The sequence below is a fragment of the Bartonella quintana genome, assembly GCF_009936175.1.
GTDB classification, from domain to species: domain Bacteria; phylum Pseudomonadota; class Alphaproteobacteria; order Rhizobiales; family Rhizobiaceae; genus Bartonella; species Bartonella quintana.
The window spans coordinates 1,362,672-1,420,342 of the sequence record NZ_AP019773.1 but is presented as its reverse complement, the minus strand read 5'-3'; the positions used below and the strand labels follow the sequence as shown (position 1 = coordinate 1,420,342).

Annotated in this window: 51 protein-coding genes, 1 tRNA gene and 4 pseudogenes (1 of these 56 only partly in view); 32 read left to right on the top strand and 24 right to left on the bottom strand. The window is 41.0% G+C overall.

The features are described 5' to 3' along the window. Positions 1-221: pseudogene (locus MF1_RS05850) on the top strand (pyruvate kinase); its annotated part reaches 144 nt to the left of the window's first position; the annotation flags it as partial. A 619-nt stretch (positions 222-840) separates the two neighbouring features. Here the strand turns inward: MF1_RS05850 and MF1_RS05845 are convergent. Together MF1_RS05845 and MF1_RS05840 are read right to left on the bottom strand one after the other, a co-directional pair. After that, entirely contained in the window at positions 841-1,218 is a 378-nt protein-coding gene (locus MF1_RS05845; protein WP_161510666.1) for a cell division protein ZapA, read from the bottom strand. A 12-nt stretch (positions 1,219-1,230) separates the two neighbouring features. Continuing rightward, on the bottom strand, positions 1,231-1,506 hold the full coding sequence (locus MF1_RS05840) for a DUF4164 domain-containing protein (RefSeq protein ID WP_042995495.1): 276 nt from the start codon (positions 1,504-1,506) through the stop codon (positions 1,231-1,233). A gap of 324 nt (positions 1,507-1,830) precedes the next feature. Between MF1_RS05840 and tkt the strand changes: the two genes are divergently transcribed. From tkt to MF1_RS05815, 5 genes are all read left to right on the top strand, one after another. Then, positions 1,831-3,837, top strand: coding sequence for a transketolase (gene tkt / locus MF1_RS05835; RefSeq protein WP_161510665.1), 2,007 nt, complete (start codon positions 1,831-1,833; stop codon positions 3,835-3,837). A gap of 4 nt (positions 3,838-3,841) precedes the next feature. Next, the gene (locus MF1_RS05830; protein ID WP_434061852.1) at positions 3,842-4,003 is read left to right on the top strand and encodes a hypothetical protein; all 162 of its coding nucleotides are present in this window, start codon (positions 3,842-3,844) and stop codon (positions 4,001-4,003) included. Position 4,004: 1 nt separating this feature from the next. Further along, positions 4,005-5,027, top strand: a complete 1,023-nt coding sequence (gene gap, locus MF1_RS05825; RefSeq protein ID WP_014924499.1) for a type I glyceraldehyde-3-phosphate dehydrogenase — start codon at positions 4,005-4,007, stop codon at positions 5,025-5,027. A 346-nt stretch (positions 5,028-5,373) separates the two neighbouring features. Then, positions 5,374-6,567 carry a phosphoglycerate kinase gene (locus MF1_RS05820; protein ID WP_161510778.1) on the top strand — a complete coding sequence of 398 codons (1,194 nt, stop codon included), beginning with the start codon at positions 5,374-5,376 and terminating at the stop codon, positions 6,565-6,567. Between the two features lie 77 nt (positions 6,568-6,644). After that, positions 6,645-7,676, top strand: coding sequence for a class I fructose-bisphosphate aldolase (locus MF1_RS05815; RefSeq protein ID WP_161510664.1), 1,032 nt, complete (start codon positions 6,645-6,647; stop codon positions 7,674-7,676). 294 nt (positions 7,677-7,970) lie between these two features. On the opposite strand, the gene rpmE is transcribed toward MF1_RS05815, so the two are convergent. Further along, entirely contained in the window at positions 7,971-8,192 is a 222-nt protein-coding gene (gene rpmE / locus MF1_RS05810; RefSeq protein ID WP_014924496.1) for a 50S ribosomal protein L31, read from the bottom strand. A gap of 187 nt (positions 8,193-8,379) precedes the next feature. Here rpmE and MF1_RS05805 point away from each other — a divergent pair, with 187 nt between their 5' ends. Then, on the top strand, positions 8,380-10,170 hold the full coding sequence (locus MF1_RS05805; RefSeq protein WP_161510663.1) for an ABC transporter transmembrane domain-containing protein: 1,791 nt from the start codon (positions 8,380-8,382) through the stop codon (positions 10,168-10,170). A gap of 104 nt (positions 10,171-10,274) precedes the next feature. Here MF1_RS05805 and MF1_RS05800 read toward each other — a convergent pair whose 3' ends face one another. The 5 genes from MF1_RS05800 to MF1_RS05780 form a co-directional block, all read right to left on the bottom strand. Beyond that, on the bottom strand, positions 10,275-11,066 hold the full coding sequence (locus MF1_RS05800; RefSeq protein ID WP_014924494.1) for an inositol monophosphatase family protein: 792 nt from the start codon (positions 11,064-11,066) through the stop codon (positions 10,275-10,277). 15 nt (positions 11,067-11,081) lie between these two features. Then, positions 11,082-11,654, bottom strand: coding sequence for an elongation factor P (gene efp / locus MF1_RS05795; protein ID WP_011179826.1), 573 nt, complete (start codon positions 11,652-11,654; stop codon positions 11,082-11,084). A gap of 250 nt (positions 11,655-11,904) precedes the next feature. Next, positions 11,905-12,948, bottom strand: coding sequence for a tetratricopeptide repeat protein (locus tag MF1_RS05790; RefSeq protein ID WP_161510662.1), 1,044 nt, complete (start codon positions 12,946-12,948; stop codon positions 11,905-11,907). Between the two features lie 548 nt (positions 12,949-13,496). Continuing rightward, positions 13,497-13,592 (bottom strand): helix-turn-helix domain-containing protein, encoded by a 96-nt coding sequence (locus tag MF1_RS07240; RefSeq protein WP_434061857.1) that lies wholly within the window; start codon positions 13,590-13,592, stop codon positions 13,497-13,499. Positions 13,593-14,091: 499 nt separating this feature from the next. Then, complete coding sequence (locus tag MF1_RS05780; RefSeq protein ID WP_014924489.1) at positions 14,092-14,754, bottom strand: thiamine phosphate synthase; 663 nt, start codon at positions 14,752-14,754, stop codon at positions 14,092-14,094. A 115-nt stretch (positions 14,755-14,869) separates the two neighbouring features. Here MF1_RS05780 and MF1_RS05775 point away from each other — a divergent pair, with 115 nt between their 5' ends. The 10 genes and pseudogenes from MF1_RS05775 (at position 14,870) to tolB (ending at position 23,726) form a co-directional block, all read left to right on the top strand. Continuing rightward, complete coding sequence (locus MF1_RS05775; protein ID WP_161510661.1) at positions 14,870-16,012, top strand: OpgC family protein; 1,143 nt, start codon at positions 14,870-14,872, stop codon at positions 16,010-16,012. A 167-nt stretch (positions 16,013-16,179) separates the two neighbouring features. Next, a complete protein-coding gene (locus tag MF1_RS05770; protein ID WP_011179822.1) occupies positions 16,180-16,698 on the top strand; it encodes a DUF1465 family protein in 519 nt (172 codons plus the stop codon). Between the two features lie 418 nt (positions 16,699-17,116). After that, the gene (gene ruvC, locus MF1_RS05765) at positions 17,117-17,626 is read left to right on the top strand and encodes a crossover junction endodeoxyribonuclease RuvC (RefSeq protein WP_042995614.1); all 510 of its coding nucleotides are present in this window, start codon (positions 17,117-17,119) and stop codon (positions 17,624-17,626) included. After that, positions 17,623-18,240, top strand: coding sequence for a Holliday junction branch migration protein RuvA (gene ruvA, locus MF1_RS05760; protein WP_011179820.1), 618 nt, complete (start codon positions 17,623-17,625; stop codon positions 18,238-18,240). The genes ruvC and ruvA overlap by 4 nt, the downstream gene beginning before the upstream one ends. Positions 18,241-18,252: 12 nt before the next feature. Beyond that, a pseudogene (gene ruvB / locus MF1_RS05755) lies at positions 18,253-19,348 on the top strand (Holliday junction branch migration DNA helicase RuvB). Then, the gene (gene ybgC / locus MF1_RS05750) at positions 19,341-19,781 is read left to right on the top strand and encodes a tol-pal system-associated acyl-CoA thioesterase (RefSeq protein ID WP_014924485.1); all 441 of its coding nucleotides are present in this window, start codon (positions 19,341-19,343) and stop codon (positions 19,779-19,781) included. The pseudogene ruvB and the gene ybgC overlap by 8 nt, the downstream one beginning before the upstream one ends. Before the next feature lie 143 nt (positions 19,782-19,924). After that, positions 19,925-20,638, top strand: coding sequence for a protein TolQ (tolQ, locus tag MF1_RS05745; RefSeq protein WP_042995492.1), 714 nt, complete (start codon positions 19,925-19,927; stop codon positions 20,636-20,638). Positions 20,639-20,650: 12 nt separating this feature from the next. Further along, positions 20,651-21,103 (top strand): protein TolR, encoded by a 453-nt coding sequence (gene tolR / locus MF1_RS05740; RefSeq protein ID WP_014924483.1) that lies wholly within the window; start codon positions 20,651-20,653, stop codon positions 21,101-21,103. Positions 21,104-21,180: 77 nt separating this feature from the next. After that, complete coding sequence (locus MF1_RS05735) at positions 21,181-22,359, top strand: cell envelope biogenesis protein TolA (RefSeq protein ID WP_161510659.1); 1,179 nt, start codon at positions 21,181-21,183, stop codon at positions 22,357-22,359. Positions 22,360-22,403: 44 nt separating this feature from the next. Further along, positions 22,404-23,726: a Tol-Pal system beta propeller repeat protein TolB gene (gene tolB / locus MF1_RS05730; protein WP_014924481.1), complete on the top strand. Its 1,323-nt coding sequence runs from the start codon at positions 22,404-22,406 to the stop codon at positions 23,724-23,726. A 461-nt stretch (positions 23,727-24,187) separates the two neighbouring features. Here tolB and MF1_RS07200 read toward each other — a convergent pair whose 3' ends face one another. Then, positions 24,188-24,370, bottom strand: a complete 183-nt coding sequence (locus MF1_RS07200; RefSeq protein WP_161510777.1) for a transposase — start codon at positions 24,368-24,370, stop codon at positions 24,188-24,190. Positions 24,371-24,462: 92 nt separating this feature from the next. Between MF1_RS07200 and MF1_RS07195 the strand changes: the two genes are divergently transcribed. Then, a complete protein-coding gene (locus MF1_RS07195; protein WP_197738333.1) occupies positions 24,463-24,591 on the top strand; it encodes a helix-turn-helix domain-containing protein in 129 nt (42 codons plus the stop codon). A 691-nt stretch (positions 24,592-25,282) separates the two neighbouring features. Further along, positions 25,283-25,603, top strand: coding sequence for a zinc ribbon domain-containing protein (locus MF1_RS07085; protein ID WP_197738332.1), 321 nt, complete (start codon positions 25,283-25,285; stop codon positions 25,601-25,603). Between the two features lie 1,199 nt (positions 25,604-26,802). On the opposite strand, the gene MF1_RS07080 is transcribed toward MF1_RS07085, so the two are convergent. Both MF1_RS07080 and MF1_RS05715 read right to left on the bottom strand, forming a co-directional pair. Further along, the gene (locus MF1_RS07080) at positions 26,803-26,925 is read right to left on the bottom strand and encodes a hypothetical protein (RefSeq protein ID WP_276224811.1); all 123 of its coding nucleotides are present in this window, start codon (positions 26,923-26,925) and stop codon (positions 26,803-26,805) included. Positions 26,926-27,289: 364 nt separating this feature from the next. Further along, a complete protein-coding gene (locus tag MF1_RS05715; RefSeq protein WP_014924480.1) occupies positions 27,290-28,036 on the bottom strand; it encodes a YebC/PmpR family DNA-binding transcriptional regulator in 747 nt (248 codons plus the stop codon). Positions 28,037-28,448: 412 nt separating this feature from the next. On the opposite strand from MF1_RS05715, the gene MF1_RS05710 reads away from it, so the two are divergent. The 6 genes from MF1_RS05710 (at position 28,449) to glmM (ending at position 36,542) form a co-directional block, all read left to right on the top strand. After that, positions 28,449-29,138, top strand: coding sequence for a DUF1013 domain-containing protein (locus tag MF1_RS05710; protein WP_014924479.1), 690 nt, complete (start codon positions 28,449-28,451; stop codon positions 29,136-29,138). Between the two features lie 211 nt (positions 29,139-29,349). Then, positions 29,350-29,868, top strand: a complete 519-nt coding sequence (gene pal / locus MF1_RS05705) for a peptidoglycan-associated lipoprotein Pal (RefSeq protein ID WP_042995491.1) — start codon at positions 29,350-29,352, stop codon at positions 29,866-29,868. Between the two features lie 488 nt (positions 29,869-30,356). Further along, positions 30,357-30,584, top strand: a complete 228-nt coding sequence (locus MF1_RS05700) for a hypothetical protein (protein WP_161510658.1) — start codon at positions 30,357-30,359, stop codon at positions 30,582-30,584. A 421-nt stretch (positions 30,585-31,005) separates the two neighbouring features. Then, positions 31,006-32,436, top strand: a complete 1,431-nt coding sequence (gene tilS / locus MF1_RS05690) for a tRNA lysidine(34) synthetase TilS (protein WP_042995487.1) — start codon at positions 31,006-31,008, stop codon at positions 32,434-32,436. A gap of 112 nt (positions 32,437-32,548) precedes the next feature. After that, positions 32,549-34,702, top strand: coding sequence for an ATP-dependent zinc metalloprotease FtsH (ftsH, locus tag MF1_RS05685; RefSeq protein WP_042995486.1), 2,154 nt, complete (start codon positions 32,549-32,551; stop codon positions 34,700-34,702). A 460-nt stretch (positions 34,703-35,162) separates the two neighbouring features. Beyond that, entirely contained in the window at positions 35,163-36,542 is a 1,380-nt protein-coding gene (gene glmM, locus MF1_RS05680; RefSeq protein WP_042995485.1) for a phosphoglucosamine mutase, read from the top strand. A gap of 336 nt (positions 36,543-36,878) precedes the next feature. Here glmM and MF1_RS05675 read toward each other — a convergent pair whose 3' ends face one another. Together MF1_RS05675 and MF1_RS05670 are read right to left on the bottom strand one after the other, a co-directional pair. Beyond that, positions 36,879-37,316: a hypothetical protein gene (locus MF1_RS05675; protein WP_014924474.1), complete on the bottom strand. Its 438-nt coding sequence runs from the start codon at positions 37,314-37,316 to the stop codon at positions 36,879-36,881. A gap of 3 nt (positions 37,317-37,319) precedes the next feature. Continuing rightward, positions 37,320-37,646, bottom strand: coding sequence for an ElaB/YgaM/YqjD family protein (locus MF1_RS05670; protein WP_011179806.1), 327 nt, complete (start codon positions 37,644-37,646; stop codon positions 37,320-37,322). Positions 37,647-38,124: 478 nt separating this feature from the next. On the opposite strand from MF1_RS05670, the gene MF1_RS05665 reads away from it, so the two are divergent. Beyond that, positions 38,125-38,967: a MotA/TolQ/ExbB proton channel family protein gene (locus tag MF1_RS05665; protein WP_014924473.1), complete on the top strand. Its 843-nt coding sequence runs from the start codon at positions 38,125-38,127 to the stop codon at positions 38,965-38,967. Continuing rightward, the gene (locus MF1_RS05660) at positions 38,964-39,473 is read left to right on the top strand and encodes a biopolymer transporter ExbD (protein WP_014924472.1); all 510 of its coding nucleotides are present in this window, start codon (positions 38,964-38,966) and stop codon (positions 39,471-39,473) included. The genes MF1_RS05665 and MF1_RS05660 overlap by 4 nt, the downstream gene beginning before the upstream one ends. Positions 39,474-39,819: 346 nt before the next feature. Here the strand turns inward: MF1_RS05660 and MF1_RS06995 are convergent. From MF1_RS06995 to MF1_RS05645, 3 genes and pseudogenes are all read right to left on the bottom strand, one after another. Continuing rightward, a pseudogene (locus MF1_RS06995) lies at positions 39,820-40,042 on the bottom strand (dUTP diphosphatase); the annotation flags it as partial. Positions 40,043-40,082: 40 nt separating this feature from the next. Next, positions 40,083-40,640 (bottom strand): dUTP diphosphatase, encoded by a 558-nt coding sequence (dut, locus tag MF1_RS05650; RefSeq protein WP_174235339.1) that lies wholly within the window; start codon positions 40,638-40,640, stop codon positions 40,083-40,085. A gap of 258 nt (positions 40,641-40,898) precedes the next feature. Beyond that, positions 40,899-41,723, bottom strand: coding sequence for a VIT1/CCC1 transporter family protein (locus MF1_RS05645; protein WP_161510657.1), 825 nt, complete (start codon positions 41,721-41,723; stop codon positions 40,899-40,901). 76 nt (positions 41,724-41,799) lie between these two features. Here MF1_RS05645 and MF1_RS05640 point away from each other — a divergent pair, with 76 nt between their 5' ends. Continuing rightward, on the top strand, positions 41,800-42,102 hold the full coding sequence (locus tag MF1_RS05640; RefSeq protein ID WP_161510656.1) for a hypothetical protein: 303 nt from the start codon (positions 41,800-41,802) through the stop codon (positions 42,100-42,102). 467 nt (positions 42,103-42,569) lie between these two features. On the opposite strand, the pseudogene MF1_RS06990 reads toward MF1_RS05640, so the two are convergent. From MF1_RS06990 to MF1_RS05630, 3 genes and pseudogenes are all read right to left on the bottom strand, one after another. Continuing rightward, positions 42,570-42,967 (bottom strand): annotated as a pseudogene (locus tag MF1_RS06990) (type II toxin-antitoxin system PemK/MazF family toxin); the annotation flags it as partial. A gap of 590 nt (positions 42,968-43,557) precedes the next feature. Next, complete coding sequence (locus MF1_RS05635; protein ID WP_014924468.1) at positions 43,558-44,130, bottom strand: disulfide bond formation protein B; 573 nt, start codon at positions 44,128-44,130, stop codon at positions 43,558-43,560. Positions 44,131-44,142: 12 nt separating this feature from the next. Then, positions 44,143-44,751: a YqaA family protein gene (locus MF1_RS05630; protein WP_161510655.1), complete on the bottom strand. Its 609-nt coding sequence runs from the start codon at positions 44,749-44,751 to the stop codon at positions 44,143-44,145. A 326-nt stretch (positions 44,752-45,077) separates the two neighbouring features. On the opposite strand from MF1_RS05630, the gene MF1_RS05625 reads away from it, so the two are divergent. After that, positions 45,078-45,162: transfer RNA gene (locus tag MF1_RS05625), tRNA-Leu, on the top strand. A gap of 1,730 nt (positions 45,163-46,892) precedes the next feature. Continuing rightward, complete coding sequence (locus MF1_RS05620; RefSeq protein WP_161510654.1) at positions 46,893-47,069, top strand: hypothetical protein; 177 nt, start codon at positions 46,893-46,895, stop codon at positions 47,067-47,069. Positions 47,070-48,215: 1,146 nt separating this feature from the next. Here MF1_RS05620 and MF1_RS05615 read toward each other — a convergent pair. The 4 genes from MF1_RS05615 to MF1_RS05600 all read right to left on the bottom strand — a co-directional run bounded on the left by MF1_RS05615 (position 48,216) and on the right by MF1_RS05600 (position 52,215). Further along, entirely contained in the window at positions 48,216-48,434 is a 219-nt protein-coding gene (locus tag MF1_RS05615; RefSeq protein WP_014924466.1) for a hypothetical protein, read from the bottom strand. 128 nt (positions 48,435-48,562) lie between these two features. Then, entirely contained in the window at positions 48,563-48,790 is a 228-nt protein-coding gene (locus MF1_RS05610) for a hypothetical protein (protein WP_161510653.1), read from the bottom strand. Next, complete coding sequence (locus tag MF1_RS05605) at positions 48,787-49,449, bottom strand: gene transfer agent endolysin BgtA (protein WP_042995482.1); 663 nt, start codon at positions 49,447-49,449, stop codon at positions 48,787-48,789. Before MF1_RS05605 ends, MF1_RS05610 begins: the two co-directional genes overlap by 4 nt. Positions 49,450-51,270: 1,821 nt before the next feature. Next, positions 51,271-52,215 carry a YopJ/AvrA family T3SS effector serine/threonine acetyltransferase gene (locus MF1_RS05600; protein ID WP_161510652.1) on the bottom strand — a complete coding sequence of 315 codons (945 nt, stop codon included), beginning with the start codon at positions 52,213-52,215 and terminating at the stop codon, positions 51,271-51,273. 1,991 nt (positions 52,216-54,206) lie between these two features. On the opposite strand from MF1_RS05600, the gene MF1_RS05590 reads away from it, so the two are divergent. Together MF1_RS05590 and MF1_RS07075 are read left to right on the top strand one after the other, a co-directional pair. Further along, positions 54,207-54,464: a hypothetical protein gene (locus tag MF1_RS05590; RefSeq protein ID WP_161510651.1), complete on the top strand. Its 258-nt coding sequence runs from the start codon at positions 54,207-54,209 to the stop codon at positions 54,462-54,464. A gap of 94 nt (positions 54,465-54,558) precedes the next feature. Next, positions 54,559-54,687: a hypothetical protein gene (locus tag MF1_RS07075; RefSeq protein ID WP_280178036.1), complete on the top strand. Its 129-nt coding sequence runs from the start codon at positions 54,559-54,561 to the stop codon at positions 54,685-54,687. Between the two features lie 538 nt (positions 54,688-55,225). Here the strand turns inward: MF1_RS07075 and MF1_RS05585 are convergent. Continuing rightward, positions 55,226-55,774, bottom strand: a complete 549-nt coding sequence (locus MF1_RS05585) for an isoprenoid biosynthesis enzyme family protein (protein ID WP_161510650.1) — start codon at positions 55,772-55,774, stop codon at positions 55,226-55,228. Between the last annotated feature and the right edge of the window lie 1,897 nt (positions 55,775-57,671).

Below are 57,671 nucleotides of genomic sequence, written 5' to 3'. Positions count from 1 at the left end.
GGCTGTTTTGTTAAAGGGCAAGAGGATTTACGTGTTGGGCAAAAATTTACATTGGATGATCATGATGTTCTTGGTGATGTACAGCGTGTTTTTTTCCGCACAGCGAAGTGTTAGCAGCTGTTAAACCCGGTGATCGGTTGTTGATTGATAATGGGAGGCTGGAACTATGCGCTGAAGTGTGTTATGATCATTCTATTCAGTATCGTGTGGTTGCTGGAACGTTTCAATTGGCAGCGAGTGTTGCTTATATTGTATCAGGCACAGTTCTTTATATATTCCACTCTGTCTTTAGGTACTTTTCGAACAGCTTTATCTATTCCTAATTTATCTCTGTACGTTCAATATTTTGATTTATAATGATAATTCATCATTTTGCATCTTAAGTGAAAGATCCGAATCCAGGAAGTTTTTCTCATTTCAAATTTTCTCATTCAGAATCAAAAAAATAATTTTCTTATCTGTCAGAAGAGGAATCGACAGGGGCATAAAAACTGTTTGAAAAAGGAATAAATAATAGGGTTCTTATGAACCGGCTAAAGGTTAAGAGTAGTAGCAACATTTTGTGCCCGTGAATATAATGACAGTGCTCGCTTGTCCCTTCATGAAAGATGGCGATTCCCAATAGATTTTGATTATATCATTCACGGAAAGAAGTTTTGAAGGAGTTACGGCAGTTTAAGTGAGGCACGAGCAGTGCTTTTTCTTTTTTAGAGAATGTTCTTTTATCTTTTGCTTTTGCAATTTACACGATTTTTTCACAATGATGCAACCACAATTACACCCCTTTATGCCGGTCTTTGGACGTTATAGCCCTGGTTAGTTTAGAACTGAAGTGTGCGTTTAAAGGTTTTCCTGTTTTTGAATATCAATGCTAGTTTGGTTATCTTTGAGCAATTGATTGGTGAGCTTTTCAATGCGTTGTGTTGTGTCTTGCATAATTCTTTCCATGGCATGATCTCTTTCATTGTTTAGTCGTAAAAGAGCCTCGTAGTCTTCTTGTAATTTTTTATTTTCTCGTTTTATCTCTTCCATTTCATCGATAACCATAATACCGGCCATAACCGATAAACGATGATCACCGATTTCACCAAAATTTTCCTTCAGATGGGTGATATACTGGTCCAATCGAGCCGCAAGCTCAATGAGATGGCGTTCTTGCCCTTTATCGCAAGCCATACGATAAACTTTACCATCAATGGTGACGGAAACGGTTTCCATGCATTCAAACCTTTATCTATCAATTACGACACGAATCGTCTCCATTGCCTTAATCAAACGTTTGGAAACTTCTTTGTTTACTGCTTCTAGCCGCTCCACTTGGGCTTCGGCTTTATCCAGTGCTTGGGCAAGACGGCTACGATCAGCGTTCATTCGTTGAATTTCTTCTTCCCATTCATTGTTTTTCTCAATAACAGCATTGTGGTTTATAATGGTGATCTCTAAGGTTCTTAGTGCTTTTTCCAATTGCTCTAAAGCGTGTGGTAGAACCGTAGTTTCCTGGTTCATGATGTTTAAATCCTTTGGGTGTGTATATCCTTTATCGGTTCTTTATGCAAAAACGAATCACTCATATCTTATGTTGATTTTATTTTTAAGTATGTAAGACATTTTAGCAAGCAAAGCAGGGGAAACATGTAAATTAAAAGCTGGATTTTTTGAGAGTATTGGCATAAATGGTATGTGTGCATAAGAGATGTGTGGGAATATTACTGAAGTGTCCGTAAGAAGTCTCATGCTGACGATTTAAATAAACTGAAAAGTATTTCTGAAAAAATTAAGAGAATACGGAAGAAGCGACAAAATAACGCGTTTGATAAAGTGGTCTCATTCATGATAAATACCGAGCAACAAAATCAGATGGCTAATGCTATCCGTTTTCTTGCTATTGATGCAATTGAGAAAGCGAATTCTGGCCATCCTGGTTTGCCAATGGGGGCAGCCGATATTGCTACCGTTCTTTATACAAAGTTCCTTGCCCATGATCCCAAAAATCCTCATTGGCCCGACCGTGATCGTTTTGTGTTGTCAGCTGGGCATGGGGCTATGTTGCTTTATGCTCTCTTGTATCTTTCTGGTTATGAAGATATCTCACTTGAGGATCTCAAAAATTTCCGCCAAATAGGGTCAAAGCTTGCTGGACATCCAGAATATGGGCACGCTGCGGGAATCGAAACAACCACTGGTCCCCTTGGGCAGGGATTGGCTAATGCCGTGGGAATGGCGTTGGGTGAGCGCTTGCAGAATGCACGTTTTGGCGATATCATCAACCATTATACCTATGCGCTGGTTGGTGATGGATGCCTCATGGAAGGAATTGCCCAAGAAGCCATTTCTTTTGCTGGACATTTAAAACTTCATAAGCTTATCGTGTTATGGGATGATAATAATATTTCCATCGATGGAGAGATTTCTCTTGCTGACAGTACTGACCAGATGGCACGTTTTAAAGCGTCTGGTTGGAATACATACAAAGTCGATGGACATGACCAAGGAGCAATCGCTCGTGCTATTGAAGCTGCACAAAATTCCGATAAACCAACTTTGATCGCTTGTAAAACAACCATTGGCTTTGGAGCACCAAATAAAGCTGGAACCAATAAAGTCCATGGGGCACCTTTAGGAACGCGCGAAATTGCTGAAACACGTATCGCTTTAGGATGGGAGGCTGAACCTTTCGTTATTCCAGCCGATATTCTCGATAATTGGCGCTTGGCTGGTCTTAATGCCGCTAAAAAACGACAAAAATGGAAAGAAAAATTTGCAGATCTTCCTCTGTCAGAACGGGTAGAGTTTGAAAGGTTGATGCGCGGTGATCTTGTGGGCGGATTTGATGGCGCTATCGATGCTTATAAACAAAAGCTAGTCGAAGATTGTCCTTGCGTTGCAACTCGTAAAGCTTCTGAAATGGCTCTTGAAGTTATTAATGAAACCGTTATTGAGACCATTGGTGGTTCTGCTGACTTAACCGGGTCTAATAATACAAAAAGCAGTCAGATGAAAAGTATCTCTGCTGAAGATTTTTCAGGTCGCTATCTGCATTATGGAATTCGCGAACATGCAATGGGAGCCGTGATGAATGGTCTAGCTCTGCATGGAGGCTGTATTCCTTATGGCGGAACCTTTTTATGCTTTTCTGACTATATGCGTCCCGCAATGCGTTTGTCTTCTCTCATGGGTTTACGGGTGATTTATGTCATGACCCATGATTCCATTGGTCTTGGTGAAGATGGTCCGACCCATCAACCAGTGGAGCATTTGGCTGCATTGCGTGCACTTCCCAATCATTTTGTTTTCCGACCCGCGGACGCTATGGAGACTGTTGAGTGTTGGCAATTGGCTTTGAAAGCACGCAATACACCTTCCACTTTGGCTTTGAGCCGACAAAATTTACCGCTTTTGCGTCAAGAATATGAAAAAGAAAACCTCTGTATGCTCGGTGCTTATGAATTGCTAACAGCCAGTGATGATGCGCAAGTTACTTTGTTTTCTTCCGGATCAGAATTGCAAATTGCAGTAAAGGCACAGGCGCTGTTAGAAGAAAACGCAATTCCAACGCGTGTGGTTTCTGTACCTTGTTTTGAACTCTTTGCTCAACAATCTCTTTCCTATCAGCGTGCCCTCATTGGTGATGCACCAATTAAAATTGCCATTGAAGCTGCCATTCGGCAAGGATGGGACCGTTTTATTGGGAGTGATGGTATATTTATTGGCATGGAGGGATTTGGTGCAAGTGGGACGATTGATGCGCTTTATGCACATTTCGACATTACTTGTGAGAATGTGGTCGCTACCGTTGAAAAAGAGCTTGAAAAGATCAATAAGGAAAATGTGAAATGACTGTTTGCGTTGCAATGAATGGATCTGTCGTATTGGACGCAAGAGTTTGCGTGCCATTATGGGAAATGGCCGCCAAGATATTCAGGTGGTGGCAGTGAATGATTTGGGATCGGTGGAAATCAATACCCATTTGTTGCACTCTAAAAGATCGATAAGGAAAATGTGAGATGACTGTTCGCGTTGCAATTAATGGGTTTGGTCGTATTGGACGCAATATTTTGCGTGCTATTGTGGAGAGTGGCCGCCAAGATATTCAGGTGGTGGCAGTGAATGATTTGGGATCGGTGGAAACCAATGCCCATTTGTTGCGCTATGATTCAGTCCATGGGCATTTCCCTGGTAGTGTTCAGGTTTTGGGTGATGCCATTGATGTCGGGTGCGGTTTGATAAAGGTGACATCAGAGCGTGATCCAGCACAATTGCCTTGGAAGGCTTTGGATATTGATATTGCCTTGGAATGTACAGGCATTTTTACTGCGCGTGACAAAGCAAGTGCGCATTTGAGTGCGGGTGCAAAACGTGTTCTTGTTTCTGCACCTTCTGAAGGTGCAGATTTCACTGTGGTCTATGGGGTTAATCATCAGTCTTTGAGCAAAGAACATAGGGTTGTTTCAAATGCTTCTTGTACAACCAACTGCTTGGCGCCTGTTGCGCAAGTCTTGCACAACACGGTTGGTATTGAAAAGGGCTTTATGACAACAATCCATTCTTATACAGGTGATCAACCTGTATTGGATACAATGCATCGTGATCTTTATCGTGCACGTGCTGCGGCTCTCTCTATGATTCCTACGTCAACAGGGGCGGCTAAAGCTGTGGGATTGGTTTTGCCAGAATTGAAAGGATTGCTCGACGGTGTGTCGATTCGTGTTCCAACCCCTAATGTTTCCGTTGTTGATTTGACATTTACCGCTAAACGTTCCACAATGGTTGAAGAAATTAACACGGCTATTTGCACTGCTGCACGAGGTGCGCTCAAAGGAATTTTGGACTATACGGAGGAAAAGCTCGTGAGTTGTGATTTTAATCATAATCCACATTCAGCTATTTTCCACAATGATCAAACGAAGGTGATCGATGGTAAACTCTGTCGTGTTCTGGTTTGGTACGATAATGAGTGGGGTTTTTCAAACCGTATGGCTGATACGGCTGTGGCTTTTGCCAAGACAGTGTACGAAGAGAGGACCTGAAGGTCCTTTTTTGCAACAGAAAGTCAGGTTTTTGTAAGAGAAAGTTAAGGCGCATTCTTTTTGAAAAAAGACGGGGTAAGGGCTGTTGTTCGGGTGGCTAGAGAGAGAAAATGCTGTCCAGGGATTAGTGATACATTTTATCGTCGTTTTGGGTTGGTCCGTAATGTATGGTGTTTCTAATCACCTGAAAGAGCGAAATTTAAAAGAATAAGATTGAACGAGACAAAGGTTGAGATAATACAGACTATAGCGGATTTCTTTGCGTAAAAACAAAGAGCAGGTTGAGTGGAGAAAAAGTTGGGCAGGTGCTTTGTTTGAAACAACAGAAAATGAAGAGGGAGCAGTGATGGGTTTTCGTACACTTGATGATGTTGATGTCACTGGGAAACGTGTTCTTGTGCGGGTCGATTTTAATGTGCCAATGTCGCAAGGTAAGGTATGCGATGAAACCCGCCTCAAACGGCATAAAGAAACACTCCTTGAGCTTCAAAAACGTGGTGCTAAGCTTATTCTTCTCTCCCATTGTGGTCGCCCTAAAGGACAGGGGGAGCCAGAATTTTCGCTACGCCCCGTTGTGCGAGTGCTGGAAAAAATAATCAACCAACCAGTTGCTTTTGCACCGGATTGTGTCGGTGTCGCAGCGCAGACAGCAATTGAGGCATTGCAAAATGGTGGTCTTTTGCTGCTTGAAAATGTTCGTTTTCATCCAGGTGAAGAAAAAAATGATTGTTCTTTTGCTGAAGCTTTAGCCCATAATGGGGATCTTTATGTCAATGATGCTTTTTCAGTCTCTCATCGTGCCCATGCTTCGGTGGAGGGAATAACACATTTGTTGCCCTCCTATGCGGGGCGCTCTTTACAATGTGAATTGCAGGCGTTGGAAAAAGGACTTGACAATCCGAGGCGTCCAGTGGTCGCACTTGTTGGAGGTGCAAAAGTTTCCAGTAAGCTTTTTGTGCTCAATCATTTAGTTGAAAAGGTCGATTATTTGGTGATTGGCGGTGGCATGGCCAACAGTTTTTTAGCTGCACAAGGTATCCATGTTGGTAAGTCATTGTGTGAACATGCACTAATGCAGACGATAAAAAAAGTCATTGAAAAAGCACAAGAGCACCAATGTACGCTTCTACTCCCTGTGGATGCAGTGGTTGGGTTTCGCTTTGAAAAAGATGCACCGCATCGTCTCTATGATATTGGAGATATTCCTGATGATGGAATGATTTTGGATATTGGTACCCGCTCCATTGCGCATATCAATGAAGTGATTGATAAAGCTGCTACCCTTGTGTGGAATGGCCCCCTTGGTGTTTTTGAGATGTCTCCCTTTGATCAAGGAACGATTGCAGTTGCACGTCATGCAGCAGAATGCAGCTTGACAGGGAAATGTGTTTCAATTGCTGGAGGGGGAGATACGGTTTTTGCTCTTAACCACGCTGGTGTTGCCAATGATTTCACTTATCTTTCAACCGCAGGGGGAGCTTTTTTAGAATGGATGGAAGGCAAGGTGCTTCCCGGTATTTTTGCTCTCAGGCAGGCTTAACGAATAACTTGTGTTGTGTAAGCTATGCTGGTGCATTGCTCACTTTTGGAAATGAAGACAGAAAAGAGGAATTTTTTATGAATGAATGTCTTGGAGATATTGCACAGGCTTTAGTTTGTGCAGGTAAAGGTATTTTGGCAGCAGATGAAAGTACCGCTACGATTGGAAAGCGTTTTGAAAGCATTGGTGTTGAATCCAACGAAGACAATCGCCGCGCCTATCGTGAAATGCTTTTTACAGCAAAAGAAGCTATGGAAAGCGCCATCTCTGGTGTGATCTTATTTGATGAAACACTTCGTCAAAAAGCATCTACTGGGCAAATGTTGACGGATCTTATTCGTAATGCAGGTGCTTTGCCAGGTATTAAAGTCGATACTGGTGCCAAACCATTAGCGGCTTTTCCTCAAGAAATGATCACAGAAGGGTTAGATGGTCTTCGTGAGCGTTTAAAAGATTATTATGCTTTAGGAGCGCGTTTTGCTAAATGGCGCGCGGTAATTGCGATTGATGCGTATGCTCTGCCGACAAAAGGGGCAATAAGCCAAAATGCACAAGCTCTCGCGCGCTATGCTGCTTTGTGTCAGGAAGCAGGTCTTGTGCCGATTGTTGAGCCGGAAGTGTTGATGGATGGCGCATCGCGTCAGCATTCAATTACGCGCTGCTTTGAAGTCACACAAGCTGTCTTAAACATGGTGTTTAAAGAATTGTTTGAGGCACGGGTTCTTTTCGAGGGCATGATTTTGAAACCTAATATGGTGATTGATGGAAAAGATGCACGAACTGCCTCTGTTGAAGAAGTGGCTGAAAAAACGGTTCGCGTTCTTAAACAGACTGTTCCTGCTGCTGTTCCAGGAATTGCGTTTCTTTCCGGAGGGCAGTCCGATGAAGAAGCAACGGCCCATTTGTCGGCTATGAATGCTTTGGGGACATTGCCTTGGAAATTGACCTTTTCTTATGGACGAGCATTGCAAGCGGCTGCTTTGAAAGCATGGGGTAGCCACCACCAAAATATTGCTCTTGCGCAAAAGGCTTTTTGCCATCGCGCACGGATGAATCATCTTGCCGCTTTAGGAAAATGGACAAAGGAACAGGAAAGGTCTTGCGCCTGAAGAATAATAAAGCTTGTGCTTTAAAAGCTATGCTTCAATGCAATAAAACTACCTACCCTGTATAATCAATACGCATTTTCATTTGACACATAAAAAAACCCGCTTTAAGGCTTAAGGCAGGATATCCCATTTTTATACTCTTTTTTACTAAAATCCTCAACTCTAAAAGCTCTAAAGGTGCATCTTTCTCAAGGTTCAAAACAGATCAATTGCTTTCACTACGAATCACCTGGTTGAAAGTTTTGTATCACTTTGTTCGCCACCTTTTCACCCTTCACAATCGGAAATAAGTTTTTACATGCCCAAATTACCAAAACGATTTTTAAATTTAGAAATACGACCACCATGATCTACCAATGTTTGAGCTCCACCTGTCCAGGCTGGATGCGTTCTTGGATCAATATCCAAATTAAGGGTGTCTCCTTCTTTCCCCCAGGTGGAGCGCGTTGTATATTGGGAGCCATCCGTCATAACAACGGTAATCCTGTGATAGTTGGGATGAATATTCGCTTTCATACGGCAAACCTTCTGCTTTCATAAAAAGAAATGGCACCTGCTCTTTATTTTAAGTGCGCTCACTTCGTCTTTTTGATAAATTGGTTGAAGTACTCTTTTTATAACTGAGGGCGTATCAAAAAACAAGTGTTCAAGATGCCTGAACGCATCAAGAGTTATCAATAACCTTATAAATGAGCGAAATCCTATGAATCTTTTCAATCATTCGAAAAAATCTACAAAATCTTCCCATACAAAGCCTTCATTCTCTTCGCTTTCAACTTTTGGCCCTTATATTGTACGTTATAGTTGGCTCATATTCTTTGGTTTTCTCGCTTTATCTGTTGCCGCTCTTGTTACGCTCGCTTTGCCTGTTGCTATTCGTCAAATGCTTGATCATGGTTTTTCTTCTTCAAGTCATGGCAATATCAATTTTTACTTCGCTATTTTGTTTGTGTTAGCCTTGCTTCTTGCACTTGCTTCAGCCTGCCGTTATTATTGTGTTATTACCTTGGGCGAACGGATTGTTGCGGATTTACGGCGTGATGTTTTTACGCATATCATACAACTTTCTCCGGCTTTTTTTGATCAGTCCCATTCTGGTGAACTTGTTTCGCGGCTTTTAACAGATACCACTCAAATAAAATTGGCTGTTGGCTCCACTGCTTCTATAGCTTTGCGTCATCTCATCGTGGTGATTGGAGCGATTTTTATGATGGTTATCACCAATGCCAAATTGTCTTCGCTTGTTCTGCTTGCTATCCCTTTTGTTGCCATTCCATTGGTTATTTTCGGGCGCAAGGTTCGTACACGCACACGTATTGCGCAAGACCGTATAGCAGATGCCAACGCTTTGGCAACAGAACAGGTAAGCGCTATTCGTACTGTACAAGCCTTTAACGTCGAAAAACAGGTTTCTGCACGTTTTTCCCAGTTGGTTGAACGTGCTTTTCAGACAGCGCGTGCTTCCGTGATTCTTCGTTCTTTTTTCACCGGCTTTACCATCTTTCTGGTTTTTAGCAGTGTTGTTGCCGTTTTATGGATTGGATCCTGTGACGTCTTAAATGGCACTATGTCGGGCGGAACATTAGGTCAATTTGTTCTCTATGCGGTTTTGGGAGCTTCTACTTTTACACAATTATCGGAACTTGGTGCAGAATTAATCCAAGCCCTGGGCGCTGCTGAACGGCTTGCTGAATTATTGCAAAAACAGCCCACTATTTTAGCTCCCAAAGTTCCTTTACCATTGGCACAACCTGTCCAAGGCACAATCATTTTTGATCAGGTTGATTTTACATATCCTTCTAGACCAAAAGAAAAGATTTTGCGCTCTCTTTCCTTTTCTGTCAAAGCGGGCGAAACTGTGGCTTTTGTTGGTGCTTCAGGTGCAGGAAAAAGCACCATTTTTTCGCTGATTCTTCGTTTTTATGATCCAAACAGCGGTCAAATCCGCTTTGATGGTACTGAAATTAACAGCCTTTCTCTCCAAGATTTACGCAGTTCAATTTCTTATGTCCCCCAAGATGTAGCTATTTTTGACGGCACATTACGGGATAATATTACTTTTGGTAGCGAAAATATTAATGAAGAGCAAATCATTGCCGCAGCCAAAACAGCCAATGCACTTGAATTTATTCAAGCCTTGCCAAAAGGTTTTGATACTGAGGTTGGAGAACGTGGTACCATGCTTTCTGGTGGACAGAAACAGCGTATTGGTATTGCACGTGCGATTTTTAAAAATGCTCCTCTTTTGTTACTTGATGAGGCAACCTCAGCTTTAGATGCAAGCAGCGAAAAGTTGGTGCAAGAAGCCTTGGAAGGTCTGATGCAAAATCGAACAACACTGGTGATTGCTCACCGTTTAGCAACGATTTTAAAAGCAGATCGCATTCTGGTGATGGAAAAAGGGACTCTTGTTGAAGAGGGAACACATGCGGAACTCGTTGCACAAAATGGCGTTTATGCACATTTGGCGAAACTGCAACTTTCGCCTGAATAAACTCTTTTCATAAACATTGGCTTCATCGTTATACTGGTTTTTTACAGAAAGCTAAAAGCAGTCTGCCCTAGCGTTGCCTTTTTCTTGAATTTCTCTTTTGTGGTTCAAATGCCTTTTTTAAGGGTTTTTTCTAATTTGGTGCGAATGTGTTCGTTACCAGCAATGATATTTTTTTTACGAAAAATATCGTTACCACCTTCTTTATCCGTAACAAAACCACCAGCTTCACGAACCATCAATATTCCAGCAGCTATATCCCAAATCTGGAGATCATCTTCCCAAAATCCATCGGTTCTTCCAGCAGCAACATAAGCCAAATCAAGAGCAGTAGCTCCAAATCGGCGAATGCCTGCAACTTCAGTTATCACATTGTGCAATTCGATAAGATATGTCCCATGATCTGAGCGCCCCAAATGGGGCATGCCCGTTGCAATGACACAATCTTCTAATTTTCTGCGTGCAGAAACACGACATCGCCGGTCATTAAAAAAAGCACCACCACCGCGCTCAGCGCTAAAAAGCTCATCATTGATAGGATTATAAATCACACCAGCAACAATTTGCCCTTGACTTTCCAAGGCAATAGAAACAGCAAAAAAAGGAATGCCATGGAGGAAATTTGTTGTACCATCTAACGGATCGACAATGAAACGATGCTGAGAATCTTCACCAATAATTTCCTCAGACTCTTCCATCAGAAAACCAAATTTTGGTCGTGCTTTGCTCAATTCATTGAAAATAATTTTTTCAGCTTTGCGATCTGCTTGACTGACGTAATCGGCTGGACCTTTCAAAGACACCTGCAAATTTTGCACTTCGCCATAATCGCGCACTAAAGAGCGTCCAGCTTTCATTGCGGCTTGCACCATGACATTCATGATTGCAGAATGGCCCATCTCTTATCCCTCTATTTATCCTTTATCATTTGCACGACGCAAATAAACCAACTCGTTGGTATCGACAATGACATGTTCACCAGCGTTAATAAAAGGTGGGACAAGAATACGAATACCATTTTCAAGAATTGCAGGTTTATAGGAGGCTGTAACCGTTTGCCCTTTGAGTGCAGGATCAGCTTCAGCAATTGTCACGCTAACTTGATCGGGAAGCGAGATGCCGATGGGCTTTTCTTGATAAAGTTCAACCGTTACAGTCATTCCCTCTTGGAGAAAAGCAGCACGCTCACCAACAAAATCTTTTTGCAATTCAAGTTGTTCATAGGATTGCGAATCCATAAAAATCAAAGCATCACCTTGTTGATAAAGGAAAGTAAAATCCTTTTGTTCAAGGCGCACTCTTTCAACCGTTTCCGCTGCACGAAATCGTTCGTTGAATTTTGTACCATCAATCAAATTTTTCATTTCAACTTGATTAAATGCACCACCTTTTCCTGGTTTTACGGCATTGCATTTAATAGCTACCCACAAGCTTCCTTGATGCTCGATCACATTACCGGGGCGAATTTCATTGCCATTAATTTTCATCGTTTATATCCAATTCCATTCTTGCAAAAAGAACTCTCTTGTTATCCTTTCCAGAGAGATTATGTATCATCTTTGCAAAGAGAAAAGCCTAAAAAATACCGCCAAAAAGAACTTTTATGTATTCTTGCTTTTCAACTCTTTGCAAGACCATAAAAACCGCTTAGACGCAAGGATTTTAAAAATTTGCACAAAGATTTTTGTGGGAATTTATAGATTTGAAGCAAATAACATCATTTTTCTGAAGACTGTGTTAAAAAACAGGGAGAAGCTTTATTGCTTCTTTGCGCGCTGCTTCTAGCTGTGTTTGGTCCATACCTTCGAGCATCGTTTCAAGATCAGGTGCCTGCATTTTTGCTTCCTTTGCAAGCATATACCATGCCGCTGCCATTATCGTATCGCCTTTTGTTCCTATTCCATCTCGATAAAGCCTTGCAAGACAGATCTGTGCCGGGGTGATCATGTTGATGGCATTGGTAAAAAGCAACTGAAAAGCACGTTGAAAATCGGCTTCTCCTCCACGGGCTTGGACAAGCCATTGTGCTAAAAGGATTTGGGCCTCAAAATGTTTATTTTGGGCAGCAACTTCCATAAGTTTGCGCGCATTACGATCATCTTTTGGCTGTGTTAAAGTTCCTAAGGAGAGAATTTTTGCAGCAGCGAAAGAAGCTTCTGCATCACCAAGGGCTGCACCTTTTAAGAACCATTTTAATGCCTGGTCTGTCGCTTCATTTTCGCGGCTTTGGGAAAAGACACCTGCAAGAGCTTGCTTCTCATGCAAGGCTTTATAAAGGAGCATTTGTCCATAATAAAAATAAGCTTCTTTCACCCCTGCGTCTACAGCTTTTCGAATAAACTGTTCACCGAGTTCTTGATTTTGTGCAATAAAATGGCCATGAAATAACATAAGACCATAGCGCAGTTGTGCTTGTGGTTCGCCCTGTTTTGCTGCACGGCCAAACCACAAAGCGGCGCGTGCTCCATCCATAGGAACGGCACACCCTTCCATATAAATCCGGCCAACCAAAGTTTGAGCAAAGGGATCATTTTGTTCAGCACGCCGGAGCGCTTCACGAAAGGCTTTCAAATAATAGCCTTGGATATAATAGTCATAGGCTTGATCATATTGTCCAATTTTTAAGGGCTGAAAAGATTCATCACTGTTGGAAGGAACTTGAATGGTGTTGAAAGAGCGCTCAAAGTTTGAGGATTCTTGAGCAATTCCAGCAGAATTTGCAACAGCAATTGCAAACCAAATCACTTCCAGGATAAACAGCTTAAAGCTTTTCTTGATCATAGATGTTTCCTCCTCATTGCTGAGAATTTTCACATGTTTCTTTGATCATTTCAAGCAGGGGAAAAGAATTATTACACCAGGACGGTTTTTTCAACGGAAAGAGACCTATAGCCGGTTTTTATCACCTCATCAAAATTTACAAAATCGCTTCTTGCTTGTTGTGGGAGGAATTGCTGTCCTTGTAGGGGGGAAGTTAAAAACAGATATCCAACATTTAGAGCAGCTCTATGCAGTGTGCATCATTTAAAATCAAAAAGCATCCGCAACGAAGAGGGGGCTGCTTTTTAAAAATATGCATGAATACGGATAAACAGAAAATATAGCACTATAGACCAAGACCATGGTTTTAAAAGTTTTTATTTTGGTCAGAGATTAATTGTAAAATTGCTCTTTGTTTTACCGAGGTGAGAACGATAAATCTTGTCCGTAACAGATATTTCTTTCTGCTCGAGATAATTTCATTATGATGGGATAGGCTCTTTGTGTTTTATTTTAAGTATCGGCATAAAAAAAGGAAATAGGAATACTGAGAATATCAGCAATTTCTTTTAAACGTCCTGTGCTATACGATTTAATCCTGCTTCATATTTTTGAATTTGTTGGGCGCTTACCCCTAAGGTGTGCCCTAATTGTTTTTGAGACATTTTCAGCATTTTTCGTCTGAAATGAATTTTTTTACCCACGAAAATGTTGTTTTGAGGATTTTTCGCTTGCATTTCCCTCTGTCGGTCGCGAGCGCCTTCGTATTGCTATTCCGGGGGTTAAAAGTACTGACTTAGAATCAGCATTTTGCTTTTAGTGCTTAGAGCACCTGGACATAGCAAAATCTCCCAGAATCCCAGGACACCCGCAAAGCGAGGAAAATTTATGTATCGAGACTTCGGGCTTTTAATCTCTATTGATCATTGCGTCTGCGATCAAGACACCATAATCATGATTGATTATAAGGGGAGAGCCTCTCTGGGCGCTGAAACAGCACTATGATACGTTTGGATGTCTTGTGTCTTTGTTCTTTTATGACAATTTTTCATAAAACCGTCTCTTCCCTGTTTATTGCAAGAAGCAGTTAGGTGAGGGGTTTTACGTTCTCTGTGCCTGTCGTTTGGTACAGGTGGATATTTCGTTTTTGATGTTTTTTCGGCATTATAAGTGCGAATTTTCACATTTTTCTTTGATCATTTTCAGCATGAGCAAAGGAGAGTCGTGCGCAAAAATGATTTCTTCGACGGCAATAAATTCACATGCGGTCTTTATTACCTCATCAAAACTTGCAAAATCATTTCCTGCTTGAATGATAGCAGGAGTTTCCATAATCTCTGCCCACCAACGGCCTAACTGGAGATTGCGAGGGTGCGCATGCGGTTTTTTATCCGCACCTAATTTGCCAAAAAACAGATAGTCAACACCTGCCTCTCCAGCAACCATCGCACAATGACGGTTACGCAAATTGCCAAAACCAATGATTTTTTGTTCCTTTTTCTGATTTTCAAAGCGCTCGAGAGCGTTAAGATCACCCTCCACATGTAAACCATCCGCCTTTACTCGTTCAGCAATTCTGCGTTCATCAGCGATAAGAAGCGCAGCGCCATTTTGCTGAATATCTTCTACGTAGATTTGTGCTTGTTTTTGTAAAAAAAATGCATCATCCTTAAAACCTTGAGAATCATAGAGAATAACACACGCAAAAGACTTTGTTTGCAAGATTTGGCGCAAAAAGGTGGGCTCTAAAATACGCTGAACATCTAATGTCAAAACCAATTGAGGATAAGAAGGAGACTCAATCGATTTACTCTTTTGTTTTGTCATACAAAATCCTTATCTCTGAAAAAGAAACTTGACACTTAAAAATTAAAGTTTCATCCTAACGCAGGGTTCCTTGTTGAAAGGGGCCGACTGCTTTTGTGACTTGGAGGGGCCCATTATGAGTTATAAGGGTATTTTAAATCATAAAATGCATCCTTTTCGTCGTGATACACGCATTGATGTTTTTCGTTCTTTAGCCTTGTTGACGATTTTCATCAACCATATTCCCGGAACTCTCTATGAAACAATAACACATAAAAATTTTGGTTTTTCTGATTCAGCAGAAATATTTGTTTTGCTTTCAGGAGTTTCTCTTGGATTAAGCTTTTATCCGCGCTTACATCAGGAGTCTTTTACTTTTATTGTGCGCAAACTTTGGCGCAGAGCTTTCCGGCTTTATAGGGCATATCTTTTTACCACCTTTGCAACTTTAAGTCTTTTTTCCGGAGCCTTTTTATTGTGGCGCACAGAGAAACTTTTATCGATGAACAATGTGGGTTTATTTTTTACACAACCCTTTATCGCATTTTTTAGCACCTTAAGTTTTGGACATCAATTGGGGTATAATAACATTCTTCCGCTTTATATTGTGCTGACACTTTTTGCGCCTTTTATGCTTTATTTGAGTTGTAAACGGAAAGGGCTGTTGCTTTTAGGCTCGTTTATGCTGTACCTCATCTGTGGACTTTATGAAATTGCCCTTCCTTCTTATCCATTACAAGGAAAGTGGTTTTTGAACCCCCTGTCATGGCAAGTGCTTTTTGTTATAGGGTTGATCAGTGCTGTATCTCTTAAACAGGGAAAAACAATTGCCTTTCAGCCTTTTTGGATTGCTTTTTCGGCTACATATCTTTTGCTTTCGCTTTTATGGGTCCGCTTAAACTGGTGGGGTGTTATGGGGTACCTTCAGTGGTCTTCTCCGTTGATGAGTTTTAATAAGACCTTTTTAAGTTTGCCGCGTCTGTTCCATATTGTTGCATTATCATTATTAATCCTTTGTTTGCCTCGCCTTCATAAGTGGTTTCATGTTTCAGAACAACATCCCTTAGCAATTTTAGGCAAACATAGTTTACCAGTCTTTGTAACGGGGACTGTTTTTGCCATGTTTGGCCAAATTTTAAAAACAGTGATGACAGGAACATTTTTTTCCGATAGCCTTTTGATCATAAGTGGTATTGCTCTGCAATTTTGGGTCGCCTATTATTATGAAAAACGCCAATCTCTTCATTGGTTTTCTTCAAGGAAACCTCTCTGTTTGTAATGGCATTCTATAACCCGTTAACCCTAGCATAAAAAGGCATATTGCGCAGAAGTTTTAAAAGAGGTACTCATTTAAAAAAAGCATTTTACACAGCAGGAAAAGAAACTTTTTGGCTTTCGTTTCGTTGAGCATTGTAATTTTTGTGTTGATATTTGGAGTATAAAAGCGTGAGCGCACATAAACGTCCATACGATAAACCCATTATCATGATTGAGCATAATGCTTTTGACAGTGTTTTTAACCGCCTCTATGAAGAAACGATGGCGTTGATTGAAGAAACAGCAGCTTATATTGATACGGAAGGAAGAATAGCTGCACGTTTTCTCTCAGCAGAAGTTTCTGCACTTTATGCTAAAGAAGCGATGTATTTAAGTACACGGCTTATGCAAATAGCTTCTCAACTTCTCCTTCTTCGCGCAGAGCGCGAAGGAGAAATGTCACCAGAACAAATACAAAAAGAAATTGCGAAAGTATCGCTTCACACACCGACACTGAAATTAGAAAGCGTTCATTGGCAAGAGTTTCCAGAAATTTTCCGCCACTTTGTCGCTCGTTCCCTTCGTCTAGAAGCGCGCATGCAATATATGCGTTATGGGAGAGAAAGCATATCTTCTAATGTCTTGGAAGATGACAATCCGGTGGGCACACAAATTGAATTGCTTAAAACGGCTTTTCAGCGTTCTTAGAGAATTTTGCATCTCGTTTCTCTCTTTTCTATTTCGTCTGGGAGTCCTTTTGTCTCTGTGGGAGAGCGCATTTTGATCAATTTCCTTCATTTCCTTTGTTTTATTGCTCTGTACTCTTCCTGGGTTCTTTTTGCTGCCTAGCCTTCTTGTCCACGTGTGGCAAAAACGTATCAATTTGTTTTCATGGTAGAGATGATTGCGATTAAGAGGACGATTGATCTTGAAGGCAGCATCTTTCTTCCGTCTAGAAGTGCACATGCAAGAGTTGCTTTATGGGAAAGGGAAAAAGAGGTATCTGCCCCTATATCTTGGAAGATGACAATCCGGTGAGCAAATAAATCGGGTTTGTATCCTTCTTTTGCTCTATTTGCTTTTGTGCAGCTGTTCAAATATGAAAAAAATGTATAAACTTGGCTTTATGGCAGAGACGATTCGTATTATAGGCATTGATCCCGGATTGCGGCGAACAGGATGGGGCGTTATCGATTTCTCTGGCAATCGTCTTCAATTCGTTGCAGCAGGCACGCTTTCTTCTGATGCACGCTGTGACCTTGCTTCTAGGCTATGCCAGCTTTACAAAGGGCTTTCAGATATTTTGCATCAATTTATGCCCCATGAAGCTGCCGTAGAGCAGGTGTTTGTTAATAAGGATGCTACAGCGACTTTAAAACTTGGTCAAGCGCGAGCCATTGCTCTCCTTGCTCCGGCGCAAGCAAATCTTCCCGTTTTTGAGTATGCTCCGAACAAAGTAAAAAAATCGGTTATTGGGGTTGGTCATGGTGCTAAGGAACAAATTCACATGATGGTAAAAGTTCTTCTCCCACGTGCTGAATTTGACAGCAGTGATGCTGCTGATGCGCTTGCTCTTGCTCTTTGCCATAGTACCCACCGCACCAGCGCTTCTCATTATGCAAGGATTACCGCATGATTGGCAAATTAAAAGGTATCCTTGAACATGTCTTTGATGATCATATCATTGTTGATGTTCAGGGGGTGGGTTATGTGGTTTTTATCTCAAATCGGTTGCGTCCTTCTTTGCCAGCCCTTGGTGAGAGTTTAAGTCTCTTTATTGAAACCCATGTTCGTGAAGAGGCTATCCGCCTTTTTGGTTTTGTCGCGAAAGCGGAACAAGAGTGGTTTTGTCTTCTACAAAATGTGCCTGGTGTGGGAGCAAAGGTTGCTTTGGCAATTTTAGGCACTTTATCGCCAGATGAACTTGCACAAGCGATTGCATTAAACGATATTGCAATGATTAGCCGGGCTCCAGGTGTTGGAAAAAAAGTGAGCGAAAGAATTGTGAGCGAACTTAAAAGCAAAGCATTGCCATTTAATGACAATGCACTCCATTTCACTCCACAGCCTCATTTGGAAGTGACTCATCAACCTACTAATGATGCACTCTCTGCTTTGGTCAAGCTCGGTTTTGAACGTGATCAAGCAGCCAGGGCTCTTGCTTTGGCGATGAACGCTCTTGAAGGGGAAACTGTTTCCTCTGCACTGCTTATTCGCCATAGTCTCAAATTGCTTTCTCCTTCCACTTAGCACAAGGTAAAAATGCATAAAGATGAAAGACCAACGCCTTCTTGATAGTGTGCCTTTTCCCAACGATCCAGATCGTTCCTTAAGACCACAAGTGCTCGATGACTTTATTGGTCAAGAGGCAGCACGTGCAAATTTAAAAATATTTATCGAAGCAGCAAAAGCGCGTCAAGAAGCACTAGACCATGTTTTGTTTGTAGGACCACCTGGTTTAGGCAAAACAACACTTTCACAGATTATGGCCAAAGAATTAGGGGTTAATTTTCGCTCTACTTCGGGTCCTGTTATTGCTAAATCAGGAGATTTGGCAGCTCTTTTAACCAATCTAGAAGAACGTGATGTTCTGTTTATTGATGAAATTCATCGTTTAAATCCGGCTATTGAAGAAATTCTTTATCCAGCCATGGAAGATTATCAGCTTGATCTTATTCTTGGTGAAGGTCCTGCAGCGCGTTCAGTTAAAATTGATCTTGCCAAATTCACTTTGGTTGCAGCAACCACGCGTTTAGGACTCTTGACCACACCATTACGGGATCGGTTTGGCATTCCAATTCGTCTCAATTTTTATACCATAGAGGAATTGGAATATATTGTTCAGCGCAATGCGCGCCTTTTTTCGGTACAGATCAGTGATGATGGCGCCCATGAAATTGCCCGACGGGCACGCGGTACTCCACGGATTGCGGGACGACTTTTACGGCGGGTTTGTGATTTTGCTCTTGTCAAACGGGCAAAAAAAATTGACCGCAAAGTTGCTGATGAAGCGCTTTCGCGTCTTGAGGTTGATCATCTTGGTCTCGATCCACTTGATCGTCGTTATTTGTTGTTAATTGCAGAAACTTTTTTAGGTGGTCCAGTGGGCATTGAGACCATTGCTGCTGCTCTCTCAGAGCCGCGTGATGCCATTGAAGATATTATTGAACCCTATCTTCTCCAACAAGGTTTTATTCAGCGGACCGCTCGCGGGCGAATTCTGAGAGAAAAAGCTTGGAACCATTTAGGGCTTTGTGCTCCGGCTTCCACGATTTCAACACAAAAATGTGCTCAATTACTTAATACGCAAGACAATTCATCAGGACAAGCGACTTTATGGGATGAAGCCGATGACTGAAAAAATTTCTTTCAAGAGTAATTATACAAATGCTTTTCATGATTTTCAGGTGCGGGTTTATGTCGCTGATACAGATTTTTCTGGCGTGGTTTACCATGCGCGCTATTTGGAATTTTTTGAACGGGGACGTTCAGAATTTTTACGAGATACAGGTTTTAATAACAAGCTGTTAGCATCAGGCGCTGAGGGTGAAAAACTGTTTTTTGTTGTCCGTCATATGGAAATCAATTTTTCCCGGCCAGCACAAATCGATAATCTTTTAACAATCAAAACACGGATCAATCGTGTTCAAGGGGCACGCTTTTTCATGGAGCAATATATTCTGCGGAGGGATGTGATGTTGGTAACAGCAAAGGTTGAAATTGCCCTCATTAATGAAGAGGGAAAACCTCGACGTTTACCTAAGGAGCTTTTTTCGACACTTTTTGTTTAAGAGTGTACTCTGTTAAAAAAGCGATATTCTAGTGGTTCTTTACTGGAGAAAAAGGGGAATTTGTTTTCTTAAATTTAGAAACTGTAAAACAATCTGTTTTATAGAATTTAACAGATGAACCTTTCATTTAGAGGGACAAAATTATGCCGCATATGGAACTAACAAGTCTGGAAACGATTGGAATGTTGCGCTTGTTTATCCAAGCTAATTGGGTTGTGAAAGCTATTATGATTAGTTTATTGCTGGCTTCCGTATGGAGTTGGGCAATTATTTTTGAAAAAATCTTTACCTATCGGAAAATACGGTGTGAAATAAAACAATTTGAACGCATATTTTGGTCAGGAAAACCTTTGGAAGACCTTTATTCAACCTGTAAAAGTCAGCGCCCTAGTAGTATCTCGGCGGTTTTTATGGCAGCAATGATGGAGTGGAAAAAATCCCTTGAAAAAGGAATCCATACATCAATAAGTCTTCAAAGCAGGATTGATAAGGCTATGGATCTTACTTTAGGGCGTGAAAGCGCAAAAATAGAATCAAAATTAAGTTTTCTTGCTACACTTGGATCGGCGGGTCCTTTTATCGGCCTTTTGGGAACGGTTATTGGTGTTATGGGTTCGTTTCTTTCTATTTCAGCTTCTCAAAACACTTCACTGGCGATTGTCGCACCAGGTATTGCAGAGGCACTTTTGGCGACCGCCATTGGTTTGTTTGCTGCAATCCCAGCTGTTATTGCCTATAATAAATTGGTCAATGAAAGTGCGCAGATAATTGCACAGATAGAAAATTTTGCCGATGAATTTTCAACAATTGTATCACGGCGTATTGATGAGACACGCATGTCGCATTCACCATTATAAGGGGAGCTGTTCATGGGAATTTCTGTTGCTTCTTCTTCTCAAAAAAACACACGCAGACGACATCGTTTGCACAGCCAACTGATGAGTGAAATCAATGTCACACCTTTTGTTGATGTCGTGTTGGTATTGTTGATTATTTTCATGGTTTCTGCTCCACTTTTGATCAACGGTGTTCCTCTTGATTTGCCGCGTAGTCAAGCCGAACCTGTGCAAATGGAGAGCACTCCAATCACGGTTTCACTTGATGCGCAAGGGCGCTTAGCCATCAATCAAGACTATTACGACACATTTGAAGCTCTCATTGCACAACTCAAAGCCCAACATACAACTGATCTTACACAAAAAAATCAACGTATTTTTGTGCGTGCTGCTAGAACGATTGAATATCAAAAAGTGTTACAACTGCTCGCCGAACTTCGAAAAGCAGGTTTTTCACAAATTTCTTTAGCCAGTTTGGCACAATAAAATTTATCAGAAACTGTCGCAGGTTGTCTGTAAAAATAACAAAGAGCGATTGAAAATAAAAAACACAAGGCATGGAGATGAATAAAGACTCTTATCATACCATGAAACGAGGCTTGGCTTTATCCCTTGCAGTTCATATAATTTTTCTCAGCTTGGGGGTTATTCATTTCACCAACCCCGTCTCTTTACCGCAACAACTGGAAACAATTCCTATCACCCTTGCCCCTCTGACAGAAGAACTTTCCTCTCACCAGGGGGCTTTGAATGGCCCTGTGCGTGCAATTCCTGCAGTGAAGTCTACCACCAAACCACAAGAAAAACAAGAAGCGCATCATTTTGGAGAGGGACAAGTAGATAGTCTTGCGCCCTTCAAGCCGAAAGAAAAACCACGACGTGTTGAGACAATGTCTTCACCATCAGGAGAAGAAAAGGTGTCTGAAAAACCTTCACCACCATTCAAAGCACAGGAATTACTAGAAACAAAAGCAGAGAAAGTCGCAGAGGTGCGTCCAGAGGTTGCGCAGAAGATTGTGCCGGCGACCCCTGAAGAGGTGCATCCGGAAGTTACTCAAAAGGTTGTGCCAGAAGCATCCGAAGAAATGCGTAAAAATGAAGAAGCAACATTGCCGCAAACAGCTCCTGAAGCACAAAAAGCGCCTGTAGAGCAAGTGCAAATACACCAACAAGCTCCGCAGAGAGCGCTACCAGACAGATCACCTTTTCCAAAGTTAAAACCGAAGCCCGCCCAAAAATCCGTGACGCAAAATGCGCAAGCCGCGAAAAAACAAAATCAACAAATGACGAGACAGACAATTGAAGATATTTTGGCAATGGAAGAAAAAAATTTGCTCAATCGCACACACACGCAAGGAGGTGGGGCAAAGCGCTCCAGCGAACCAGAAGCTTTGGGGGGACGAAAAAATATCAACGATACCACAAAAATGGCACAAACATTGATCAATATTGTAGGCGGGTGTATTCAAAAAAAACTTAAACTCGTTGCCCTTGGTGGAGATTTTAAAAATCGTCCAGTTGTGCGTTTGCGATTTTATTTAGACCGCGAAGGAATGATCTTAGGAAATCCTATCATTGATCCCTTAAGTGGTGAAGAAAGTCAGCAAGCTATTATGATAAGACAGGTCTATGCAGCTGTTTTTTCATGCCAACCTTATAAAGACCTCCCACGTGATCAATATGATTTGTGGGGACAGGGTTTCGATTTTAATGTTGATCCCCTTCAAGAGATAATCCGGTGAGATATAATATTTTTCGCTCTTCAATGAAAGGATACATATCCATAATGGTTATGACGAGACGCATATTTTTTTCTTGGTTTATTGTCATTTGCAGTTTGTGGCTTTCGAGTTTTTCATCTGTCCATGCAAAATTGAAAGGCACTATTTCCAGTGCTGATTTTAATCCTATTCCTATTGCAATCACGGATTTTGTTTCCAACGATTCGATCGGGCTGAAGATCGCAGCGGTAGTCACAGCGGATCTTGAACGATCAGGACTTTTTTTACCGCTTGATAAGGCATCTTTTTTTGAAAAAATCTCCAATCCCAACAGTCAACCTCATTTTTCTCATTGGCAAAAAATAAAAGCGCAAGGTTTGGTCACGGGGCAAGTTATAAGAGAAAATGACGGACGATTGAGAGTCGATTTTCGTTTATGGGATGTATTTGGGCGTCAACAACTCAAAGGACGGCGTTTTTATACCGCCACAGAACGTTGGCGCCGTGTTGCCCATATGATCGCAGATGAGATCTATAGTGAGATGACGGGAGAAAGCGGCTATTTTGATACACGAATTGTTTTTATCGATGAAACAGGTCCCCAAAATGCACGCATTAAACGTTTAGCAATTATGGATCAAGATGGGGCAAATTTGATCTACATTTCTGATGGGAGTGAATTGGTGCTTACACCACGATTTTCACCAAAACGGCAAGAAATTACCTATATGGCTTACGAGCACAATCAACCTCCCCATGTTTATCTTCAACAAATTGAAATGGGACAAAGGGAGTTGATAGGAACCTTTAAAAATATGACAATTGCGCCGCGTTTTTCTTCTGATGGACAAAAAGTGATCATGAGTTTATTGCAAAATAATGGGAGCGCAAACCTTTACACCATGGATTTACGCACACGTATGATGACGCGGATCACAACAACTTCAGCCATTGATACATCAGCTTCTTATTCGCCAGATGGAACACAAATCGTCTTTTCGTCGGATCGCAGTGGAAAGCCGCAAATTTATACGATGAATGCTGATGGGAGCAATCTCCAGCGTATTTCTGCAAACGAGGGTAGTTATTCTACCCCTATTTGGTCTCCGCGTGGGGATTATATCGCTTTTACAAAACAATTGGAGGGACAATTTTCCATTGGCGTTATGCGCCCTGATGGAAAAGGAGAACGAATTTTAACCACGGGTTTTCACAATGAAGGACCGACTTGGGCTCCCAATGGCCGCGTGCTGATGTTTTTTCGCAAAAACCCAGGCATGGGACCAAAAATTTACACAATTGACATCACTGGACGCAATGAACGTCAATTGCCCACACCCAATGATGCTTCTGATCCAGCATGGTCGCCCTTGCTCAATATGCAATAAAAACAGCTGCTTAATAAGAAAAAACAGGGTACAGGGAACGGGATCCGTACAAAAACCATCGGCGTCTCTATAGTTCTAAGAGGAGAAATTTACCCCTTTTGTATAGGGATGGGATGAGATCCATATGCATAATTTGTTATGAATAAGAGCTCTTGGTAAGCAACCGTCATTCAGGCCTTCTGTTTTTTTGTTATGAATTTTTTGAGGATATCATTTACAAATTCTTTTTCTACAGTTTCTTTCTCCTCTTATGCTGCCAAACCTTCGTTTATGGCGGTGCTAGAAGGCGTAGTCCACTTCACGCATTAGGTGTTTTTGTTGTTGGCTCTATGGCAAATCCTAGTGAGCGTTGGGTTTTCGCCGCTACTGGCAAAGTTGGGTGGTGATCAAAGCTTATGATGCCATAACTTTCTTTGAGCGGTGAGCGATTTTTTTCTTTAACACTCCGCTAAAAACACCTTTTAAACTGTTAACAAAGGAGAAGATAGTGCTCCTTTAGGGGAAGGATTTATAAGCAGCTGAACGGAATCACCTTTACCGTCAAATTCGATATATTCAACTTCAAAATCAAGAAAAATTCCCTTACAAATAAGACGGAAATCTTCTCCTAGGGCTTTTGGAAAAATCTTTCTACGATACTTTATTACAAAGACTCAGTGAACATGCAGATTAAAAACGCAATATCGTTTGTGTCTTTATTGAGTTTTTTTCATGAAGCAAGAATAGAAGAGTAAAAATGCTGTTTGAAACAGATTCTCTGCAGGTCCACAAAGCCTTTAAATTTGAGAGCTTGTCAAATGGTGAGCAAACTTGCAAAATCAAACAATTTTGTGGATGTGCTCGTATGGTTTATAATTGGGCATGAGCATGGTAAAATGAATCCTATAAACAGGGGATAGCGACTTCAAATTCAGTGAGACGCGAATTGCAAATTTGTTACCCCAGTGGAAAAAAGAGCTGCATGAGCTCAAAGAGTGCCATTCACAAATTTTGCCACAATCTTTAAAAGATCTTGAGAAGGCATTTAAAAATTTTTTTCATAAGCAGTCGAATTTTCCCAAATTCAAGAAGCAAGATGTGAAAAGAAATATCCCCTTTCTCCAAGGCTTTAAAGTTGAACAGGACAACAATTACTTGTCCTTCCCCAAAAAGAGAGTGGCTTCACTCTCGCAACACTCACGTGATTTCAGGAAGATCAAAAATGGCATTGTGAGCCAAAGAGGCAGACGTTTTTTGTTAGTTTTCAGAGAAAATATGAGATTGATATCCTCGTGCTACAGGTGGAGAGAAGGCATTGCTCTGGGGATTGTGCATTTTGCAACACTTTCCAATGGAGATTTTTTCGAACCCCGTAATACTTTTCAGATGCACAGAGGCAAGGGAGCTAACCTGCAAAGACAGCTACTAAAGTAAAATTGTGTCAAAACTGGAGGAACTTACAGGCGAAAATCGCCAACTTGCATTACCAGATTTTTCATTTCTGTAAAGATTTTCTGCGTCAGACTTCAAGTCAAATCAGCGAAAACCACGCAAAGATCTACCTTGAAGATTTACAAGTGTGCAATCTGTTGAAATTGGCAAAAGGCACAGTAAAAGAACCGGGGACTAATGTAAAACAAAAATCTGGTTTCAATCGCTCGATTTTAGATCAATTTTGGTTTAAGTTTAGACGACAGCTTGATTGCAAAAGCCAGTGGCAGGGCAGATTGATGAGATCAGTCCCATCTCACAAGATGAGCTACTACTGTCTTTGGTGCGGTCATGTTATCAAAGAAAATTGGCAAACACCGGCAAGTTTTCAATGGATAGAATGCGGGTACAATGGTCATGCGGATATGTTGGTGCATGGAATAGAGTGTCATGGAGGCGTTCTTTAGCGCGAATGCTGTGAATATTCAGGGCAGGGGGCTTGCCCGTAGAGCCTATGAAGTGAATCGCATAAATAAGTGGTAAGAAGGTGGAATTCATTGAAAGAAGTCAGGCTATAGCCAGATCGGCATTCGTAAGAATCCTCTTCCTTTAGGGTGGGGAGGAAGAAAAAAGGTAAACGTTGACGACAGTTTACTGCGTGTTTTAATGGCTAACTCTCGTTAGGAAAATTGTCGTTTTTATTAAGTTTGTTTATTTGTATAGGTTGGTCATTACAGCACTCTATGAGAGCACGTTTCCTTCCCTCTCTGTCGCCTTCCCTTGCTTTTTAGAGAGCTTCCCATTTTTGCATCGACAGAAAGTTGCAAGCCTTTTATGTTTAAATCTTAAGCTCATAGCTTACTATGTTTCGTATCGTTATAAAATATAAGAAAAATTTATTCATTTTAGCTAAAAATCAAGAGTTTTTTATGGAGGTGCAAATTTGTTTTCTTTTATAAAAGCTTTTAAGGCCTTACGTCTAAAATAGAGATTTGTCCATCACGAATAGGCAGCTATCCGGCATTTGTGAACTTAGATTTTCCGAATTTTTGATGCTAAATTTTTCATACCACGAAAACCAGCACGGATTGTAGAAAGGACGCCTTAACCAGCCATTCTACTATAAAGGGTTAGAAATGTGTTGCCCCCTTTCGGAGATGCTTCACCCGAGGCTCAAGGTGATGCAATGCTCGGGCAATGGATGAAGAGATAACAACCACAACAGCCAATAACCATGAATTTAAGGAAAGAAAATTAATATTTTCAAGTCTCCTGAAAGGGTGCCTGTTGGTTCATCACCAGTTTTCTCGGTTAACGGCGCTCTGTATGAGTCCTGTAGCCGATGGTGCGGCTCTCTTGCGCAATATCAATCATAGAGTGCAAAGCCAAGGTTGGATGGTGCTAAACACAAGAAGAATATCATAAAACATGCTAAGAAAGATATAGCGCCAAAACCAAAGAGTGCAAATATAATGAACTAAGAGTATGAAAGGCATTCTCTATAGCGCTGCTAACGCATCTGCTGCTCCTACTGCGTAATAAATACAACAAAAGCCAAACATGAGAAGATTTACTTTTTTATGATTCGCAATACGCTTTTAACCAATCTACAAATATCCACAAGGAAGATAAAAAATGCGTAGGTTAATTTTCCATATTCTTTCGTCTATGTATCTTGTGGAATATGCTGTGCTTCATCTAAAATTTCTTCTTCATTGTTGCCATGAGGAAAAAAATTACTCGTAACATCCTCTGTCTTTCTCAATTCAAGAGAGATCTCTATTGGCATTCTACCCTATTTATCATTACACAAGAGGAAGTAAAAATATGCAACTGTTTTTTTGTTGAAGGAGGATCATATGGGGAGATTGTACAAGGGAATCACACAGAGAATTATCCAGCGTGATGGTTGCATGTGGGAAAAATTGCAGGGAAAACTTTTGGGATTTCCAGATTTGAATTTCGTTGAAAGTTTTTAAAGTAACAGAAAAAGCCCCGCTTTGAAGCGGGGCTTTTGATGAATGGAGAAAAAGTGAGGGACGATGACGCTTGTGGAGACAGTGATTGAGAAGTTTTCATAAAGAAGGAAAGCACACAGAGATAAAGAAAGTGCTCAGGAGGAAGATCGACTAAGGTGAGGATCGTGTGCGAAATTATGCAGACAGTTTTGCCAAAATCTCATCGCTGACATCAAAATTAGCATAAACATTTTGCACATCATCATCTTCTTCTAATGTCGCAATAAGCCGTAAAATTGACAAAGCTTTTTCTTCATCCACGGGTGCAAGGGTGGTGGCTTTCCAAACAGTTTTGATTGACTCTGCTTCGCCAAGCTTTGCTTCAAGCATTTTAGAAACTTCACCAAGATTTTCAAACGCGCAGGTAATAGAATGTCCTGTTTCTTCGGATTGCACATCTTCGGCACCAGCTTCGATCGCTGCTTCCATGATGCTGTCAGCTGTTCCTGCTGCTGGCTTATAGATGATTTCACCAATCCGATGAAACATGAAGCTTACGGAACCTGTTTCTCCCAGTGCACCACCTGATTTGGTAAAGGCGGCGCGCACGTTTGAAGCAGTGCGGTTGCGGTTATCTGTTAAAGCTTCAACAATAACTGCAACACCCCCTGGACCATATCCTTCGTAGCGGACTTCATCATAATGTTCGACATCGTTGCCCGAAGCTTTCTTAATTGCTCGTTCAATATTATCTTTGGGCATCGATTGGGCTTTAGCATTCTGTACGGCCAGTCTTAAGCGCGGATTCATTGCTGGATCAGGAGCACCTTGTTTAGCTGCAACGGTAATTTCACGTGCAAGCTTTGAAAATATTTTCGAACGCATTGCATCTTGACGCCCTTTACGGTGCATAATATTCTTAAATTGTGAATGGCCTGCCATGGCTTCCCTTTCCGTTTTGGGAGGCTTCCCTTATCCGTTTAAAGACCCCTCATTTAGGTGGTCAAGCACCCATTTCGACAGAATAAACATACCAAAGATGGGCTAACAAATACGCTGCACCATAAGGTGAAATTGCACCATAGGGTGAAATATATTAGTATATCCTTTAATAAGAAAATTTATCTTAAAGGTAAAGAGACTTTCTTGAGAGGTATCGCAAGATAGATGTCTTGTCGTCAATCGAAAATCACGCTATAATAGAGTGTAATTTCATGGCAAAAGTGGTTTATTCCATATCTCACTTTATCGGAGCAGGTGAACAGAGCCCGGCAATAGAGGAGAAAATGCTCCAGAGTTCCAGCGTGAGCAATAATCTACCTTTTTAAAAGGCGAATAAAAGGATATTACAGAGATGGCAACGCAACTTTTGATGCCCAAAGCTACAGCTGTTTGGCTGGTTGATAATACAGCGCTTTCTTTTGATCAGATTGCAGAATTTTGTAAATTGCATGTGTTGGAAATAAAAGCTATTGCTGATGGCGAAGCTGCTTATGGTATTAAAGGCCTTAATCCCATTAGTTCTGGGCAATTGACACGCAGTGAAATCGCACGGGTGGAAGCAGACAAAAATGCTCGCTTGAAAATTTCCGAGTCAAAAGTCCACATCCCCGAAAAAAAACGTAAAGGTGCTCGCTATATCCCTCTTTCGCGACGCCAAGATCGCCCAAATGGTATCTTATGGTTAGTGATCAATCATCCTGAGTTAAAAGATGCCCAGATTGCAAGGTTGATTGGAACAACAAAAGCAACCATTGAACAAATTCGCCACAGAACCCATTGGAATAGTGCTAATTTAGTCCCTCTTGATCCTGTAGGGCTTGGCTTGTGTTTGCAAATCGATTTGGATATTGAACTCCAGCGTGCTGCAAAAAATCACCCTGTCTCTAACGAGGCTGACAGATCTTTACTCCCCGCATCGGTTACAGAAAATATTGCTTTCCATGAAGATCAGCATAAACAAGATCTCAACAAGAATTTTGATGCTGATAAAGTTTTTGCCAAGCTCAACGCGCTTCAGAAAAGCCGTGAAGGTGATGCATAACAGGATGACGCATGTCAAAGTGTAAGCGCGATTTCATATGTGTGCGCAAAGGCTGTCGGTGAGAAAACGATCAGAGACTAAAAAATAACCGTAGGTAAAAAAATAAAAAATATTTTGTCTTCATTAGGAATTAACAGTTATTCTTGAGACGCTATTGAAAGAATGTATCCTCCTTCAATAGTGATGTTTACTAAATAAGGAGAATCAATGCATGCGCTCTCTTAAAAATATTAGCCTTCAGCCCTTAGCCGTAGTTCTTTTTTTCTCACTGTCCCTGGTGGGGTGCGGCAGGAAACATGTTGGTGCTGACGGTATGAATGGCTCCTTTTTGAAGGGTGCTGGCTTTAATCAGGCGCTTTTAGGTTCAGGGCAGGATTTTACTGTTAACGTTGGAGATCGTGTTTTCTTTAGTCTCGATTCTTCTTCCATTGAGCCTGATGCCGAAGCTGTTTTAATCCGTCAAGCACAATGGTTGCTTCGTCATCCTTCCTATTCTATTGTGATTGAAGGTCATGCTGATGAGCGGGGAACACGGGAATATAATTTGGCACTTGGACAGCGTCGTGCTGTTGCTGTACGAGACTATTTGATTTCTCTTGGCGTGTCTTCCCAACGGATGCAAACGATTTCTTACGGAAAAGAAAGACCTGTTGCAGTGTGTGACGATATTTCCTGTTGGAACCAAAATCGACGTGCTGTTACAACGATCAATAATATGAACGGTGGTTAAAAAAACCGGTGTTAATGGTTTGTCTAAACTCTTAGATTGGTTTTTTGGAGAAGAAACCTGTGTGGGTGTGTAAGGAACAAAATTGGCAAGCTGTTTTTTTTACATCGGTTTTCATGGCTTGTTTTGCTTTAGCTGCTCAAAGTGCACCGCGAAAGGCTTCTGAATTCTCTTCCTATAACCGAGCTCCTACCCGTTCCAGATGCGGCTTTTGCGACTTCAGAATCCGATTTTTCTGCCCAGGTACGGATCTCTCTTTTCAGGGTATGATTCAAAGTCGAGAACTTATTTTGGAAAATCAGCAGGCTCTGTTTAAAGATTATGATTTGAATAGGCTCTTAAAGAGGCTTTTCACGGTGCTTAAGCTAATGGATCTGGAAAATGTTCAAAAGCAATTTCACCGGTTTTTTGATAAAAAAGACTCTTTATAGTTATTTTTGTCCTTCTGAGAATGCTATTTTGGATCAAAATTTCAGGTCATAAAGGAGAAGATGGATCAGGAGTATCTAATCCAAAAGGGGCAAAACCACATTGCCCATAGAGAGAGCTATAATGTGGAGGCGCATGCCTTTATGGAGAGCCGTGATCATAAAAGCCGTTCGGAAAAAATGCATGATTTTTCGCAAGAAACTGGTGAACGCTTGAAGGAAGTGATAATTATCCGAGGAGACAGGGAAACTTCTGGAGTAAATACAGAGCCCTTTAGAGGCAACACATGAAGAAAGCAAGCATGGCAAACTGTATCGTGTTCAAGATTTACCTCTTCTATCTCCCAAGCATTGGACAAAAAAGCCTACAATTCTCTTCTTTCTGGCAATTATGTTGAAGATGAAAAAGCTTTTTGCGCTTTTCGACGTCGTTATGAAAAAGGCCCTTTGAGTGATGACGCTTTGTTTTGGTTGGCTGAAGCTTTGTTGGGACAAAACGCTCCCATGAAACAGCACAAGTTTATCTTACTGTATGGTATTTAGACAAAAAGATGCTTTATTCTTCCAAGATTTTGCTAAAATTAGCAGGGAAGTATGATGGTTCTTGATTATAAGAAAAAGCTTTGTGCGCTTTTTGTCAACAGATCAAAACGCTCTAAAACGCTGAAGTCTGTCTTTTGTAAATCTTTTAAAAGGAGCGGAGTCGTTTGCGGTGTGTATTAGACTAGCAGGAAATCTCTTTAAAACATCAGATTTTATCCAGTGTCGAAAGGTGATCCTTGCGGTGTCAGGGGGGAGTGATTCGCTTGCTTTGCTATTTTTGGTCAAAGACCATTTAAAAACACTCTCTGTTCCTACGGAAATAATTGTTGTTACCGTTGATCATCAATTGCGGAGAGAATCAGCTTGTGAAGCAGAAAGTGTTGCAGAAATTTGTCGAGCCCATCACATTCAACATGTCATTGTGCGGTGGGAAGGTAAAAAGCCGAAAACCCATATCATTTCAAGTGCCCGTACTGTACGCTATGATCTCCTTTTTAAAGAAGCACAAAAACAAGGCGCAACGCTTATTATGACAGGGCATACGCTTAATGATCAGGTTGAAACCTATCAGATGCGCTGCCAACGTCTCCAAAAGAGTGCAGATGTTTTGCAACGAGAAGCCTTCGAAGATATGCGTGATGGGGTTTGTTCTACAGAAACTAGAGCAAATATTGCCGAAAGAAGCTATGGGCTGATGTATGAGCGCGGTTTATCTTGTATTCCGCGTGAAGCGTTGTTGCATCAAACAGTGCGCTTGATTCGTCCCCTCCTTGGCGTAAAGCGGAAAACATTGCAGGCTTATTTGCGCTTAAAGGGAAAAACATGGATTGATGATCCAACCAATGAAAATCCCAATTTTGAACGCGTGCGTGTGCGGCAGTCTCTTCACCCAAAAAAATTTGCTGGCATTGCCCAAAAGGTTCATGAAGCTACGCTTCAACGCCGTAAACAGGCACAAAATGTTGCCAATTTGATTTTAGCTTTGGATGTCACTGTTGAACATGGGCGTTGTTTTATTGCAAAGCCTGTGTCATTTTTACAGCAACATTCAGGTTTTCCCTTCGTTGTGGGCCTCTTTGCGGTGCTAATGGGAGGGGGCTTTTATTTGCTTCCCACTAAAAAATTAAACACTCTCGTCCCAAAATTATGTCTTCACTCTCCAGAAAAGCGGCGCTTTACTCTGGCTGGATCGGTCATTGAATCGAACAGAAGCGGGCTTGCTTTCTGGCGCGAATCTCGGAATATTAAAGAAGGAATTGTTGAACCAGGAAAAACTTTTTTATGGGATGGACGCTATCAGATCACAAACCGTGGGGATGACACCATAAAAATTGGAGCAGCGGGTTTGCAACAGCTGAAATCTCTTTTCAAAAACAACAATTTCGATCTCGAAAACGCTCATTTCCCCTCTCTACAATCGCTGCTGATGATTTCAAATGAAAAAGGGTACGATATTCCAGAGTTGACCAATCACACGACATCTCAACAAAATATCATCATAAAGCGGATTATGGCTCCCTTCGATTGGCTTTTGTCATGCGAAGATGTTCCTTTTGTGAATGTTCTTGAACCTTTTTTTGATATCAAGGTGGAAAGATAAAGAAAAATCACTCTAAAAGAGAATAAACATCTTCTCACACCTTGGCAAGGAGCAGACAAGGTTATATGTTAAGGACGACTGTTTAAAATCTGTATTTTAAAGTGGGCTTAATATGAATTCCAATTACCGTTCGCTCTTCGTTTGGGGAGTCATTGCCTTGATTTTGATTGTATCGTTTTCTCTCTTTAATGGAGATAGCCAGCGTTCCGGAGGTGGAGAGATCTCCTATTCCGAATTCTTGCAGAAAGTCGAAAATAATGAGCTTAAGACTGTGACCATTCAAGGCCAAAAGTTAACAGGAAAAACTGTTGAGAATAGAATTATTTCGACCTATGCTCCACGGGATCCAGGCTTGATACAAAAATTGGAAAGCAAAAATGTGAATGTTAAGGCTGTTCCTGAAAGCTCTGGCAATAGTATCTTTCTCAATCTTCTTTTTTCCTTGCTCCCTGTTATTATTATCGTTGGGGCGTGGATCTTCTTTATGCGACAAATGCAAAGTGGATCGCGCGGGGCAATGGGATTTGGAAAATCAAAAGCAAAATTGCTTACTGAAGCGCAGGGGCGCGTTACTTTTCAGGATGTTGCCGGCGTTGAAGAAGCAAAGCAGGATCTACAGGAAATTGTCGAATTTTTACGTGAACCACAAAAATTTCAACGCCTAGGCGGGCGTATTCCACGGGGCGTTTTGCTTGTTGGTCCGCCCGGAACTGGTAAAACCTTGCTTGCCCGTTCTGTTGCAGGTGAAGCCAATGTGCCGTTCTTTACCATTTCAGGGTCCGATTTTGTTGAAATGTTCGTCGGTGTGGGTGCAAGCCGTGTGCGGGATATGTTTGAACAAGCTAAAAAAAATGCACCCTGTATTATTTTTATCGATGAAATCGATGCTGTCGGACGCCATCGGGGTGCCGGATTGGGTGGGGGCAACGATGAACGTGAGCAGACGTTAAATCAGTTGCTTGTCGAAATGGATGGTTTTGAGCCCAATGAAAGTATCATTCTCATTGCTGCAACAAACCGTCCCGATGTGCTCGATCCTGCCTTGTTAAGACCAGGCCGCTTTGATCGGCAAGTCGTCGTGCCAAACCCGGATATTTCCGGCCGTGAACAAATTTTGAAAGTGCATGTGCGCAACGTACCTTTAGCCCCAAATGTTGATTTGAAAATTTTGGCAAGAGGAACGCCAGGATTTTCCGGTGCTGACCTGATGAATCTTGTTAATGAAGCTGCTCTCATGGCTGCTAGCCGCAATAAAAGAGTTGTGACTATGCAAGAGTTCGAAGATGCGAAAGACAAAGTGATGATGGGGGCTGAACGCCGTTCAACCGCTATGACACAAGAAGAAAAAGAACTCACCGCATATCACGAAGCAGGACATGCTATCGTAGCTCTCAATGTGCCTGTCGCCGATCCTGTCCACAAAGCAACAATCGTGCCAAGGGGAAGAGCTTTGGGCATGGTCATGCAGTTGCCCGAGGGTGATCGCTATTCAATGAGCTATCGGTGGATGATTTCTCGTCTGGCTATTATGATGGGAGGGCGCGTGGCCGAAGAATTGAAATTCGGCAAAGAAAATATCACATCCGGTGCTTCTTCTGATATCGAACAAGCGACAAAGTTAGCGCGGGCGATGATCACACGGTGGGGCTTTTCTGATCTTCTTGGAAATGTCGCCTATGGTGATAACCAGGATGAAGTCTTTTTAGGCCATTCTGTTGCACGAACACAAAATGTCTCTGAAGAAACAGCGCGTATGATTGATGCTGAAGTGCGTAAGCTCATTGATGCTGCTTATACAAGTGCTACAAAAATTCTGAAAACAAAAAAGAAAGAATGGTTCGCTCTTGCACAAGGTTTATTAGAATATGAAACTTTAACCGGTGCTGAAATTAATGAAATTATTGCAGGAAAACCTCCTTCACGAACTCAGAAAGATGAAAATGCTTCTCTGCGCACTTCATCTGTGCCTAAGACCGGAGCAAGTAAGATTGAGGCCGATAAAGTAACGGTGAATGAAACAGATGTGCATAAAGCAAACGGAGGGAAGAAAAAACTAAAAGCTGAAAACGAAAAAACAAAATCCAGTAATGCCAAACCCAATGATGCTAAGTTAAAAGGAGCAAAAACTCATGGGGCTGAGAAAAAAACACGAAGCATAAAAGATCCTGCTGGAGCAGCAAATTTTTCTGAAAGTAACACAAACGCTGAAAAAGCGTTAAATACTGCCGAACCTAAAGGCAAACAGGGATCATCTAGCGACGTTTGAGTGGCTGTGACTTTAAAAAATTCTAAGACAATTCTTTGAGGGGGCGTGCAGACTCATCTTAAGTCTTTGAAACAATATTTAGAAGGGAATGTGAGAACAGGGAGTGTGCTGCTTCTGCTTTAGAAGAATCTGAGAGAAAAAACGGCGCGATTTCCTTCAGAGTGCATCTGCTCATCCGATGAAGGAGACGATGAGGTTATCTTTTGATTGTGTTCGAAGAAAGGCTGCATGACCAAAACGCATTAAAGAATGATATTTCGCAGTGTGTAGAGCATAAAAGCATATGGAATGGGCATGGTCTTTAAGGGTGAGAAATTTGTTCTGGATGGAGGTATGGTGCGCATCTTGATTGTTTGAAGGAATGAAGGGATGCACTGATCTCACCATATTGGGGGGGTGTACCAGAGTTTTGCTCTGTTAAAACTGGAAGAGAAGAAGTGTGTATAAAAAGGAAAGAGGGATGGCACAAAAATATTTTGGTACAGACGGAATTCGTGGCAAGGCCAATGTTTTTCCTATGACACCAGATTTTGCCATGAAAGTAGGGATGGCTGTAGGGGTTTTGTTTCGATCACAACGTCAGTCGCGTCGTGTAGTGATTGGTAAAGATACCCGTTTATCTGGTTATATGTTGGAAAATGCTTTGGTTTCAGGATTTACTGCTGCTGGGATGGAAGCTTTTTTGTTGGGGCCTGTGCCAACGCCTGCTGTTGCTATGCTTTGCCGTTCGTTGCGTGCTGATCTTGGAGTGATGATTTCTGCTTCTCATAATCCCTTTTATGATAATGGTATTAAACTTTTTGGTCCTGATGGTTTTAAGCTTTCAGATGAGATAGAAAAAAAAATTGAACAATTGATAGATACAGATCTTTCAAAATCCTTAGCCAGTTGCGCCGAAATCGGCTATGCAAAACGGGTTGAGGGTGATATTTACCGTTATATCGAATATGCTAAACGAACTTTGCCACGTGATGTTCGCTTAGATTCTCTCCGTATTGTTGTGGATTGCGCTAATGGTGCTGCTTATAAAGCTGCACCGCGTGCTTTGTGGGAATTGGGAGCTGAGGTCTTTGCTATTAATGATGCGCCAAACGGTACCAATATTAATCAGAAATGTGGATCAACCGATTTGGCTTCTTTAAAACAAAAAGTTCATGAAGTACGTGCTGATGTAGGAATTGCTCTCGATGGCGATGGAGATCGTGTTCTCATTGTCGATGAAAAAGCGCAAACCGTTGATGGAGATCAGTTGATCGCTGTCATTGCTGAACATTGGCATAAAACTGGGCGGTTGCAGGGCAATGGTGTTGTCACAACCATTATGTCAAATCTTGGACTCGAGCGCTTTTTGAATAGTAAGGGGTTGGAGCTTGTTCGAACAAATGTTGGGGATCGCTATGTTGTCGATGCCATGCGCCAAAAGGGATATAATATTGGGGGCGAGGCATCTGGACATATTGTACTGAGTGATTTTGGGACAACCGGCGATGGGTTGGTGGCTGCTTTACAGATTTTAGCTTGTATGCAAGAAAGTCAAAGCTCTATGAGTCACTTGTGTAAGCGCTTTGAACCTGTGCCACAAATTTTAAAAAATGTAACGATTAAAAACAAAAATGTGCTGAAAAAGAATCAGGTCAAAACGGCAATAGATCAAGCAACGCAGCGTTTGGGAAACGAAGCACGATTGGTGATCCGTGCTTCTGGAACTGAGCCAGTGATCCGTATTATGGGAGAAGGCGATGAGCGAGAAGTTCTTGACGCTGTTGTGGCAGAGATGGTGGATGTTATCGCACATCATGATGCCCTTTCAAAAGTAGGCGCTTCTCTTGAGGGATCGTGAATGCTTTCTCTCAAACCTGTAGAATGATTGTTTTTTCATGAATTTTGGCTGCTGATGATTATCATCTCCGTTGAAAAATCATCAGAGAGGTGGAGAGTCGATGATCACCGGACAATGCTTCTTGTAGAACATTCTTGTTATTTTACTGTTCATACAATAAGAGAAACGTTTTATAGCTTATAGGATGATGAAAGTTGATGCACTTTTGTCGTTCTGTCTGCAATCTCAAGGATTAAATTTTCCAAAATATGGGTGCATGGAAGACAAAAATGATGCTTTCTCTTGAAGAGAGAAAGCATCGTAGGTGGATAGAATCCAAAATACATACTTTAATCTTTAAGAGTGGTTTTTTTTGTCTTTTTTCCACAAAAGATAGGTTGCAAGCCCAAGGATTGGAACGCCTAATTTAGCAAAAGGCAGATGTTTGCTGAGCAGTGCAACACCAGAAAATGTTGCGTCCGTCATCAGCTTATGGAGTTGTTCTTCTGATTTCTTTTGTTGATCGTAGCGCTGGTAGGCTTTGAGAAATCGGCTGACACAAACACCTAGTCCCGCAAGAAAAAGCCAAATGAAAAACAGCGTGCTGGCTGCTACAAGAGGCGTCATCACCGAACATAACGCAATAAAACTGATGACACATAAAAATATTAAAGACATGAACAATGAAATGCTAATAATTCCACAGCAAATTGCTTGAAGACCTACTTGCTTGACGGTGCTTTTAAACCCTCCACCGATAAGATGGTTTAAAAGGGGAGCGATAAACGTATGCATGGTTTAACGACGCAATAATTGAGCCAGAATAAACCCAACCCCTGCTGCAAATAGAACGCTTTTGCCAGGGTTTTTACGAACGCATTGATTCATGCTTTGTTCAAGGTCTCCTATTTTGTCTTTTGCTTGAGACAGAACGTCTTCACTGTTTTCTTTCGCTGAGTGATACAGTTTTTCGGCTTTATTTTTGGCTGCGTTTAATTTGTTTGCACCAAGATTTGTCAGTGTCGAGGTTATACCGGAAATTTCATTGCGTAGTTTTTCTAATTGTGTTTGCAGATCTTTTTCTGCTGCTGTTTTATTATTCTCTGTTGTTTTGTTGTTTGCCATGATACTCTTTCCCTCTGTTGATTCATCATTCTGCGTTTTTGTGTGTTTACAGTGATCATTTGCATTGGAATAAAAATTTTCACTGCTTGGGTAACGTCAAACAATTTTTTTAGTTCCATCATTTTGTTCAATTTTAAACTGTTTTGATAAAATCAATCTTGTCTGTAAGATTAATCTTGTCCGTGAAACGCATCTTGCCAGTTAAATCCATGCAAAAAACTTATTTTATGTTTTAAAATAAAATTATTTTTGATTGTGGAGAGGGAGAAATTTCTTGAGGGTTCGCTCTTGAAAGAGGCGTTTCCTGAAATAAAACTATACTTGATTTATCAAGTTTTATTTTTTAAATTTAATAGATAGTAAGACAGTAGACAGTAAAAGGAAGAGGGAAGTCATAGAGTGGGGAAAATGATGCTACGCCAGATGCTGATGCAACTGTAAGATCAAAAAGAGAAGACCACCGTAATGTGAGAGAAAAATGGAATCTGAGACAGTATCCTTAGGCAAAACTTCTGCTGTATTGGCGGCACATGATCTTTCCCCTTTTTCTATATTTATAGCAGCTGATTGGGTTGTGAAGGCCGTTATCGTTATTTTGTTGCTGGCTTCTCTTGCGTCTTGGACAATTGCTTTTGTTAAAATTGTTGAGATTACGCTGGCAAAACGAAGAGCGCGTCGTGAACTGCGATTGGTTCTTAAGGCCCAAACCCTCACACGTCTAGCTGCGAGCTTGAAAGACAGTAAAGGACCCGGTGTGACCTTTTTAAAAGAAACGCTGAAAGAGGTTTATCTTTCCACACAACAAGTCAATTTTATTGCAACGGAAGATTCGAGTGAAAAACAAGGTGGGCAAGGTGCTTCCTCTGAAGAAACCATCCCTTATGAGGAGATTTCTCGATATGGAGAGATTACCCGTGACGTTAATGAGGGCGTGAAGGAGCGGATACGTTCGCTTTTGTCGCGTTGTTTGCTTGCTGATATGCGCCGTGTTGCATGTGGGAGCGCTGTTCTTGCAACCATTGGGGCCATTGCCCCCTTTGTTGGTCTCTTTGCAACAGTTTGGGGAATCATGAATTCTTTCATCGGAATTGCTGAGTCACAAATAACGCGGCTCGATGTGGTTGCTCCTGGAATTGCCGAAGCCTTACTTGCAACGGCTGTCGGGCTTTTTGTGGCTATTCCCGCTGTTGTTCTGTATAATAGCCTTATGCGTGCTTTAAGCAGTTATCGAAATGATTTAGGCGATATTGCTGCTGCACTTGAAAGGCTCTTGAGCCGTGAACTCGATAGGCACAGACAACAGAAAAGTCATAAAAAATGAAAGCGAACTTTATTGATGATTGCGATATAGATGAAAGTGGGTTGCACAATGAAATCAATGTGACGCCTTTCATTGATGTTGTTTTGGTGTTGCTTATTGTTTTTATGGTGGCTGCACCTTTAGCAACATCTGTTATTCCCGTTCAGCTGCCTTCCATCACACAAGCTTCTTCTGTGATGCAGCCTGAGGAACCACTTTATGTGACTTTGCAAAAAGATCGTTCTCTTTATGTTGCTGATAATCTGGTCAGCCAAACAAGCTTTACTGAAGCCTTGTTGGAGAAAACAAACCGAAATCTAGAAACAAAGATTTTAATCAAAGCCGATCGTGAAATCGATTACGGGGCTATTGTGGATTTGTTGAATCAAATACGGTTTGTTGGATATACCAAAGTCGGTCTTATGGGATTGCAAAAATCTCCTAATGTTGTTGCAAAAGGCGCGATAAGAGACAAAACAGCAGGCACGATGAGCGATAGTGATGCGGTAATGGGGTATGGCAAGTGATGCAAGCGTGTGCGCGGTGGAGAGTGCGGTTAATGGTATGACCAATAGCTCGTCCGTGGAGGTTTTAGCCCTACAGTAAAGGCCATTTCCATTATCCAGGAAATATATAGAAATAATTTGCCGTTTCTCTCTACTTAATCGTGACCTGTGGAGCCAAAGCTACCTGCACCATGACTTTCTTCATTGCTTGGTGTTTAGCTGCTTTCTTTAATCTTCCAATGTTGTTGCAAAAGGTGCTGCAAGTGAGAGTGTAGTGCCTGCAACAGGTGATAGAGCAGCGGTTATGCAAGTGATGTAAGCGTTCGTATGTAGTAAGAGCTAGCTCTCTAGTGGGCATGTCCATATATTAAGGGCTGTCTTTTTGATCTAGCTCAATTGTGTAAACATTCACCTGAACAACCGGTGCAACGACTGTTTGTGCAATACGCATCCCACGCTGAATAGAAAAGTTTTCTTGTTCTGAAGTTGATCAGAAGGATTTTGATTTCGCCACGGTAATCGCTCTCGATGGTTCCAGATATGTTCAGACATGTGATGGTATGCTTGAGCGTGAGGCGGGAGGAGTCTCTCCTGTTCAGTGACAGAAGGGGGGTGTTTTTTTCTCTCAGTCTAGTCGTGACCTGTGGAGCCAAAGCCATTTGCGCCACGACTCCCTCCATTGCTTGGGGTTTGGCTGCTGTCTTTTTGATCTGGCTCAATTGCACAAACATTCACTTGAACGACAGGTGCGATAACTGTTTGTGCAATACGCATCCCACGCTGAATAGAAAAGTTTTCTTGTCCTAAGTTGATCAGAAGGATTTTGATTTCGCCACGGTAATCGCTATCAATTGTTCCAGGCGTATTCAAACATGTGATGCCGTGTTTGAAGGCTAAGCCAGAACGTGGACGTATTTGTGCTTCAAAACCAGGCAAAAGATGAAAGACAAGACCCGTCGGAATCAAGGCGCGCTGGCCGGGCGCAAGCACAACCGTTTCCTCTTCCGCAAGCGCTGCCCGTAGATCAAGACCAGCAGAGCCTGATGTCGCATAGTGAGGAAGCTCTAAACCTTGTCCATGTTCAAGACGTTCAACGGATAAAGCTACATGTTGCGAATCCTGCGAAAGAGGAGACAAAGAGTGGCTCTCTTGACTATTGCGCTGCATATCGGTTTGAAGATGAGGCATCGTATTTCCATAGTATAAATAAAAAATACCACTTAACAAAAGCTTTTCATAAAAACAAGCTAATAAAAACCTCTGGGTGAAGACTCGCGCTTTTTTCAGAGATTGCCAAGAAAAATATCCGTGGCAAAAACCAAAGCTCCACCAATGATCACCTGTAAAAGGCTTGCCAAAAGGGTGTCGACAGACATTCATTTTGAGAATTTATTTTTGATCCTGAGAATTTTAACGATCCATGAAGAGAAAAGCCCAGTGTCTCGTTCAGATATTGCCAATAAAAATACCTGTGGCAAAAACCAAAGCTCCACCAATGATCACCTGTAAAGAGGCTCGCCAAAAGGGTGTCGACATGAATTTATTTTGGATCCACACTATGGCCCAAAGTTCGAAAAAGACAATAATAAATGCAAGAACTGTTGCGACGTAAAAAGAGTTGATTAAATAAGGGAGAGCATGCCCTAATCCTCCCAGCGTTGTCATAATGCCGCTGGCAAGACCTCTTTTAAATGGAGAACCACGGCCTGATAATTTCCCATCGTCATGGGCTGCTTCTGTAAAACCCATCGAAAGACCTGCACCAATCGAAGCCGAGAGCCCTATCAAAAAGGTTTGATGTGTATCACCCGTTGCAAAAGCTGCCGCAAAAATTGGTGCAAGGGTGGAAACTGATCCGTCCATTAATCCCGCAAGACCAGGCTGAATCCACGTTAAAAGCGTTTGTTTTTGGGTTTTTGATGGCTTTTTTGTGGTCTGATTTGTCGTTGTTGTTCGAGAGTTTGCGTAGTGGCGCTTGCTTGTTACAAAAGAAGGCCGTTTACACAATGACCCTACAGCGCTGACACTATGACTGCTTGTACGGCTGCTACAAGAAAGGCAAAGAAGCTTTTTATAATTTTCAAGCTCTTGGATGCCCATTGCTGTAAAAATTGCTGCTTGCTTGGAAGAATAAGGCTCTAAAGCTTTCGCGTATCTTAAATAGAGAGCTGCATATTGCTCTTTTGTTTTAAGGGCACGAAGCATCATCTTTTGTGCTGAACGAAAGGACAGAGCTTTGCGTTGTACAAATGAAAAAAACGACTTCAACATTTTCTGTTCCTTTGCACTTTAGAATAATTCTAAGATATAAGATGAAAAAAGCGAAAGTCAATCTAAAATACAAGAATTGAGAAAAAAGAGTGGTGAAAAAAAGAAGCATTTTGGTCAAAAAAACAAAAAAATCGGTCGAAAAAGTCAGGAAAAAAGCCAGTTTATAAAAGCTCTAGGGGAAACAATTGTCGGCACAGAGAAATGCAAAGGATTGTGCCGAGGGACTTGGAAGATTCTGTCGAAGGATTGGGCCAGAGATTATGTTGGTGGATTAGACGAAGGAAGCTCTGTTGGAAAAAATTTTGTTTCCAAAGGAATCAATCTATTGATTTTTCATCATAAATTATCAATCTCATGCGCTCTTGTCTATAATCAATAAAAATTTTTGGATCGCAGTTCAAAAGGTGGAATTGGTGGGTGGATTGAAAAGGAAGGCTACAAAACCGTTTAAGTGCAAGAGTCCTGGCAAGATTGGATCTTGGTAAAGACAAGGATGGTGCTGATCTGAAACAGTTTTTATTAGCTCTTTAGAACCGCCTTTAAGGATGTTTATTGCGCAGTTTGAGCGGATGGCATAAAAAAATTGACTGATTTAACAGCACAAAAACCATTTTGTTGATCCAATTGGCAGATACTTGAAGACTAGGAACAGCAGAAAGAGTGCTGAAGATTTTTCAGGGATAAGCTGAAAATATCTCACAAGACTTCTTAAATAGCAGGAAGTATACCGCCTAAAACGATAAAAGGAGCGGTTGTCCACTCCTGCATTCCTGTTTCCCCTTGCTGGGGAGCAGCCATCATTATGGAAACCGCAGATAACAATCTGTTCATTTCTTTTAAAAGTTGATGTCGTAAACGCGGTAAATATTTGAGTATAAAAATTACAATTTTATCAAACTCTTCTTTAAGGCAACCTTGGAACGGTGTGCGAACAACTTAAGTGACTCACGCAGACTGCTGTAACATAATGAGATAATCCGTGCTTTTTTATATTCTATAGAAGATTGCAGCGGATAAGCAGCGAGACTCTTCGGTTGTGATTTCATCGTAAAGGTTAAAACTGTAACATTTCTATACAGTTTTGCCTTCTTAGAGCACGAAAATAGATCGCTTTTTCCAAGATTCAGGCAATATTGCATCATGAGCAAAATCACACCAAAAAACTTGCCTCATGCGTGGTGCAAATTTAATGGATGGTTTTATAAAGGGCGGCTTTTGTAAGGAGCATTGAGATCTCCAAAGCGTGTATGATGTTTCTTGCCATGCATTGGGGTCATAGGATCCATCATATGTCATCGAGTACTTCAAGCTGGCTTATCTGAGAAAGGCGATAAGGATGAAAAAAGAGGCATTGTGTTTTTCATCCTCGGACAGAGCAGATCCTTCGTATTTCTTCGACCTTTACCCTTCATTTCTCTTATAAACCTTTTCAAGGTGCGCTTCAAGTTGGCTTATATCTGGGAAAGGCGATAAGGATGAAAAAAGAGGCATTGTGTTTTTCGTCCTCGGACAGAGCAGATCCTTCGTATTTCTTTGACCTTTATCCTTCATTTCTCTTACAAACCTTTTCCAGGTGTGCTTCAATCAAAATATTGTAAAGAAGTACAGAAAAATGAAATGATAAAATATGCGTGTCTTTTAATTTTTTGCTGTCTTAGTGCAAAGGTTGGAGCAGCAGAGGTGGGTGTTGCAGGAAAAGGAAGCCATGCGTACCGGAAAACGCCTGCAATACTGAGATAAAGAGGGGAAAAAAGTGAGCAAAATTTTGACGTACACTTGGATTGGAGAGAATGAGAGAAATAAGGATGCACGCGGTTTCGTTTGTGTTTTGTGGTTATAATTTTAGGTGGCCTGAAAGGAGTCCTTTTGAAGCAATATAGAGGCTGGTCAGCATATAAAACAGGCTAGAAACGACATTCCAACCAGCAAATGAGAGAAAAAGAAAGCGTTTTGATGTTTCAGAACAGGAAGGAGGGTGGATGTTGTTTAATCGGTTAAACAGCTGGGTGACGTCTGTGATCACTCTTGGGGCACGGGAACCACAGCTGGAAGGAGCTAGCCAAAAGCCATATTCGATACCCGCATGATATATTCCTAAAACAAGACTGATGCTCATTAAGACAAAAACACACAAAAATAAAAGTTGTACCCAAAAAGACATGCGAAAAAACCATGCCCCAAAACCGGCTAAAATCAAAAATGGTATAGCACTATAATACAGAAAACGTTCAATGAGGCATAAATCGCAAGGAAGATAACCTCCAATATGTTCAAAGCCGAGTAGGAGACCTATAGTGGCAGACAGACAAAAAAACAGAAAAAAAGCCCATAAACTTTGTTCTTTTCTGCTTGGTTCACAATGAAAATGCCTGTTCAAAAGAGATCGGGAAGATAAGATGCATGTCATTGCGCATGTTCCTTACAATAAAAGGTATTTCTTCACAAAAGCTGTGAAAGTGCCATAAATCAATAAAAGCATAATACAACCAATAAGAGCAATCCATTGCAAATGACGGGCAAGAAAATTCATTGCTTGACGTCCAAAACGCCGAATGAGCCACGCGAGAAGATAAAAACGAGCCCCCCGTGCAAAAATACAAGTGAGAACAAAAAGTCCAAGATGCATACCCATGACACCTGCCAAAATCGTGACAATCTTGATAGGTGGAAGGTGCAAAAAACCTGAAAGAGCCAGTAAAATTACTAGAAATTGCAGTGTCACACCGTTTTGCAGCGCTTGAAAATTTTCAATTCGACCGTAAAATTCTAAAATCGGTTTGGCAAGACTGTCATAGGCAAAATTTCCAATAAACCAACCAAAAATTCCCCCCAAAACAGAACACGCCGTGGCAATAAAAGCATAGCGATAAACCTTCTTGGGATGGACAAGTGCTATTGGAATATACAAAACATCTACCGGAATCGGAAAGACAGAACTTTCCATAAAAGCAATGAACCCAAGCCAGTGTGGTGCTGTACGTCGATTCGCTAAAGAAATCGTCCAAAGCTTTAATCTGTTTAATATCATCAGGTCTTTCATAAGCCTAAGAGGTAAAAACTTTGCAAATTATACTCTATAAGCTAGGTGAGGAAAATAGCTTATAAATCCAAAGAGGCCGGGCACACTCCATAAACCAGATAGGGAAAATACTCCCTAAATCCATGAAGAAGCACAGATTCGTCAACAGAAGCAAACATTCTATAAAACTCTCTGAGGGAAAAATCCTCCATAAATTCCAATGGAACAAAAATAATACGAATGCTTAAAAAACGAGAAGTCTGGTGTTGACGAATCTGTGCTTCTTCATATAGTGCAAAGAGATAATAGCTAAGTCTGTTATTCTATGACAGTGTGCGGGTGTGGTGGAACTGGTAGACGCGCCAGACTCAAAATCTGGTTCCGAGAGGAGTGTCGGTTCGAGTCCGACCACCCGCACCATTTTCCTCTTTCCTTAGAATTCTCTACGCTATCATCTGATAGCGCCTTATCTCTCATTTTCTCCTTTTAGTAAATTGTTTTTATTGTATTTTATTTCTGGTCTCTGTAATTTTGATATCAGATGAGAGTGTTCCAAGCACAATTCAAAAGATGGTGCGAAAGATGATTTTAGAGGTGCTTCCAAGAACAAGAGTGTAAAACAAACTCTCCGTTTTATCCATGGAAAATCTGCCCAAAGGAAAATATGCTGATGGAGCAGGTTTGTGGCTTATCGAAACGGCAGCAGATCAAGGGAGATGGATTTTTAGATTCGATCTTCATAAAAAACGTTATGAAGTGAGGTTAGATTTCTTGTGATATTGTCTCTTTAAAAGATACCAAGTCTAAGGCTGCTGCTTGCCGTTAACTTTTGAACCAAGGAATCAATCCGATTCGCGAAAGGAAAAATTACTACGGGCTGGAGGTTGTGTTTCTTTATAGAGAGATTACTTTGAGTGCTTTTGAAGCGAATCGAAACGGCAGCAGATCAAGGGAGATGGATTTTTAGATTCGATCTTCATAAAAAACGTTATGAAATGGGGTTAGATTTCTTGTGATATTGTCTCTTTAAAAGGTGTAAAATCTAAGGCTGCTGCTTGCCGTTAACTTTTGAACCAAGGAATCAATCCGATTCGCGAAAGGAAAAATTACCACGGGCTGGTGGCTGTGTTTCTTTAAGAGAGATTATATTTTGAGTGCTTTTGAAGCGAAAGAAGGGAATTGAAAAATGAGGAAACAGCAGCAAGGTGGTGAACACACCTCTTGAATTGTATGTTTTTCCTAAACTTGGTGATATATTCCGCACCATTTTCTATAGAGGTTTTCTTCACAGCTTAAGGCTACACAAAACTGTTAGCAGATCTCTAAACCCATGCAGTGTAAATTAATGTTGTTTTGATTTATGCGGTGAATCCTCAAGGCTCTTTTAAAATAAGGATTGAAAACTTTCATTAAAGTTGTTACAAAACTCTCCCATTACATAAAGCTATCAAATATCCGCGCAGGGATAAAGTGTGTGTTGACGAGTCAAAGGCGCGGGGATGTTTTCTTATTTCTCTTTGGTTTTTATAACTCATCTAGAGTTTCACGGTGGTGTGGACGCTTTTCTTTATTTATGTTGATCAGTATAGGGAGTCAGTGAGGGATATTTACGGAGATGCCTTTCGTGATGCTTCGTGCTGCAAAATTGAGCAGAGCTTAAACTATTGAAAAAATTTGGGGAATGTCAGCCATGACAAACAACCACAACACCAATCTGCCCAAGCGCCAGGGGAGACGGTTTCTGTCTCACATTCACCACTTGATAAAGGATCTAAACTTCTTTCCTTTAAAGAAGCGATGGTTTTTTTTCATCGAAAGATTATAAAAGAATATTCTGCCTATCTTTCATAGGATTGCTGTTTGTTGCAGTTTCTATCTTATATACAGAGATTTTTTTTACGCAATATCTCCGGAACAGCTTCAAGCAATGGCTGCAAAAAAGTTTCAAGGAATGTTTTAGAGAGACTGAGAGAGCTGGTGATATAACAGTTGCTAAGGAACACAATTGCCACAGTTTTTGCGTGCATCTGGGTGGAGTGGTGTGGGGGCCTTGAGAATTCCTCCTGCTGAAGACACTTTTAAGCTTTGCTTTCCTCTTCTTTCCGTTCATTTTTGTCCTCCACATTTTCTTGAATCATGAATGAGAAAAAATGATTCAGCAGCTGGAAAAATCACCTGAGCAGCGAGACAAACCAATCATTCTACACAAGCGCGATAGAGGAGAAAGAAAAGTGATTGATTTTATGGTCTTAACCACGGTCCTCTCGATTGTGGTAGATGCCATGGTTGTCGTTTTTGTCATTATGGCAATTGTTGCTATTTATTAATCTTTTGTTAAGCGTGTGGTAAGGGTGTTCAGTATGGCGCGGAAACTGAAAAAAGTGCCATCCAGCAATTGAGCAGTTTAAATAAGGAGCGGAAGGGAAAAAATTTAGCTTTGGGTACGGCAGTGCGCTTCCTTTCCGAACAGTCTCTGATTCTTTCAAAAAGGAATTATAATAAATAATATTTGCCATTTCTCTCATCCTTGTTGGTCTTGGGTATTTTAGGGTATGTGGAGCTCTTGCTTCTGGTTCCGTCTAGTGCTTGAGTGGAATGGCTTGATATTTGGATCTTTACTGCCGTTTTTTTCTGGGCATGTGTTTTCGTATCCTTGCCTGTTCTTTTGATATTACACAGTATACGCAATTATAGAGTGAAAAAAATGCTTCAGAAACTAGAACAGCTCGCTTGAACAGAAATATAAACCGATCGTTCTACAAAACGCCATATTTTTTTATCAAGCGTGCGAGATTGTAGAAGGCAAGGAATTGCAAAAGAGCGAACACAGCAATTAAGCAGCTCTGAGAGAGACAAAGGGACAGAGTTTAGCTTCTTGACACAGCAGCAAGCCCCGTTTCTTTCAAAGAATCTATGATTTTGGGGACAAAAGATTATAAAATAATATTTTTTAGCTCTGTCATCATGGCGGTTTTAAGGATTCCCATCTTTACAGACAACTAATAGTAGGAGAGAATGCTTATTAAGATGCTGAGAGAGGCTTCCTATTGGTCTGTGTTTTTTTCTTGGCATCTTTTGTTGCAGGGCCCATCATAGTCTTGACCGGGCAATTGAAAACAACATTCAGCAGCTGGAAGAAGCAACCCAGCAACGAGACAAAGCGATCACTCTCTAAAACGCTACAGGGAAAACGTGACCAGGAGCTTGTGATATTCGTTATCCTCGGTATCCAGAGTTTGAGGATATTGGGCATTTTATTTTCTATGCTTATTTTCGCATTGCATTATTCTTTTATCAAGCGTACGAAATTGTTCTGCAGAGTGACTGAGGAACTGAAAAAAGTGCGTAAAGAGTGTGATACAGCGATGGAGCAGGTATGGGTGATATGCAAAAGCACGATATATTTTTATGAATCTTCTTAAACAAGGAGTTTTTGCTCTCTCTAGCAATAAATCGGTGGAGCATTTTGTCCTTCATTTCTTCAAGATCCATTGCTTTAAATGTGCAAAGATATTCTCTATTGCGTCTATAAGACGCGCAAGATCAACAACAAACAGAAAGATGATAAATACGAGCCATTTTATACAGCGAGACATCACCTTTATACTTTGATAGGTGAGGATCATTTCCTGAAGCATTTCTTTTTCTGCTTCTGTGAGTTCTGTCGTTTTTTCAGTTTTTTTTCTCACCATGTTCCCACCCACATAGTCGTTCACCCTGCTTATTATGTTTTAAGATTTCTCTTGCTAAGTTTGTGCTGATGATATTCAGATCTTTTCTGTTTAAATAAATGGGCAACCAACCTCCACAGGAAGAAGGTTCATTTATCGCACACCCAGTCAGAGAGCTCAGTACGCACATCAGTATCACTTTTTTTGTTAATTTCATTTTCTACCTCGAGCCGTGTTATTGCTGATTTTAAAGTATTTTCTGGTTGCTTTTGCTGCCCAACCTTTTTGCCGAGAATAAAAGCTCTTACTAAAGCGAGAAAAAAAGTGGCTAAAGCTGCTCCTATCATTGTTAAATTTTTTTTCATCGACCAAATCATAAGCGTTGCTCCTGAAAGCGTTTAGCAACAAAGACAATGCCGGCACATGCTGCTAAAATCATCACAAAAGCTAAGGCCCATTGGACAGGACCATGGCCTGTGAGCAAGCCTCCAAGTCCAGAAAAAGAACCAATAATTGGTGGAAGCGCTTCTGCTTTTAAAAACCCCGTTGATGCTTTTATTTCCACTGTTTGAGTATTAGAAGAAACATAAGACCCTTTCGCCCATAATCCTGCTTCGGCTGCACGTCTATTCACAAGACCTTGAAGGCGTTTCCCACCTGCTTTGGTCCATTTCTGTAATTCGGCTGGAACCGATTCATAGTCACCCTTGTTAAGCTTTTTTAAAAGCATAGAATTGCAAAATGCTGCCGTTCCTACATTATAACAAAAGGACACTAATGCTGCGAATTGTTCATCTGTTAAAGAAACGGTAACAGCTTGCTCAACAGCATTTTCAAATTGTTGCAAGTCTTGACAAAGAAGTTCTGCAGCTTTCTTTTCTGTGATCTTCATGCCTTTGCGAACAGAAGGTTTTCCAGCATCACTGGTATGGCCGTAACCTATTGTCCATAGACCGACAGCATCTTGATAGGCGTTTAAGCGCAATCCTTCCCACTGTTTAATCAGTGCAAGTCCTTCTTGTGATATTTTTCGCATAAATTTCTCCATAAAAAAAGCCCTGCACAAAGCAGAGCTGAATGACAGACTTTAAAACTGGATTTTCCTGCTCTTTAAAAACAGAAGAGAAATGGAATTTTGTAAAGATTAAGCCACGAGGTTGATTGTTTGGTGAGGGAGCCTGGTGAGTTGGGGGCTTGGTGGAGTGCCGGTGAGGCAGTTGTCGGTGAGGGGCCTGCTTCGCTAAGGGTGGTTGCTGACGGAGTGAACAGCAGGGTGAAGAACGATGTGGGTGAATGGAGAAAATTAATGTGTTCCTCCTTTTTCCTAAACGATCCCTCAAAGAGGTTATAATGGTGTTTTTACGCAAGCTTGGCTCTTTTTTTTCATTCCTCCCGGAACAGAATTTTTTATCTGCTATTCTTTACTGTTTTCCGTATCATCGTAAAAATGATAAAGTGTAAAGTTGAAAAAGAGCAAGAGAGAGATGTGCATTATGAGCGTCCTTACAAATGCTAATAAAGGGTAAATTCAATGATCTAAAGGGTGGGTGAAAAGGGGCATAGCGCGCAGGTTAAAAGGGGAGATGCGGGATATGGGTGGGGAGTGTAGTGAAGAATTAAGCTAAAGATGAGGGACCTCCTGATGAGTTGGTTACTGGGAGATGGGTGCTTGATGGAGGGGGTGCGGGTGGCTCCCGGTCGTATAAGAAATAAAAAATGGAAATCCCTCAATTGAATAGAAGCGAATGCGGTAAAATTCCGCAAGCTTAACCAAACAGCTTTTACAAGATATCCTTGAAATCAGAGAGTGTCGGTCTTTTGCACATGCACTTTGAAAGTATAGCGAAAAACAAAGGGTGTGCAAATTGTTAAAAATACTGGATTCTTAAAAAAGGCTCTTACGCATTCTTTGAGTAGAAAAGCTGTTGATCTCAAAGATTTTGTATTCTCTCTTAAGAAATTCCTGAGAGATCTTAGAGCGGCAGAGCCATTAGAAAGGCAATCGCCAGGGACAATATTCTCAGCTTATTAATGACTAAGTTTAGCGTTGTTTAAACAACTTCCGAGTTGTTGGAAAGCATATTCTAACGCTGCCTGTCAGGTTCAAATTTCTTATGATCATGAATGCGGAGGCATTTGAGAGAATGCACAGGTGTTTTAAGAGGAAAAATGATCATCCTTGAAGAACTCGACACGAAGAGTCTTTAAAAAAATACACGCTCCCGCTTATACTCTTGCAAAAGCATTAAGTATTTTTCCTGTTGGGAGAGATCTCTCTTGTCGCCGCAAAAAGCCCTGAAACGCTTCACACAGTTCTAAGGTACGCCTTTCTGACGGCACAGCTGTTTTGCTTTCATATGCCCGCTGCTCGAAAAAGCAAATGAATCGACTAATCTCCATAAATTGGCTAAAACCAATCGCTCATACAAAGGCCTACCTTCCCACGCACTTTGGCCAACTCCCACGCACTTTGGCCAACTCTCACGCACCTTGGCTAACCCCTATGCACCTTGGCCAATTCCTACGCACCTTGGCCAACTCCCATGCACCTTGGCTACCCCCTATGCACTTTGGCCAACTCCTATGCACCTTAGCCAACTCCCACGCACTTTGGCCAACTCCCATGCACCTTGGCCAACTCCCACGCACCTTGGCCAATTCCTACGCACCTTGGCCAATTCCTACGCACTTTGGCCAACTCCCATGCACCTTGGCTACCCCCTATGCACTTTGGCCAACTCCTATGCACCTTAGCCAACTCCCACGCACTTTGGCCAACTCCCATGCACCTTGGCCAACTCCCACGCACCTTGGCCAATTCCTATGCATCTTGGCCAACAATGTTAAAAAAATTATATCATAATTTAAGCAGAGATTTATATTCAGAAATCCTCTTTTTATGTGTCGAAACAGAGAAAGCTTTGTCCTCTTTTAAAGTTAAGTTCTTCTCAAATCTCTCAAAAAGAGTTTCCTCCTTTTTGTTAATGCTTTTATGTTCACTTCCCGGATTTGCTTTTACATATTGCTTGAGACGTTTTGTACTTTGCGTGTGTTTATATAAAGTGATTGGAAGATATTGATCCAATTTATCAGAAGATAAATAAGCACTCTCTGGATCAGACAAAACACCGTTAACATTATCTGTGTGCATTTTTTTTAATTTGTCAGATTCAAGATAAAGTTTTTTGGCCAGAGCCAAACTAAAAATTCCACATTCAGAAGTGCTTCGTTGGATATTCATTTCTGCCATGGAAAAGGAATAATGAGACAGGTCAGAATCTTGAAGAGCTTTTTTCGTCCTCAACCCCATCATCGCTGCGCTTCCATTCTCGAAGGATGTAGGTTCAAGCAAGAGCAAGGATGTCTTGTCGGCAACGGTTTGATGATCGATGACTGCAAAATGGATTCTGCTTCCCCCGAGGTTTACTATAAATCTGGAAGATTGAACTCCGCTGTTGATTGTTTCTTTTATGGACAAGACAAGCTCTTGAGGTGTCAGAGCGAGTTTAAGATTCATTTCTGGATATTTAGTGTTCGCCTGTTTTACCAGGGCGGGCATCATTCTAAGATCTATGTTGGCATAAAAGGTATTGATCCATTTGCCACTGGCCAGATCGCTCTCCAAGTCTGTAATAATACCTTTTAATTTTTCATGATTGACAGAGATATCTTCATTTTCTACTTTTTCCGAGTCTTCATTCTCTAAACGTGCAAGAAGACTTTCTAAAGATTCATTTTCGATATCGCTGTTTTGTGTGCTGAATGAATGATGAGGGGTGCTGTTTGAATTTTGTGGTTTCATAATATTCATCTCCGTGTTAAGAGGGAGCATGAAATATTGTTTTCGTATTCTGGCTAAATAATGGTTAGCTAAAGCAATGTTTTGTTTATTCGCTTCCTTTTCACCCGGAAAGGCAGGAAAATGAGGTCATGTTTTTAACCTCAGAAGCTTTCGTAAGAAGGCTTTCTAAGCCAGACCCCCTGTTTTCAATAGAACTCTCTGTTTTTCAACAAAGGATCAAAAATCCGGTTTATACTGTGCATCTTCAAAATTTGTCAGAATTGTTAGAAGCTTGAAAGCATTTGAAACTTTATCTTGATCTTTTAAAATGAAAGCTTTTTTCTCCTATTTGAGAGTCTCAACGCGGCAATGACAGGCTTCTCTCCCATCGGAAAGTTAAACAAAATCATCAAAAGCACTTCGCTGCATGTTCATTTTTGTCAGGGGAAAAGAATCATCAGGGGAAAAGAACAATCAGGCAATGAAGAAGCTTGAAGAGCTTTTTGCGCAAAGCGCGTTTTCTCGCAAACGATGCCAATCTGCTCAGAGAGTTTTTTTGCATCATTTTTCTGGAAAAAGGGGAAAAGCTCTCGATAATTTGTGGTCAAAATAAAATCGCAATCTGTTATGCGGAAACAAATTGAAAAACAGAATTTAGTCTTCTTGTGGCGGCTTATGCTATCAAGCAAGTGGAATCTATCTTGTTTTAGATGACTCTTTCATGGGGAGGTCGTTTTAGGGAACTTGCAATTTCTGGTTTGGATCTGCTCTTCGCACTTGAGGGCCTCTCTCTTTTTGCACGGGAGACATTATTTTTCTTCCACTTTTGGGCGCTCATTTCCTCTTTCTTTCAGAAACACAATAAGTACTTTTTCGCCCTGAAGAACACCATCCATAAAACCATGCAAGAAAGATTTTGCTCTTTGCAAACTGCGTGTAAGTTGCACTGTGGTTTATTTCTTTTGCTTTAAAAAATTGAAGTGACTCTGACGTTTTAGAGCCAAGAAGAACCGTTGCAAAATTTTGCTTTAGGCTTTTGCTTTCATGTAAAAATCTTACACTTTTGATTGGATTTGTGCAACTTAAGAAATCCTGCTTTTTGGCGAAATGCTCAACTTGTTTCACACTGGTATGTACACCCTTACGCACAACGCAGTGCAGCTGTCGTGTTTGAAAACTGCTGAGGATATTTTCAGTTGCATGGTTTCCTTCAAATTTTCAGTCTTCTTGAGAGAAGATATTGATGACTTCTCAATTTTAGTTGTTTTAGACTTTGCGGAAACAACATTTTATGCTTCTTGATTGCTGCTTCCTGTATGCTCTTTTTGCTTTTCAAGCTTTTATGCTGCTCTGCTTTGCATCGGTAATAACACATTGGTTTTCCTGATAAGTCTTCCAATATGCGCATGTTTAGCTGGATGTAGATCTTTGGTTATACGTAGATCAAAGAGGAAATCTCAACGAATGAATTGTTTGGAGTTAAAGGTTTAAAACGAATGGTTTGAAGGTTTTAAGCCGGATGAAAGCCTTAAAATGAATAGCCCTTTTATTGTCAGCAACAATCCACATTGCTTTGAGGATGGCTGCATCCATCATTGGCTTGCTTTTGAGGAATTACATGAGCAATACAATTGATCAATTTCTTATTTTTATGGTCAATTCTTTATTGGTTTTTGAAAAAATGCTTTCACTTTTAACACGATAATCCGCAAGGGTAAAGTGAAGCGTTTCAAAGGTATTGTCGGTCGGCAGATTTGCCAGAAGATTAAACGGGAGGATTAACGGATGAATCCTTTTCTAGGATATGAAAACTGGGTTTTTCCTCCGCACTGACATGGCTCACTTTACCAACAAATTCATACACATTGGCCTAGTAGGACAGAGTAGCTCACGCATCCTGACTCGCTTGAATGCTTCGCTTCTTTTTACTTCGCCTTTATATTAAATACTAGGTCTTTATATTGAAACTGGGGATACGGTGAAATCTAGATACAAAAGAACCTCTCCCGCATATGTCATTAAATACGATTTTCCCTCTATTGTCAACAGAAAAAGTGAGATCTTGTATTTTTTATTTTAATCAACCTACTGGTTATGCAAAAGAGTGTGGCGTTTCAATCAGAAGTTTTTTTTCGGATGCGGAACAAGAACCACTTCTTCATCTTTCTTCAGTTTATGGTATGGTTGCTGGTGAGTTAGGTCGAGGCGGACTTCTTGGTGGAGTGGCTGTCGGTGAAGTTGGCTGTTGGTTTATAAAAAGTTCTGCATAAAGCAGAATTGAAAAGGACAGACTCTAAACTTGAATGTTTTCCTTCTTCAAGAACCGAAGAGAAAAGGGATTTTACGAAGATTAAGGCTACGAGGTTGGTTGCTGCTGATATGCTAGCTTCTGAAGAGTTGGTTTTTGGTGAAATGGTTGGCGGTGAAACTGGATGTCGTGGGGTAGAGAGTAAGGCAAAGAGTATGCGAAAGGATGAGGTGGTTGACGGTTGAGTGGCTGCTGGTGGTGTGATTTTTGTTGAGATAGTTGCCGGTGAAGTTGGCTGTTGGTTTATAAAAAGTTCTGCATAAAGCAGAATTGAAAAGGACAGACTCTAAACTTGAGTGTTTTCCTTCTTCAAGAACCGAAGAGAAAAGGGATTTTACGAAGATTAAGCTACGAGGTTGATTGCTGCTGATATGCTAGCTTCTGAAGAGTTGGTTTTTGGTGAGATGGTTGGCGGTGAAACTGGATGTCGTGGGGTAGAGAGTAAGGCAAAGAGTATGCGAAAGGATGAGGTGGTTGACGGTTGAGTGGCTGCTGGTGGTGTGATTTTTGGTGAGGTGGATGTCAAGAAGCGGGGGCGGGGCTGTTGATGTGGTGAGGCTTTTTCTTCTCCTTTTAAAGCTATCACGCTGCAATTTTGCAAAAAATTTTGAGGCTCTCAGTTCAGTCTACAGTAAAGTATTATAACGCCCCATGAATATAGGCGCACAATGTGCAAATGTTTTACACATTATCGTGCCCTTTCATCGAATGATCATTCTTTGTTTAACTGTTAAAATGTTTATGAAGTGCGTCAAGAACAAGACGCAACGAACAGACAAGATAGGAAAGCGATTGATCTTCTACAACAAGATATTGTAATGCCGCATGAAAGTTATATTGGCGATGCAGCTGTTGTGCTTCTTTGATCGCTTCTTGCATCTCTTCATAGTGATCGGTTGCTCTGCGAACCCACTGTTTTTGTGCCTTTTCATCTGATGATGCATGCGTAAAGTCATCATAATAGCCACTCGGTAAACCTTTTGCGCATAAATAGTCGTTTCTGATTTGGAGATACCGTTGGGCAGTATCATATTGCTCTTTACTGATGCCTGTGCTACCTTGTTTATACCCAAGCAAACAAAGTCGCCCAATATAAGAACCCGAAAGCGGATTTTTGGCTTCTTCTATGCTCAAACCAAAGTGTTTTGCACGCATTTCAATCATAGATTGGGGAGGGGCTTTATGTGGTCTTTTCGAGCGTGAGATACGGCCATTTGGTTCTCTTGGCTTACCTGTTATTCTAGGTCTACCGCGTTTTTTACGTATTTTCATGATCTTACCGTTTGAATCAAAAACGAACTTCTTCTTTAAGATTTACAGTGTCTTAAGAAGCACCTAAGGGCATCTGTCATTGAGGAGGCAGAATGGTGGTTGGTTACTGATGAAAAGCCAAGCGTTTAAAGTGGTTTTTTTCTTTCAAAAAAGGATAAAGTGCCTTGAAATTGTGGCAATATAATCTCTGTTGCAAGTTGTTTACTCCCCCTATTTTATCTTGCCATTTCCACCTTCTCATTGGTTTTCTTCAATAACCTTTGAATTTATACTTCGCTATGAAAGAGCAACTTTTGCTAGATATTGATGTGTATGAAAACCATAAGGGAATGTCATTTTGTTTTCTGATTGGTTGTTTCATTTGCCTCTTTGTGAGAAAAAGCTTTGCGCAAGTTTTTAAACTCTGTTCCAGAAGCTATTGTTCTGCTTTTGGGAGCAGAACCAGGATGCCTGAGGGGGATCACTTTGTTTAGCATGTTTTTATATCCCTTTTAGAGGAAAATTTTTCATCTTTTAAACAGGTGACACCTGCAAAAAACAACATCATAATACCATAATACAGCTTATCTTTTCAAATGAAAATTCAATAAGAACCTGAAAATACAATATGAATGACAAAATAGTCCGTTTCTGTTGATTTCTTCTTGTCTCAGTCTTTTTCTTTTAAAGATATCCTTTATAGAGGATAATCTTTAAACTTTTCGTTTCAATCTTTGCTGTTCTGTTACAAGACTTGATGGGTCTTTGTTAGGATATTGTTATGAAGCCTAGGGATATCAATGATCATGATCTCATCTTAAAAGGCTGTTTTTCTTATAGGCCACTATTCTTTTATAAACCCATGTTAAGCCATGTTTGAGAGATGTTACACCTTTTAATATAAATCTTCATAGCTTTTTAAAAGAGGGGGGAAAATTTTTATTAAAGCTGTTACATGCATTAAAAATGCATGAATCCATCAAATTGCCTACGCATGTGCGTTGCGTATTTTGACCAATCGAAGGCATGGAAAGCCTATCGGCTGTTTTCGTAAGGCTCTTTGGTTTGTAATCCAATGGACAGTTTTACATTGGTGTGTAAGCTTTTCCTTACATTTTGATAGAATAGGTGGAAATCAGTGATCAGTGACGGGGTTCTCTGCAGAGAAAACGCTGATGGCCAGTTCTATAAAATATGAAGTGCTGTAAAACATTTAAGAAGCGGCGGAGTTAGCATGACAACAGGCAAACTACAATCACACCAATCTTTTCAAACGCAGGGCTATACGTCTCTTTTTTAAATCAAGATTTTGTTCATGGAAGTGGAGAGATTAGACCTTCAGAGTCAAAGATCCGGGTTTGTGCAATAAACAAAGAGTTTATCATAGAAAGCTAGTCGATAAGAAAAAACAAAAATGAAGGGAATAAGGATTCATTGTGTCTGATGGAAAAGCAAAATTTAAAGCCGGTGAGAGAAAGCGCTGTCCCGATCTTGTCACCATCAAAGATAGTCAACGAACAGTCTCTCAATATAAAAATTGATTATTTAAAGTACCCCCATTGTTGAGGAAAACGAAGGGATTCTTCATACGATATCAAAAGCCTCGCAAAAATTCTAGAAAAATGAAGAACAACAGCAAGCTTTTAAATAGAGAGCAGACTAAAAACGACATGAAGCGAGGTATGTGAGAGAACAATTGATGTCAAATTTACTGTTCTCTGGTCTTTAAGGAAAAGATTGTTGCTTTGTCTCGGAGGAAAAGAGGCATTATGCAGCCAAAAGATATAACAGAGATCAAAAGAATATATTCTTTTATAAAATATATTTGTTGCTAAAAAGAAAAGCGAAATAAAAAAGCCCCGTATTTCTAGGGGCTTTTCCATATTCAGATTTGTCATAGATCATAATGTGGAGGTGT

Coding starts and splice junctions, on each gene's coding strand:
- MF1_RS05845 (WP_161510666.1), bottom strand. CDS start 1,218: ATGGAAACCGTTTCCGTCACCATTGATGGTAAAGTTTATCGTATGGCT.
- MF1_RS05840 (WP_042995495.1), bottom strand. CDS start 1,506: ATGAACCAGGAAACTACGGTTCTACCACACGCTTTAGAGCAATTGGAA.
- tkt (WP_161510665.1), top strand. CDS start 1,831: ATGATAAATACCGAGCAACAAAATCAGATGGCTAATGCTATCCGTTTT.
- gap (WP_014924499.1), top strand. CDS start 4,005: ATGACTGTTCGCGTTGCAATTAATGGGTTTGGTCGTATTGGACGCAAT.
- MF1_RS05820 (WP_161510778.1), top strand. CDS start 5,374: ATGGGTTTTCGTACACTTGATGATGTTGATGTCACTGGGAAACGTGTT.
- MF1_RS05815 (WP_161510664.1), top strand. CDS start 6,645: ATGAATGAATGTCTTGGAGATATTGCACAGGCTTTAGTTTGTGCAGGT.
- rpmE (WP_014924496.1), bottom strand. CDS start 8,192: ATGAAAGCGAATATTCATCCCAACTATCACAGGATTACCGTTGTTATG.
- MF1_RS05805 (WP_161510663.1), top strand. CDS start 8,380: ATGAATCTTTTCAATCATTCGAAAAAATCTACAAAATCTTCCCATACA.
- MF1_RS05800 (WP_014924494.1), bottom strand. CDS start 11,066: ATGGGCCATTCTGCAATCATGAATGTCATGGTGCAAGCCGCAATGAAA.
- efp (WP_011179826.1), bottom strand. CDS start 11,654: ATGAAAATTAATGGCAATGAAATTCGCCCCGGTAATGTGATCGAGCAT.
- MF1_RS05790 (WP_161510662.1), bottom strand. CDS start 12,948: ATGATCAAGAAAAGCTTTAAGCTGTTTATCCTGGAAGTGATTTGGTTT.
- MF1_RS07240 (WP_434061857.1), bottom strand. CDS start 13,592: ATGTCTCAAAAACAATTAGGGCACACCTTAGGGGTAAGCGCCCAACAA.
- MF1_RS05780 (WP_014924489.1), bottom strand. CDS start 14,754: ATGACAAAACAAAAGAGTAAATCGATTGAGTCTCCTTCTTATCCTCAA.
- MF1_RS05775 (WP_161510661.1), top strand. CDS start 14,870: ATGAGTTATAAGGGTATTTTAAATCATAAAATGCATCCTTTTCGTCGT.
- ruvC (WP_042995614.1), top strand. CDS start 17,117: ATGGCAGAGACGATTCGTATTATAGGCATTGATCCCGGATTGCGGCGA.
- ruvA (WP_011179820.1), top strand. CDS start 17,623: ATGATTGGCAAATTAAAAGGTATCCTTGAACATGTCTTTGATGATCAT.
- ybgC (WP_014924485.1), top strand. CDS start 19,341: ATGACTGAAAAAATTTCTTTCAAGAGTAATTATACAAATGCTTTTCAT.
- tolQ (WP_042995492.1), top strand. CDS start 19,925: ATGCCGCATATGGAACTAACAAGTCTGGAAACGATTGGAATGTTGCGC.
- tolR (WP_014924483.1), top strand. CDS start 20,651: ATGGGAATTTCTGTTGCTTCTTCTTCTCAAAAAAACACACGCAGACGA.
- MF1_RS05735 (WP_161510659.1), top strand. CDS start 21,181: ATGAATAAAGACTCTTATCATACCATGAAACGAGGCTTGGCTTTATCC.
- tolB (WP_014924481.1), top strand. CDS start 22,404: ATGGTTATGACGAGACGCATATTTTTTTCTTGGTTTATTGTCATTTGC.
- MF1_RS07195 (WP_197738333.1), top strand. CDS start 24,463: ATGCTGTTTGAAACAGATTCTCTGCAGGTCCACAAAGCCTTTAAATTT.
- MF1_RS07080 (WP_276224811.1), bottom strand. CDS start 26,925: ATGCCAATAGAGATCTCTCTTGAATTGAGAAAGACAGAGGATGTTACG.
- MF1_RS05715 (WP_014924480.1), bottom strand. CDS start 28,036: ATGGCAGGCCATTCACAATTTAAGAATATTATGCACCGTAAAGGGCGT.
- MF1_RS05710 (WP_014924479.1), top strand. CDS start 28,449: ATGGCAACGCAACTTTTGATGCCCAAAGCTACAGCTGTTTGGCTGGTT.
- pal (WP_042995491.1), top strand. CDS start 29,350: ATGCGCTCTCTTAAAAATATTAGCCTTCAGCCCTTAGCCGTAGTTCTT.
- MF1_RS05700 (WP_161510658.1), top strand. CDS start 30,357: ATGGATCAGGAGTATCTAATCCAAAAGGGGCAAAACCACATTGCCCAT.
- ftsH (WP_042995486.1), top strand. CDS start 32,549: ATGAATTCCAATTACCGTTCGCTCTTCGTTTGGGGAGTCATTGCCTTG.
- glmM (WP_042995485.1), top strand. CDS start 35,163: ATGGCACAAAAATATTTTGGTACAGACGGAATTCGTGGCAAGGCCAAT.
- MF1_RS05675 (WP_014924474.1), bottom strand. CDS start 37,316: ATGCATACGTTTATCGCTCCCCTTTTAAACCATCTTATCGGTGGAGGG.
- MF1_RS05670 (WP_011179806.1), bottom strand. CDS start 37,646: ATGGCAAACAACAAAACAACAGAGAATAATAAAACAGCAGCAGAAAAA.
- MF1_RS05665 (WP_014924473.1), top strand. CDS start 38,125: ATGGAATCTGAGACAGTATCCTTAGGCAAAACTTCTGCTGTATTGGCG.
- MF1_RS05660 (WP_014924472.1), top strand. CDS start 38,964: ATGAAAGCGAACTTTATTGATGATTGCGATATAGATGAAAGTGGGTTG.
- dut (WP_174235339.1), bottom strand. CDS start 40,640: ATGCCTCATCTTCAAACCGATATGCAGCGCAATAGTCAAGAGAGCCAC.
- MF1_RS05645 (WP_161510657.1), bottom strand. CDS start 41,723: ATGTTGAAGTCGTTTTTTTCATTTGTACAACGCAAAGCTCTGTCCTTT.
- MF1_RS05635 (WP_014924468.1), bottom strand. CDS start 44,130: ATGACATGCATCTTATCTTCCCGATCTCTTTTGAACAGGCATTTTCAT.
- MF1_RS05630 (WP_161510655.1), bottom strand. CDS start 44,751: ATGATATTAAACAGATTAAAGCTTTGGACGATTTCTTTAGCGAATCGA.
- MF1_RS05620 (WP_161510654.1), top strand. CDS start 46,893: ATGATTCAGCAGCTGGAAAAATCACCTGAGCAGCGAGACAAACCAATC.
- MF1_RS05615 (WP_014924466.1), bottom strand. CDS start 48,434: ATGGTGAGAAAAAAAACTGAAAAAACGACAGAACTCACAGAAGCAGAA.
- MF1_RS05610 (WP_161510653.1), bottom strand. CDS start 48,790: ATGATTTGGTCGATGAAAAAAAATTTAACAATGATAGGAGCAGCTTTA.
- MF1_RS05605 (WP_042995482.1), bottom strand. CDS start 49,449: ATGCGAAAAATATCACAAGAAGGACTTGCACTGATTAAACAGTGGGAA.
- MF1_RS05600 (WP_161510652.1), bottom strand. CDS start 52,215: ATGAAACCACAAAATTCAAACAGCACCCCTCATCATTCATTCAGCACA.
- MF1_RS05590 (WP_161510651.1), top strand. CDS start 54,207: ATGTCATTAAATACGATTTTCCCTCTATTGTCAACAGAAAAAGTGAGA.
- MF1_RS05585 (WP_161510650.1), bottom strand. CDS start 55,774: ATGAAAATACGTAAAAAACGCGGTAGACCTAGAATAACAGGTAAGCCA.